53 protein-coding genes (2 of these 53 cut by a window edge) are annotated in these 57165 nt (G+C 63.0%); 32 read left to right on the top strand and 21 right to left on the bottom strand.

Annotated features, from left to right (window positions below):
• The 3 genes from repC to repA form a co-directional block, all read right to left on the bottom strand.
• Positions 1-313 carry the beginning of a plasmid replication protein RepC gene (gene repC / locus QD408_RS11010; RefSeq protein ID WP_414139330.1) on the bottom strand. Its footprint begins 902 nt before the window's first position, so the window shows 313 of its 1215 coding nt (coding positions 1-313); it begins with the start codon at positions 311-313; its stop codon lies off the left edge, out of view.
• A gap of 155 nt (positions 314-468) precedes the next feature.
• Positions 469-1464 carry a plasmid partitioning protein RepB gene (gene repB / locus QD408_RS11005; protein WP_414139329.1) on the bottom strand — a complete coding sequence of 332 codons (996 nt, stop codon included), beginning with the start codon at positions 1462-1464 and terminating at the stop codon, positions 469-471.
• A complete protein-coding gene (gene repA, locus QD408_RS11000; protein WP_414139328.1) occupies positions 1461-2657 on the bottom strand; it encodes a plasmid partitioning protein RepA in 1197 nt (398 codons plus the stop codon). The genes repB and repA overlap by 4 nt, the downstream gene beginning before the upstream one ends.
• Positions 2658-2860: 203 nt before the next feature.
• On the opposite strand from repA, the gene cobF reads away from it, so the two are divergent.
• From cobF to QD408_RS10975, 5 genes are all read left to right on the top strand, one after another.
• Entirely contained in the window at positions 2861-3625 is a 765-nt protein-coding gene (cobF, locus tag QD408_RS10995) for a precorrin-6A synthase (deacetylating) (RefSeq protein ID WP_414139327.1), read from the top strand.
• 72 nt (positions 3626-3697) lie between these two features.
• Positions 3698-5080: a precorrin-3B synthase gene (gene cobG / locus QD408_RS10990; protein WP_414139326.1), complete on the top strand. Its 1383-nt coding sequence runs from the start codon at positions 3698-3700 to the stop codon at positions 5078-5080.
• 2 nt (positions 5081-5082) lie between these two features.
• Entirely contained in the window at positions 5083-5715 is a 633-nt protein-coding gene (locus tag QD408_RS10985; RefSeq protein WP_414139325.1) for a precorrin-8X methylmutase, read from the top strand.
• Positions 5712-6443 carry a precorrin-2 C(20)-methyltransferase gene (locus QD408_RS10980; RefSeq protein ID WP_414139324.1) on the top strand — a complete coding sequence of 244 codons (732 nt, stop codon included), beginning with the start codon at positions 5712-5714 and terminating at the stop codon, positions 6441-6443. The genes QD408_RS10985 and QD408_RS10980 overlap by 4 nt, the downstream gene beginning before the upstream one ends.
• Positions 6440-7204, top strand: a complete 765-nt coding sequence (locus tag QD408_RS10975) for a precorrin-3B C(17)-methyltransferase (RefSeq protein ID WP_088683557.1) — start codon at positions 6440-6442, stop codon at positions 7202-7204. Before QD408_RS10980 ends, QD408_RS10975 begins: the two co-directional genes overlap by 4 nt.
• Here QD408_RS10975 and QD408_RS10970 read toward each other — a convergent pair.
• A complete protein-coding gene (locus QD408_RS10970; RefSeq protein ID WP_414139323.1) occupies positions 7168-7935 on the bottom strand; it encodes a cobalt-precorrin-6A reductase in 768 nt (255 codons plus the stop codon). The two genes, QD408_RS10975 and QD408_RS10970, sit on opposite strands and share 37 nt — an antisense overlap.
• Here QD408_RS10970 and cbiE point away from each other — a divergent pair.
• Both cbiE and cobM read left to right on the top strand, forming a co-directional pair.
• Positions 7934-9166, top strand: a complete 1233-nt coding sequence (cbiE, locus tag QD408_RS10965) for a precorrin-6y C5,15-methyltransferase (decarboxylating) subunit CbiE (protein WP_414139322.1) — start codon at positions 7934-7936, stop codon at positions 9164-9166. The genes QD408_RS10970 and cbiE overlap by 2 nt on opposite strands.
• A gap of 4 nt (positions 9167-9170) precedes the next feature.
• A complete protein-coding gene (cobM, locus tag QD408_RS10960; protein ID WP_414139321.1) occupies positions 9171-9929 on the top strand; it encodes a precorrin-4 C(11)-methyltransferase in 759 nt (252 codons plus the stop codon).
• Between the two features lie 66 nt (positions 9930-9995).
• Here cobM and QD408_RS10955 read toward each other — a convergent pair whose 3' ends face one another.
• Positions 9996-10808 carry a TIM barrel protein gene (locus tag QD408_RS10955; protein ID WP_414139320.1) on the bottom strand — a complete coding sequence of 271 codons (813 nt, stop codon included), beginning with the start codon at positions 10806-10808 and terminating at the stop codon, positions 9996-9998.
• Positions 10809-10968: 160 nt separating this feature from the next.
• A complete protein-coding gene (locus QD408_RS10950; protein WP_414139380.1) occupies positions 10969-11997 on the bottom strand; it encodes a LacI family DNA-binding transcriptional regulator in 1029 nt (342 codons plus the stop codon).
• A 132-nt stretch (positions 11998-12129) separates the two neighbouring features.
• Here QD408_RS10950 and QD408_RS10945 point away from each other — a divergent pair, with 132 nt between their 5' ends.
• From QD408_RS10945 to QD408_RS10885, 13 genes are all read left to right on the top strand, one after another.
• Positions 12130-13218, top strand: a complete 1089-nt coding sequence (locus QD408_RS10945; protein WP_414139319.1) for a fatty acid desaturase family protein — start codon at positions 12130-12132, stop codon at positions 13216-13218.
• 21 nt (positions 13219-13239) lie between these two features.
• Complete coding sequence (locus QD408_RS10940; protein ID WP_414139318.1) at positions 13240-13554, top strand: MocE family 2Fe-2S type ferredoxin; 315 nt, start codon at positions 13240-13242, stop codon at positions 13552-13554.
• A gap of 10 nt (positions 13555-13564) precedes the next feature.
• Complete coding sequence (locus QD408_RS10935) at positions 13565-14791, top strand: NAD(P)/FAD-dependent oxidoreductase (protein WP_414139317.1); 1227 nt, start codon at positions 13565-13567, stop codon at positions 14789-14791.
• A 30-nt stretch (positions 14792-14821) separates the two neighbouring features.
• On the top strand, positions 14822-15634 hold the full coding sequence (locus QD408_RS10930) for a 3-methyl-2-oxobutanoate hydroxymethyltransferase (protein WP_414139316.1): 813 nt from the start codon (positions 14822-14824) through the stop codon (positions 15632-15634).
• 311 nt (positions 15635-15945) lie between these two features.
• On the top strand, positions 15946-16842 hold the full coding sequence (locus QD408_RS10925) for an NUDIX hydrolase (protein ID WP_414139315.1): 897 nt from the start codon (positions 15946-15948) through the stop codon (positions 16840-16842).
• A gap of 69 nt (positions 16843-16911) precedes the next feature.
• Positions 16912-17883 (top strand): quinolinate synthase NadA, encoded by a 972-nt coding sequence (gene nadA, locus QD408_RS10920; RefSeq protein WP_414139314.1) that lies wholly within the window; start codon positions 16912-16914, stop codon positions 17881-17883.
• Positions 17880-19421 (top strand): L-aspartate oxidase, encoded by a 1542-nt coding sequence (locus QD408_RS10915; protein ID WP_414139313.1) that lies wholly within the window; start codon positions 17880-17882, stop codon positions 19419-19421. The genes nadA and QD408_RS10915 overlap by 4 nt, the downstream gene beginning before the upstream one ends.
• 1 nt (position 19422) lies before the next feature.
• Entirely contained in the window at positions 19423-20322 is a 900-nt protein-coding gene (gene nadC, locus QD408_RS10910; protein WP_414139312.1) for a carboxylating nicotinate-nucleotide diphosphorylase, read from the top strand.
• A gap of 259 nt (positions 20323-20581) precedes the next feature.
• Positions 20582-22534: a BTAD domain-containing putative transcriptional regulator gene (locus tag QD408_RS10905; protein ID WP_414139311.1), complete on the top strand. Its 1953-nt coding sequence runs from the start codon at positions 20582-20584 to the stop codon at positions 22532-22534.
• 103 nt (positions 22535-22637) lie between these two features.
• Positions 22638-22781: a hypothetical protein gene (locus QD408_RS10900; RefSeq protein WP_008531494.1), complete on the top strand. Its 144-nt coding sequence runs from the start codon at positions 22638-22640 to the stop codon at positions 22779-22781.
• A 12-nt stretch (positions 22782-22793) separates the two neighbouring features.
• Positions 22794-24056, top strand: coding sequence for a YcaO-like family protein (locus QD408_RS10895; RefSeq protein WP_414139310.1), 1263 nt, complete (start codon positions 22794-22796; stop codon positions 24054-24056).
• Complete coding sequence (locus QD408_RS10890; protein WP_414139309.1) at positions 24053-24799, top strand: TfuA-like protein; 747 nt, start codon at positions 24053-24055, stop codon at positions 24797-24799. The genes QD408_RS10895 and QD408_RS10890 overlap by 4 nt, the downstream gene beginning before the upstream one ends.
• A gap of 65 nt (positions 24800-24864) precedes the next feature.
• The gene (locus QD408_RS10885; protein ID WP_414139308.1) at positions 24865-25131 is read left to right on the top strand and encodes a hypothetical protein; all 267 of its coding nucleotides are present in this window, start codon (positions 24865-24867) and stop codon (positions 25129-25131) included.
• A gap of 41 nt (positions 25132-25172) precedes the next feature.
• Here the strand turns inward: QD408_RS10885 and QD408_RS10880 are convergent, their stop codons facing one another.
• The 4 genes from QD408_RS10880 to QD408_RS10865 form a co-directional block, all read right to left on the bottom strand.
• Positions 25173-25577, bottom strand: coding sequence for a helix-turn-helix domain-containing protein (locus QD408_RS10880; protein WP_088683573.1), 405 nt, complete (start codon positions 25575-25577; stop codon positions 25173-25175).
• Positions 25578-25784: 207 nt separating this feature from the next.
• Positions 25785-26621, bottom strand: a complete 837-nt coding sequence (locus tag QD408_RS10875) for an amidohydrolase family protein (RefSeq protein WP_414139379.1) — start codon at positions 26619-26621, stop codon at positions 25785-25787.
• 72 nt (positions 26622-26693) lie between these two features.
• The gene (locus QD408_RS10870; RefSeq protein ID WP_414139307.1) at positions 26694-27479 is read right to left on the bottom strand and encodes an IclR family transcriptional regulator; all 786 of its coding nucleotides are present in this window, start codon (positions 27477-27479) and stop codon (positions 26694-26696) included.
• A gap of 157 nt (positions 27480-27636) precedes the next feature.
• Positions 27637-27759 carry a hypothetical protein gene (locus QD408_RS10865; protein WP_280950449.1) on the bottom strand — a complete coding sequence of 41 codons (123 nt, stop codon included), beginning with the start codon at positions 27757-27759 and terminating at the stop codon, positions 27637-27639.
• Positions 27760-27777: 18 nt separating this feature from the next.
• Between QD408_RS10865 and QD408_RS10860 the strand changes: the two genes are divergently transcribed.
• The 4 genes from QD408_RS10860 to QD408_RS10845 all read left to right on the top strand — a co-directional run bounded on the left by QD408_RS10860 (position 27778) and on the right by QD408_RS10845 (position 33405).
• Positions 27778-28512: an SDR family oxidoreductase gene (locus QD408_RS10860; RefSeq protein WP_088683576.1), complete on the top strand. Its 735-nt coding sequence runs from the start codon at positions 27778-27780 to the stop codon at positions 28510-28512.
• Positions 28513-28598: 86 nt separating this feature from the next.
• Entirely contained in the window at positions 28599-29876 is a 1278-nt protein-coding gene (locus tag QD408_RS10855) for an L-fuconate dehydratase (RefSeq protein ID WP_414139306.1), read from the top strand.
• 245 nt (positions 29877-30121) lie between these two features.
• Positions 30122-32701: a caspase family protein gene (locus QD408_RS10850; protein WP_414139305.1), complete on the top strand. Its 2580-nt coding sequence runs from the start codon at positions 30122-30124 to the stop codon at positions 32699-32701.
• Between the two features lie 23 nt (positions 32702-32724).
• The gene (locus QD408_RS10845) at positions 32725-33405 is read left to right on the top strand and encodes a tail fiber domain-containing protein (protein ID WP_414139304.1); all 681 of its coding nucleotides are present in this window, start codon (positions 32725-32727) and stop codon (positions 33403-33405) included.
• Between the two features lie 69 nt (positions 33406-33474).
• Here the strand turns inward: QD408_RS10845 and QD408_RS10840 are convergent, their stop codons facing one another.
• A complete protein-coding gene (locus QD408_RS10840) occupies positions 33475-35079 on the bottom strand; it encodes a hypothetical protein (RefSeq protein ID WP_414139303.1) in 1605 nt (534 codons plus the stop codon).
• Between the two features lie 150 nt (positions 35080-35229).
• On the opposite strand from QD408_RS10840, the gene QD408_RS10835 reads away from it, so the two are divergent.
• From QD408_RS10835 to QD408_RS10805, 7 genes are all read left to right on the top strand, one after another.
• Positions 35230-35820, top strand: coding sequence for a hypothetical protein (locus tag QD408_RS10835; RefSeq protein WP_088683582.1), 591 nt, complete (start codon positions 35230-35232; stop codon positions 35818-35820).
• Between the two features lie 130 nt (positions 35821-35950).
• On the top strand, positions 35951-36328 hold the full coding sequence (locus QD408_RS10830; protein ID WP_088683783.1) for a hypothetical protein: 378 nt from the start codon (positions 35951-35953) through the stop codon (positions 36326-36328).
• A 212-nt stretch (positions 36329-36540) separates the two neighbouring features.
• Positions 36541-38469 carry a DUF4384 domain-containing protein gene (locus QD408_RS10825; RefSeq protein ID WP_414139302.1) on the top strand — a complete coding sequence of 643 codons (1929 nt, stop codon included), beginning with the start codon at positions 36541-36543 and terminating at the stop codon, positions 38467-38469.
• Positions 38470-38491: 22 nt separating this feature from the next.
• Positions 38492-40108: a caspase family protein gene (locus tag QD408_RS10820; RefSeq protein WP_414139301.1), complete on the top strand. Its 1617-nt coding sequence runs from the start codon at positions 38492-38494 to the stop codon at positions 40106-40108.
• Positions 40105-42624: a trypsin-like serine protease gene (locus QD408_RS10815; RefSeq protein WP_414139300.1), complete on the top strand. Its 2520-nt coding sequence runs from the start codon at positions 40105-40107 to the stop codon at positions 42622-42624. Before QD408_RS10820 ends, QD408_RS10815 begins: the two co-directional genes overlap by 4 nt.
• 14 nt (positions 42625-42638) lie before the next feature.
• The gene (locus tag QD408_RS10810; RefSeq protein WP_414139299.1) at positions 42639-43850 is read left to right on the top strand and encodes a serpin family protein; all 1212 of its coding nucleotides are present in this window, start codon (positions 42639-42641) and stop codon (positions 43848-43850) included.
• 41 nt (positions 43851-43891) lie between these two features.
• Positions 43892-46297: a protein kinase domain-containing protein gene (locus QD408_RS10805; protein WP_414139298.1), complete on the top strand. Its 2406-nt coding sequence runs from the start codon at positions 43892-43894 to the stop codon at positions 46295-46297.
• 325 nt (positions 46298-46622) lie between these two features.
• On the opposite strand, the gene QD408_RS10800 is transcribed toward QD408_RS10805, so the two are convergent.
• Positions 46623-47261 carry a TetR/AcrR family transcriptional regulator gene (locus tag QD408_RS10800; protein WP_414139297.1) on the bottom strand — a complete coding sequence of 213 codons (639 nt, stop codon included), beginning with the start codon at positions 47259-47261 and terminating at the stop codon, positions 46623-46625.
• Positions 47262-47415: 154 nt separating this feature from the next.
• Between QD408_RS10800 and QD408_RS10795 the strand changes: the two genes are divergently transcribed.
• A complete protein-coding gene (locus QD408_RS10795; protein WP_414139296.1) occupies positions 47416-47814 on the top strand; it encodes a RidA family protein in 399 nt (132 codons plus the stop codon).
• Between the two features lie 70 nt (positions 47815-47884).
• Here the strand turns inward: QD408_RS10795 and QD408_RS10790 are convergent, their stop codons facing one another.
• The 9 genes in view from QD408_RS10790 to QD408_RS10750 are tightly spaced (at most 45 nt apart) and all read right to left on the bottom strand, a layout consistent with a single transcriptional unit that may run on beyond the window.
• Complete coding sequence (locus QD408_RS10790) at positions 47885-48760, bottom strand: FHA domain-containing protein (protein ID WP_414139295.1); 876 nt, start codon at positions 48758-48760, stop codon at positions 47885-47887.
• A 2-nt stretch (positions 48761-48762) separates the two neighbouring features.
• A complete protein-coding gene (locus tag QD408_RS10785) occupies positions 48763-49668 on the bottom strand; it encodes a type II secretion system F family protein (RefSeq protein ID WP_088683591.1) in 906 nt (301 codons plus the stop codon).
• Positions 49665-50528 carry a type II secretion system F family protein gene (locus tag QD408_RS10780; protein ID WP_088683592.1) on the bottom strand — a complete coding sequence of 288 codons (864 nt, stop codon included), beginning with the start codon at positions 50526-50528 and terminating at the stop codon, positions 49665-49667. The genes QD408_RS10785 and QD408_RS10780 overlap by 4 nt, the downstream gene beginning before the upstream one ends.
• Before the next feature lie 45 nt (positions 50529-50573).
• Positions 50574-52472, bottom strand: coding sequence for an ATPase, T2SS/T4P/T4SS family (locus QD408_RS10775; RefSeq protein WP_414139294.1), 1899 nt, complete (start codon positions 52470-52472; stop codon positions 50574-50576).
• A gap of 22 nt (positions 52473-52494) precedes the next feature.
• Positions 52495-53433: an RcpC/CpaB family pilus assembly protein gene (locus tag QD408_RS10770; RefSeq protein ID WP_414139293.1), complete on the bottom strand. Its 939-nt coding sequence runs from the start codon at positions 53431-53433 to the stop codon at positions 52495-52497.
• On the bottom strand, positions 53430-54359 hold the full coding sequence (locus QD408_RS10765) for a hypothetical protein (protein WP_414139292.1): 930 nt from the start codon (positions 54357-54359) through the stop codon (positions 53430-53432). The genes QD408_RS10770 and QD408_RS10765 overlap by 4 nt, the downstream gene beginning before the upstream one ends.
• A gap of 1 nt (position 54360) precedes the next feature.
• Complete coding sequence (locus QD408_RS10760) at positions 54361-55041, bottom strand: TadE/TadG family type IV pilus assembly protein (RefSeq protein WP_414139291.1); 681 nt, start codon at positions 55039-55041, stop codon at positions 54361-54363.
• Positions 55013-56656 carry a Tad domain-containing protein gene (locus tag QD408_RS10755; RefSeq protein ID WP_088683597.1) on the bottom strand — a complete coding sequence of 548 codons (1644 nt, stop codon included), beginning with the start codon at positions 56654-56656 and terminating at the stop codon, positions 55013-55015. The genes QD408_RS10760 and QD408_RS10755 overlap by 29 nt, the downstream gene beginning before the upstream one ends.
• Positions 56653-57165: the 3' portion of a TadE/TadG family type IV pilus assembly protein gene (locus QD408_RS10750; protein WP_414139290.1), read on the bottom strand. 285 nt of this gene lie beyond the right edge of the window; 513 of the gene's 798 nt are visible here — the last part of the coding sequence; its start codon lies off the right edge, out of view; its stop codon occupies positions 56653-56655. The genes QD408_RS10755 and QD408_RS10750 overlap by 4 nt, the downstream gene beginning before the upstream one ends.

Here is a 57165-nt window from a genome sequence, read left to right as displayed (position 1 = left end):
CCAGGTTCCGCCGCAGCGTCGTGCCGGCCATGCCGTGCGTGCGCAGCGAGAGCTGCTCGTTCGAGGGGAAGACGACGAAGCCGTTGGCCTCGGCAATCTCGTTTCTCGGATAGAAGGTCAACAGCGCGTTGAGAACAGCCAATGCGCGATCGGATACGCCGACCATGTCCTTTGCTTCGCAGAGCGCGCGAAAGATCTTCCACTTGTCGACCGACGCATCCGGATCGACCTTGCTGGCGTTTTCCTGACTTGCCAGCATGCCAAGCGTCATCGATCGCCGCCCAAAGGGCGTCGATACATATTGAGGCTCCATGTCCCTCACCTTTTTTCAAGGCAAAAGAAATCTTACCACCCAAAAGGATGCCGAAGATGCTTGACAGTGATTCGAGGAAGTGCGATTCTCAGATTGTCCAGATATGAGAAAGGCTTCCGCGACGGCAACGTTCGGAGGCTTTTTTCTTTTGCGGCCTACTCTCCTGCTTGCAACTTGCCGGCCCGATAGGCTTCGTAAAGCTCATCAAGACGGCGTGAAATGTAAGCGCCGAAATCCGGCGCATCGCCGGTTTTCAACGCGATCGTGAAGGAATTGCCGGCGCTCTTGATCCGGCCGGCAATCTTGCCGCCGCTCTTCGGCTTCCAGTCATATTCCGTGGGCTCGGTTTTCGCTTCTTTCTTGGCGAGCTCGCCAACCAGAAGCTCGAATCGGCGGTCGCTTTCTTCCGCCATGAAACGTTCCGAGGCGACGAGCTTCGCTAGCCGCGCCGCTGTCGCCCCATTCCAATCCTGGGCAAGCGCCATCCATTTGCGGCGGCCGATGCCGGGTGCCGCTCCAACCAGCCTGACGATGTCGGCGGGGATCGCCTTTGCGACGGATATCAGCTTCGAAAGCTCCGTCTTGTCAGTCGACAGCGCCTTCATGATAACGGGACGCTCAAACCCTTTAAATTCCAGATTGAGCGCAAAGACCGCGCGCTCGATATAGGAAAGGTTTCGGCGCGCCGAATTCTCAATCCCCTGCGCGATGACGACATCGGTATCGTCGAGCTTGCGGACGATCGCCTGCACCTTTCGCCCGAGCAGCTTGACGGCCTGCAGGCGGCGATGGCCGTATGCGATCTGGTAGCGGCTCTCATCGTCGGGATGCCGGCGAACCAGGATCGGCACTTCCTGTCCGTTCTCGGCGATCGACTGCACCAGCTCGTCCTCGGCATCGAGAGGCTGATCGGCAAGACGGTCACGAACGAAGGAGGAATCGATCAGCTCGGGGTCGAGCTCGACGATGCGCTCGCCGGAAAGCAAGGCCTCCTCCATCGCCCTGCTCTCTTCTTCCATCCGGCCAAGGGTCAGCGCCATCGTCCGAACCGGACCGGCAGCTCCGCGCACAGAAGGTTCCTCATAGTTGGCCGCGGCCAACTCCTGCGCCGTATCGTCGAAAAGACCTTTCAGGCGATCGCGTCTGCTCATGTGCGGCCCCAGGCTTTGTGAATGCCGGCAAGAACCTCGCCGTTGGCGGCATTGACCGATTCCAGCGCCCGGTCATATGTCGAGCGTCGCACCTGCCCCTTCTCGATTTCGAAAAGCGTCTGCTTTGTCAGGCCGGCATCGGCAATCGCCGTGGATTTGAGAATGGTGGCCGTCAGCACGTCGTCGCCGAAGAGGCTGCGAAGCAGCGCCACGATCTGCGACTGCGGCGCATCGAAAGGCTCGTGACGGGTGACGATATATTTGATGAAATCATGTTGTAGATCGCCGCCGGCCTTGCGCACGACGGAGAGCAGATCCGAGGTCATCAGCAGGAATTGCGACATGGAAGCGACATCGACCATCTGCGGATGGATGGTGATCAGCAGCGACGTTGCGGCGCAGACCGCGCCAAGCGTGAGATAGCCAAGCTGAGGTGGGCAGTCGATCACCACGACGTCATAATTGGCCTCGACCTCGGCAATAGCGACGCCGACGCGACGGAAGAACAGCTCGGCCGGCTTCTGGCGGTCATTCAGCGCCCTCGGTGTCTCATGCTCGAACTCCATCAGTTCGAGATTGCCCGGCACCAGATCGAGCCCGTCGAAATAGGTCTTGCGGACAATGTCCTTCAGCGGCTTGCGAGCCGCATCGTAGCGGATGGCGCCATAGAGCGTATCGCCATCGGAAAGATCGAATTCCGGCTGGACGCCCAGCATCGAAGAGAGCGAGGCCTGCGGATCGAGATCGATGGCAAGCACCCGATACCCTTCCAGCGCCAGATACTGCGCCAGATAGAGCGTCGTCGTGGTCTTGGCCGAACCGCCCTTGAAATTGGTAACGGCAACCGTCTGCAGCTTCTCGCCGGGGCGCCGCCAGGGAAGATAGGACAGCGCGTCCTTCGGCTTGAGCTTTGCCATATAATGGCGCAATTCATTAATCTGGCCGAGCGTATAGGAGCGGCGGCCATTCTGGGAAAGTTCCGGCTGCGGGCCCTTGCCATCCAGCGAAAGCTGGCGAAGATAGCCATCAGATACGCCGATCATCTGGGCGGCTTCGCCGGAAGAGAATGTGCGCAGCGTCTTCTGCGAAAGCGGCGGAAACAGCTTGTCGCGGAGGAGCTTCAGTTGCCGCGAAAGCTGGTTCGCATGCCGCTCGATCCGCACATCTGTCGTCGATACGCTAATGTTGTCCAAAACACCCAATCCTTTTCGATGCGCTTTTCTGTCAACATAGCGTCAAAAAGCGTATCGAAAGTGACACGATTCGGGATTTACGGCAACAATAGGGGCCGGAGGGCCATCCCCGGCCCAGTTGGCCGCGGCCAACTCCCCTGCCCTGCCCTTGCTACGGCCCGGCTTTTCTGCAAGACCGCCATGACTCACAGGAGAGTATCGGCTTGAAGCACATCAATATCATCGGCATCGGCACGGGCAACCCGGAGCACGTCACCATACAGGCCATCAACGCGATGAACGCGGCCGACGTGATCTTCCTGCCGGTCAAGGGTATCGGCAAGGAAGAACTCGCCGAGATCCGCCGCGAGATCTGCGAACGATATATCACGCGGTCCGGGATCCGGATCTCAGAATTCGCAGTGCCGCAAAGGCAGACGGCGGACAAAAGCTACGCGCAAAGCGTCGACGCTTGGCATGGAGAGATCGCCGGCATCTATGGAGAGCTGATCGCCAGCCTCACCGATGGCGGCAGCGGCGCCTTTCTGGTCTGGGGCGATCCCAGCCTCTATGACAGCACGATCCGCATCATCGAACGCGTGCGGCAGGATGCCCGCCTGGATTTCGATTATAGCGTCGTTCCCGGCATCACCAGTATCCAGGCCCTGGCGGCCAGTCACAAAATCCCGGTCAACCTCGTCGGCAAGCCGGTTGAGATCACCACCGGGCGCAGGCTGGCGCGGGACGGGCTCCAGGCGGCCACAACGGTCGTCATGCTCGACGGCGAACAGGCCTTTGCGAAAATCGACGATCCCGATGCCGAGATCTTCTGGGGCGCCTATCTCGGCACCGAGGATGAGATCGTCAGATCCGGGCGGCTCGGCGATATCGCGGCCGATATCCAGGAGCTGAGGGCCGAAGCCAGGCAACGGCACGGCTGGATCATGGACATCTACCTTCTGCGCAAGGGGCGGGATTTCGAGGAATAGCCGAGCCGACCGTTTCCATCATGTTTTGCCGCACCCGCCGCGATCCTGTAAGAAACGGACAGAGGATGAAGAATGGGCACAGAGACCGCCAAGGCGATCGACAGGAGAGATGCGACGGACGGCGATCATCGCGCGGCGGCGAAGACGCGCGTGCGCGGCGCCTGCCCCGCCCTCGCCGCGCCGATGCCGACGGGCGACGGCCTGCTCGTGCGGCTGCGGCCGGCCGGCGGCGCATTGACGCTGTCGCAGCTTGCTGCACTTGCCGGCTCCGCCGCTGCGCATGGAAACGGCATTCTCGAGATCACCGCCCGCGGCAATCTGCAGATCCGCGGGCTACGGGCCGAGACCGTCGGTCAGCTTGCTTCCGATATCGAAGCCGCCGGGATCACCGTGCCGAACGGACCGGCGATCGAAATCTCGCCGCTGCACGGCATCGATTCGGAAGAGGCAGGCGATCCGGCGGCAATGGAGCTGGCATTGCGCAGTGAACTCTGTGAGCCGCTCGCTTCGCCGCGGCTTGCGCCGAAACTGTCGATCGTCATCGATGGCGGCGGAGCATTCGGCTTGTCGGCGCTTTCCGCCGATATCCGTGTCGTCGCGCAACCCGACGCAGAATGGCTCGTTGCGATCAACGGCGACGGCGAGACGGCAACACCGGTCGCGATCGGCCCCGCAGAGACAGCGATATCAGCCGTTGGCGAAATTCTGAGCCTGCTGGTAGTCCTCGGGCAGAGCAGACGGGCGAGGGATATCGATCCGGCGCTTCTGCGGGCGCGTTTTCCCACCATGGATACCGTCCAATTTCGTCCGTCCCGTAAGGCAAAGACATCGCTTGCCGGCTCGCACCGGCTGAAGGACGGAAAACACGTGCTCGGCGTCCGGCCGGAATTCGGGCAGATGAGGGCGCCCGATCTAACTGCTCTGCTCGATGACGCAAAAGCCTGTGGCGCGGCGGCCGTCAGGCTTGCGCCCGATCGCGGCTTCTTCTTCACCGGGTTTCCGGCAGAGGCCGCGCCGGCTCTGCTGACCGCCGCGAGCAAACATGGCTTCACAACCCAACCCGGCGAAAAAAGCGAATATATCGCTGCCTGCGCAGGTGCGGGCGCCTGCGGCTCGGCCTTCTACGAGACGAGAATTTTGGCGCGCCGCCTCATGGCCGCAGCACCCGTTCTCTTCGATGGCTCGCTGACGGTCCATCTCTCCGGCTGCTCGAAGGGCTGTGCCCATGCCCGGCCCACGCTGACCTTGACCGGATCGGCGGATGGTTACGACCTCATCCTCAATGGACTTGCTGCAGGTCAACCGGACGAACGGATCGCTGGCGGTCGGATCGATTTCGCTATAGAGAGGCTCGCCCGGTCCATTGAAGACAACAGAGGCGCTGGCGAATCGGCTGCCGCCTGCCTTACACGGCTTGGCGCAACCGGCGTTTCTAAGGCGCTGCGACAGGAATAAGAATGCCAGACTACGATTATATCCGCAGCGGCGACGCGATCTACGAGCGTTCCTTTGCCATCATCCGCGCCGAGGCCGATCTTTCGCATTTCAGCGAAGACCAGGCCGAAATCGCCGTGCGCATGATCCATGCCTGTGGGCTCGTGGAAGCGGCAGAGCATTTCGTCTTTTCAGCCGATTTCGTCAGCGCCGTGCGCGACGCGCTGAAGGCCGGGGCGCCGATCTTCTGCGATGCGGAGATGGTGTCCCACGGCGTCACGCGCGCCCGGCTGCCGGCGCTGAACGAGGTGGTCTGCACGCTGCGCGATCCCGCCACACCGGAGCTCGCGCGTGAGATCGGCAATACACGCTCGGCCGCCGCGATGCATCTCTGGCTCGATCAGCTCGGCGGAAGCATTGTCGCGATCGGCAATGCGCCGACCGCGCTCTTCCATCTTCTCGAACTCCTGCGCGACGGCGCGCCGAAACCGGCGGCGATCCTCGGCATGCCCGTCGGTTTCGTCGGCGCGGCGGAATCGAAGGATGCGCTGGCGGAAAATTCTTATGGCGTCCCCTTTGCCATCGTGCGCGGCCGGCTCGGCGGCAGCGCCATGACGGCTGCGGCCATCAATGCGCTGGCGAGGCCGGGCCTATGACGACACCAGGCCGTCTCATTGGTGTCGGCACGGGTCCCGGCGACCCGGAGCTTCTGACCCTCAAGGCCGTGCGCGCCATCGAAGGCGCTGATGTCATCGCTTATTTTGCCAAGCAGGGCAGGGGCGGCAACGGCAAGGCGATCGTCGAACCGCTGCTGAAACCTTGGGTCACGCTGCTGCCGCTCTACTATCCCGTCACCACCGAGATCGATAAGGGTGACGAACGCTACCAGAACCTGATCACGGAGTTCTACGACCAGTCTGCCAAGTCAGTCGCCTGTTATCTCGATGCCGGGCGAACCGTCGCCGTTCTCAGCGAAGGCGACCCGCTCTTCTATGGCTCCTATATGCACCTGCATGTCAGGCTTTCCACCCGCTACCTCACGGAAGTGATCCCCGGCATCAGCGCCATGTCGGGCTGCTGGTCGCTGGCCGGCATGCCGATCGTCCAGGGCGACGATGTGCTTTCCGTACTGCCCGGTACGATGGCCGAAGCTGAATTGACCCGCCGCCTCGTCGATACGCAGGCCGCCGTTATCATGAAGGTCGGCCGCAATTTGCCGAAGATCCGCCGGGCCTTGGCGGCAGCCGGCCGTCTTGGGGAGGCCGTCTATGTCGAGCGCGGCACGATGGCGAATGCCGCGATGGAAAAGCTTGCCGACCGGGGCGAAGGCGATGCACCGTATTTCTCGCTCGTGCTGGTGCCGGGCTGGGAGGGCAACCGATGAACGGCAGGCTTTTCGTGATCGGCACCGGCCCCGGCAATCCCGAGCAGATGACGCCGGAAGCGCTGGCGGCCGTCGAGACGGCGACGGATTTCTTCGGCTACGGACCTTATCTCGACAGGCTGCAGCTCCGTCCCGATCAGCTGCGGCATGCTTCGGACAATCGCGAGGAACTCGACAGGGCAGGGGCCGCCCTCGCCATGGCAGCGGACGGCGCGAAGGTCTGCGTCGTCTCCGGCGGCGATCCCGGCGTCTTCGCCATGGCGGCAGCCGTCTGCGAGGCAATCGAGAATGGGCCGGCCGCCTGGCGCACTGTTGATCTCACCGTGCTCCCCGGCGTCACCGCGATGCTCGCGGTGGCGGCAAGAGCCGGCGCACCGCTTGGTCACGATTTCTGCGCAATATCGCTGTCCGACAACCTAAAGCCTTGGAATATCATCGAGAACCGTCTTGAACTGGCAGCGAAAGCCGGTTTTGTGATCGCGCTCTACAATCCGATCAGCCGGGCGCGGCCCTGGCAACTCGGCGAGGCTTTCAAGCTGTTGCGCCACCATCTGCCGGCAAAAACTCCCGTCATTTTCGGCCGCGCAGCCGGGAGAGAGAACGAACGCATCGCGGTGCAACCTTTGTCGGAAGCGGATGCTTCGATTGCCGATATGGCGACCTGCATCATCATCGGCTCGGCCGAAACGCGGATCATCGAGCGCCCCGGCAAGCTGGATCTCGTCTATACCCCCCGTTTCATGACCGGAGAAAAGAGGTGATCGATCGCCGCAAGCGCCGCCTCGACAGTTTCGACCACGGTGAGCGTGGAGGCCGGCGCGCGCGCGACCATCATCACCTCGATGCCAAGCAGGCGGGCCGCCTCGATCTTCGCATAGGTGGCGCCGCCGCTGTTCTTCGCGATGATGACGTCGATATGGTGTTGTCTCAGCAAGGCGCATTCGCCTTCCAGCGTGAACGGGCCGCGATCAAGCACATAGTTGACATCGACAAGCGCGAGCGGCGGATCGACGGGATCGACGCTGCGGATGAGATAGAAATGTTGCGGCGCCGCTTCGGCGTGATGCGCGCCCTGCCGGCCCGTCGCCAGGAAGACATGGCGAGGGGAGGGGCCGAGCGCTGCGATGGCGGCCGGAATGCTTTGCACATCCTGCCAGCGATCGCCCGGCAGGCGCTGCCATTCKGGACGGCGCAGAGCGATTGCAGCAATACCGGTGGTCTCCACCGCAAAGGCGGCGTTGGCGGAAATTCGTTCGGCGAAAGGGTGTGTGGCGTCGATCACCAGCCCATATCCACCGGTCGTCAGAAAATCGGCGAGTGCCATAGCACCGCCGAAACCGCCGATGCGAACCGGAACCGGCTGAGCAGCCTGTTTTTCAGTGCGGCCGGCCAGCGACAGCAGAATATCGCAATCATCACGCGCCGCGAGCGCTTCAGCGAGCAGGCGCGCTTCGCTGGTGCCGCCGAGAATGAGGATGCGGGGTCTTCCCATGTCTGATCTTCCTCCCCCTTCCGGCCAGCGCTGGCTGACTATTATCGGCATCGGCGAAGATGGTCCAGCAGGGCTGGGCGAGGAGGCGAAGAGGCTGATTGCGACCGCACCCGCCGTCTTCGGCGGGGCCCGGCACCATGCGCTCGCCGCATCGCTGATCACAGGCGAAAAGCTCTCCTGGCAAAGCCCGTTCGAACGCTCGGTCGATGCGATCCTCGAAAGACGCGGCACGCCGGTCGTCGTGCTTGCTTCAGGCGATCCGTTTCTCTACGGCGTCGGCGCAACCCTTTCCCGTCGCGTGGCGGCAGAAGAGATCCACACCATTCCTTCACCGTCCACCTTCAGCCTTGCCGCTTCCCGCTTGGGCTGGCCGTTGCAGGACGTCACGACGATTTCGTTGCATGGAAGGCCGCTCGACCTAATCCGGTCGCATCTGCACCCAGGACGGCGCATTCTCGCGCTGACCTCTGATGAGAAGGGACCCGGCGAGCTGGCGGCCCTGCTTGCCGCCGCCGGTTTCGGTCAGTCGCAGCTTACGGTGCTCGAGGCGCTCGGCGGTGCGCGGGAGCGGCAGAGGCAAACCATTTCTGCAGATTTCGATCTCGTGGACGTCGATCCCCTGAACGTTTGCGCACTTGAGATTTCGGCAGGGGAGGGGGCCTGCATCCTGCCGTTTGCCGCAGGCCTCGAGGATGAGCTGTTCGAGCAAGACGGGCAGATTACCAAGCGCGAAATCCGGGCGACGACGCTTTCGGCGCTCGCGCCGCGTCACGGCGAACTGCTCTGGGATATCGGTGCCGGTTCTGGATCGATCGCCATCGAATGGATGCTGGCCGATCCCAGCCTGAAGGCAATCGCCGTTGAGCAATCGCCGGAGCGGGCGGCGCGTGTCGCCCGCAACGCATCCGCCTTCGGCGTGCCGCATCTCGCCGTCGTCGAAGGTTCAGCCCCCGATGCGCTGCAGGGCTTGCCGGAACCGGATGCGATCTTCCTCGGCGGCGGCGGCAGCGAACCGGGCGTGATGGACGCCGCGATTGCCGCGCTGAAGCGGGGAGGGCGGCTCGTTGCCAATGCCGTGACGCTGGAGATGGAAGCCGTGCTTCTCTCTGAACACGCCAAACGTGGCGGCTCGCTGACACGGATCGAAATATCACGCGCGGGGCCTGTGGGCAGCATGAGCGGCTGGCGGCCGGCGATGCCGGTGACGCAGTGGCGCTGGACGAAAGGATAATCGGATGACGGTGCATTTCATCGGCGCGGGGCCGGGTGCTGCGGATCTGATCACGGTGCGCGGCCGCGATCTGATCGCCCGGTGCCCGGTCTGCCTCTATGCCGGCTCGATCGTCTCGCCGGAACTGCTTCAATATTGCCCGCCGGACGCGCGCATCGTCGATACCGCGCCGATGTCGCTCGACGAAATCGAGGCGGAGTATCTTCGCGCCGCTGCCGCCGGCCAGGATGTCGCCCGGCTGCATTCCGGCGACCTCTCCGTCTGGAGCGCGGTGGCCGAGCAGGTGCGCCGGCTTCAAAAACACGGCATCGCCTATACGATGACGCCGGGCGTGCCCGCCTTTGCCGCCGCAGCCTCCGTGCTCGGGCGCGAGCTGACCATCCCGGCCGTCGCCCAAAGCCTGGTGCTCACCCGCGTTTCCGGCCGCGCCTCACCGATGCCGAACGAAGAGACGCTCGCGAAATTCGGCGCGACGGGCGCCACACTGGCGATCCATCTGGCGATCCATGCCCTGAAGCAAGCGGTCGAGGAGCTGACGCCACTTTACGGCGCAGACTGCCCGGTCGCGATCGTCGTCAAGGCTTCCTGGCCGGATGAGCGCATCCTGCGCGGCACGCTTTCCGATATCGAGGCTAAGGTTGCAGCCGAACCGATCGAACGTACGGCGATCATCTTCGTCGGCCCGTCTCTCGCAACGGAAGATTTCCGCGAGAGCTCTCTCTATGATCCCGCTTATCAGCGTCGATTCAGGGGCAGGGAATAGCTGCAAAAGATTGGCCGCGCTGGTGGCGCGGCCTCTCGAATAACAAAACAGGCAAATTTACTCGGCTCAAACCCGCGCCGTCAGATAATCCATGCTGGCGCGCAGTGCACCGGCCGGATCCTTGACCGCATGTACTTCCGCCGCGAAGGGTTCGAAGGAGAACGGACCCTGATAGCCCGCCTGCAGCAGCGCCTTGATCTGCCCGGCATTGTCGAGCCGGTCGTCGCCGTCCACGAGCACACGATGGGAATCGCGCATATCGGCAACGGAAACGGAAGGATCGCTGACGCCCGAGATGTGCACGAGGCCGGCCAGGTCAGGGAAGGTCGCGGCTTCGCCGGCAAGGTGATGGTGGAAGGTGTCGTGGACGAGCTTGAAGGTCGATTGGGCGCCAAGCTCCTTGATTGCGTCAGCCGCTTCGGTCTTCGAGCGCAGCGAGCAGATCTCGAAACCGAGCGGCTCGACGAGACCAATGATGCCGGCCTTATCAAGCATCGGCTTCAGCGCGGATAGAGCCTCGCGCAGATTGGCCTGCCGTTCGCCATCGGCGCAGCCGGTGCCGTCGTTCTTCGGAACGAGGACGAGCGCCTTCGCGCCGGACGCGTGGGCATAATCGATCAATTCCTGCGCTTCCCCAGCGCGCGTTTCATTCCATTCGTTGAAACGCTGCAGGGCGTTGATCGAAATAATCGTCAGACCATGATTGGCCGCTGCTTGCCTGATCGCTTCGGGTTTGGTGCCGTCGAGAATCGCATTGCCGGAAAGGTCGTTGCGGATCTCGACGGAGTCGATACCGAGCGACTTTGCCAGCGCGAAGAAATCGTCGATGGCAAGCGATGGCGCGGCCATATGGTTGAGCGCAAAGCGGATCGAAGTCATGACGGATATATCCTCCTCGGCTCCGCGCTTACAGCGGAGCAGTCTGTGAATGGGCGAGCGAATCTCTATCCGAATTTGCCTGGCAATCCATCCGTCATCACAGGCGCCCGCCCTCATTGCTGAAAGAATTTCAGCCGCAATGATAGAATTCCATCATTCCTTAGATATTCTCGGAGATATAGATATCGAAAGGCAGGAAGGATTGGCCGGGAACGGCAGCCTCGCCGCGCTCGATCGCGCCGACCATCAGCGATAAAAGCTCCTTGCAGAGAGCCGGCAGCGGCGTGGCGACCACCATCGTGACGATATCGTCGGCAAGGCCGGCCTTGCTCTCCGGCGTCAACTCGTTGACGACAAGCACGATCCGGCCGCCGACACCCTCTTCACGGAATGCCGAAATCGCCCCTTCCATGCCGCCGCCGCAGACATAAAGGCCGACGAGATCAGGATGTTTCTGCAGCAGCGTCAGCGTCGCCTCATGGGTGATTTCTGCGGTCTCCAGGTTGATCAATGTTTCGACGACATCGAATTCCGGCGCATTCTCGCGAAAATAGGAGCGGAAGCCGATTTCCCGCAGCTCATGGCCGTGGAAGCGGTGGCTGCCGACGAAGCAGGCGACCTTGCCGGGCTTCTGCGCCGTCCGCGCAATCATCCAGGCGGCGGTACGCCCAACCTTGCGGTTGTTGACGCCGACATAGGCGTCCCGCACGCCCGTAGCGAGATCCGAAAGCAGCGAGAACACCGGAATGCCGCGCTCCTTCAGCTCCTCGACCGCTGTCGTCACGGCGGGATAGTCCGGGCCGACGACGGCGACGGCCTGGTTGCGGGCGCCGAGCGCCTTGACCTTTTCGATGATCGCGGCTGGGGTCGTCGCGGAGGGGAATTCGATCTGGATCTGGAGACGGGCGTTGGTGACGGCGCGCGCCGCTGTCTCGATTTCACGGGCGAAGGTCTGGTAGAAGGATTGCGTCGGCTTCTGCAGCAGGAAGGCGAGCCGGTATTGCGGCAAATCCTCGAAAACCCGCTGCCTGATCAGGCCGACGGCGTGATAGCCGATTTCCTGCGCCGCGTCATAGACCCGCCGCGCCGTTTCCTCCCGTACGCGGTGGCGAGCGTTGAGAACGCGGTCGACGGTGGCGACGCTGACGCCGGAGGCGCGGGCAAGATCGGATATGGTGGGGCGGCGCATGGTGTTCCTGATGGATTCGATCATCGATGCAAGCCATTCTTGATGGCTTTTGATAGAATATATCAAGGCTGCATTGAGCGCCCTCGAAAGTCAACCTATCCTCTTCGGCAACAGCATAGCGGGAGGCGGATGATGGCGATCCAGACAAAGAAACGAGACTATGACCTGCTCGGCGAAAGCGGCCGCACCGCCGTCGAGACGGGGCTGGCGGCAGCCGAGTGGTATCACACCGAGATTCCGCGCAAGGAGATGAAGGCGCTGATGCAGCGCTCCGATGCGCCGGCGATCCGTGACACCATCATCTGGCTTGGCAGCATGGTCGTCTTTGCCGGGCTCGGCATTTACTTCTGGGGCTCGTGGGTCGCGATACCCTTCTTCCTCGCTTATGGCGTGCTCTACGGCTCGGCCTCCGACAGCCGCTGGCATGAATGCGGCCACGGCACCGCCTTCAAGACGCGCTGGATGAACGACGCCGTCTACCAGATCGCCTGCTTCATGATCATGCGCAATCCGGTGACCTGGCGCTGGAGCCATACGCGCCACCACACCGATACCGTCATCGTCGGCCGCGATCCCGAAATCGCCGTCATGCGGCCGCCGGATCTCGTCCGGCTGGTCCTCAATTTCTTCGGCATCCTCGACGCCTGGCATGCGGTCGTCGACATGCTGCGCAATGCCTTCGGCGTCATCAGCGCGGCGGAAAAGACCTTCATTCCCGAGATGGAGCAGCCGAAGGCGATCCGCTTCGCCCGTATATGGCTCGCCATCTATATCGTCACGATCGCGACCGCCATCGCCACGGGTTCGATCCTGCCGCTGATGCTGATCGGCCTGCCGCGCCTCTATGGCGCATGGCACCATGTTCTGACCGGGCTGCTGCAGCATGGCGGCTTGGCCGACAATGTGATCGACCACCGGCTGAACAGCCGCACTGTTTACATGAACCCGATCAGCCGCTTCATCTACTGGAACATGAACTACCACGTCGAACATCACATGTTTCCGATGGTGCCCTACCACGCTCTGCCCAGGCTGCATGCGATGATCAAGCACGACCTGCCGGCGCCGAACTCGTCGATCTGGTCCGGCTATCGCGAGATGATCCCGGCCTTTCTGCGCCAGTTGCGCAACGAGGACTACTTCCTGAGACGCGAACTGCCGGCAACTGCTCGGCCCTATCGCGAAGAATTCCACAACGAACTGGCTCCGGCCGCGCAATAATCACGATCGAGGGAGGATAATATGAGCGGAAACTGGATCGAAGTCTGCGGCAAGGACGAGATCGACGAAGAGGATGTCATCCGCTTCGATCATGAGGGGCGCACCTTTGCAGTATACCGCAGCCCGGATGACGAGTTCTTCGCGACCGACGGGCTTTGCACGCACGAACATATCCATCTCGCCGACGGGCTTGTCATGGATGAGATCATCGAATGTCCGAAACATAACGGCCGCTTCAACTACAAGACGGGCGAAGCCAAGGGTGCCCCGGTCTGCGTCAACCTCAAGACTTATCCAGTAAAGGTCGAAGGCGGCAGCGTCTTCATCTCGATCTGAGGAGGCAGACGTGGCTCATTTCGTCATCATCGGAGCCGGCGAATGCGGTGCGCGCGCCGCCTTCGCCTTGCGGGAGAAGGGCTTTGCCGGCGAGATAACGCTTGTCGGCGCCGAACCCCTTCACCCTTACGAGCGGCCACCGCTTTCGAAGGCAGGCTCCGCGGATGCGGCCGATCCGAAATTCATCGCCACACTGGAGAAATACACAGAAAGCGGCATCCGGCTGCTGACCGGCCTGGAGGCGAGGGATTTCGACACCACATCCAGGACCGTCACGCTCTCCGACGGCACGACGCTCTCCTATGACAAGCTTCTGCTTGCAACAGGCGCGAGCGCGCGTTCGTTTCCCGGTGCTTCGGAGAACAGTCCGCATATCCGTTCGTTGCGGACGCATCACGATGCGGCGGCGCTGCACGATGCTATGAAGCCGGGGCGGCATATCGCCATCATCGGCGGCGGCTTCATCGGACTGGAACTTGCGGCGACCGCACGGCTGCTCGGCGCCGGCGTCACCGTCGTCGAGGGACTGGAGCGAGTGCTGAAGCGCGGCGTGCCTGAAGAAATCGCCCATCTCCTCACCGAGCGCCATCGCGCCGAGGGCGTCGATGTCCGCTGCGGCGTCTCCATCGAGGCGCTGACCGAGGAAGGCGGAAAGGCGGTGATCAGACTGTCGACCGGGGAAATCATAGAGGCCGATCTCGCTCTCGTCGGCATCGGCGCGCGGCCGAATGTCGAGATCGCCGAAAGGGCGGGGCTGACAATCGAAAACGGCATTGCCGTCGACACCTATCTGCAGACTTCCGCCCCTGACGTTTTTGCGGCCGGCGACTGCTGCTCCTTCCCCCTGTCGATCTATGACGGCCGGCGGGTAAGGCTCGAATCCTGGCGCAACGCCCAGGAGCAGGGCACATTGGCCGCGGCCAACATGCTCGGCCTCGACGAAGCCGTTTCGGCTGTGCCGTGGTTCTGGTCGGATCAATACGACATGACGCTGCAAATTGCCGGCCTCGCCGATGGAGCCGTCCTGCATCTGCGGCGCGACCTCGGCCCTGGCGCCTTCATTCTCTTCCATCTCGATGCCGCTGGCCGGCTGATCGCCGCGAGCGGCATCGGACCGGGCAACACGATCGCGCGCGACATCCGCCTCGCCGAAATGCTGATCGCGGCCCGCGCTCATCCCGATCCGGCTGCGCTCACGGCCCGCGACGTTAAGCTCAAATCCCTTCTGGCCGCCTGAGCCGCCCTCTCTTTTTCAAAGGAATTGACGATGAAGAAACATAAGCGCGCGACGGTCGCCGATCTGCTTGCGGAAAAGGGCAAGCGCCAGCTCACCATGCTGCGCGTCACCACGCTGGAGGAGGCCGAAGCGGCCGAGAAGGCTGGAATCGACATGGTCTCGGTGCCGCCATCGCTGCTCGGCCCGGTCTTTCGCGAGATCGCGCCGACGCCCTTTGCCATTCCGGGGCTCGAATATGGCGATCACGTCTCGGCGGAAGATTATCTCCGTGCCGCCTTCGCGGCGCTGAAGGCCGGCGGCGATGCCGTCTATTGCGCCGCAAGCCTGCAGACGATCCGGCGCCTGCGGGATGAAGGCATCCCCGTCTGCGGCCATCTCGGCCTGATCCCCTCGAAGGCGACCTGGACCGGCGGCTTCCGCGCCGTCGGCAAGACGGCGGCGAGTGCCGCCGAGATCTGGCGGCAGACCAAGGCGCTGGAAGAGGCGGGCGCTTTCGCCGCCGAAATCGAAGTCGTCCCCGGCGAGGTCGCGGCCGCCATCAGCGGCAACACCTCGATGCTGATGATCTCGATGGGAGCAGGCAGCGGCGGCGACGCCCAATATCTCTTCGCCGACGACGTGCTCGGCGCCAATCGCGACCACACTCCGCGCCACGCCAAGGTCTATCGCAACTTCGCCGCCGAATATGACCGGCTGCAACGCGAGCGCATCGCTGCCTTTACGGAGTTCGCCGAGGACGTCAGGTCTGGAGCCTATCCGGAAAAGCGCCATTGCGTCGGCATTGATGAAGCGGAGCTCAGGATGTTTCTGGATCGGCTGCGGAGTGAAACGGGCAATAGTTAGTATCCACTTGCTCGGCGCTTCCCCCTTCTCCCCAGCGGGGAGAAGATGCCCGTTAGGGCAGATGAGGGGGCGAGCGACGATAGGAGCGAGGCCCTGAGCGGAAGCGAAGGGCATCAACGGCGTGCCGGGCGGCCCCCTCATCTGCCTGCCGGCATCTTCCCGCTGGGGAGAAGGGACTCGTGGCAGCGTCTCGCTCCCTTCTACTCAGTGCGGGAAGCGCTGCGAAGGTGCGTCGCTTCCATTGGCTTCCGCGCCGGCCTGTGTCAGGAATGATCCGTTCGATTCATTCGGAACGGAGTATTCAGCCCCCTGTGACGATCGGCTTTGCGCATGCGGAATTGATTGCGGTGCTCGTCGCTGTGACGGGAGACGAGCCGCGTGTGATGACGATCCGTTCCGGCAATGCGCTGCCGTCAGGCCCCTTCGAAATGGGCCATCGCACGCTGCAATCAGGCCTGCGCGAATGGGTTCAGGAGCAGACGGAGCACCCGGTCGGTTATCTCGAACAGCTCTATACCTTCGCGGACCGTGACCGGAACAACGAAATCCTCGGCGGCCGGACGATCTCGATCAGCTATCTCGGCCTCGTCAACGAACAGTCGGGCGCCGGCCGGCCGGGGTGGCACGGCTGGTACGAATATTTCCCCTGGGAAGATCATCGGCAGGGAAGGCCGGCCGTGCTCGACGAGATCATGGCGCGCCTGAGAAGCTGGGCCGATGCCGACCCGGCGCGGCGCGATCATCGCCATCGCCGGGCGGATTTCACCTTCGGCCTCGACGGTGGCGGCTGGAACGAGGATCTGGCGTTGCAGCGCTATGAGCTGCTCTATGAAGCAGGGCTCGTCGCCGAAGCGGGATGCACAGCCGAAGCCAATCTCGGCCGGGCGATGTTTGCCGACCACCGCCGCATTCTTGCGACCGGGATCGCAAGGCTCCGCGCCAAGATCAAATACCGTCCCGTCGTCTTCGAACTCATGCCGGACAGTTTCACGCTGCTGAGATTGCAGCGCACCATCGAAGCGCTGGCCGGGCTCACGCTGCACAAGCAGAATTTCCGCCGCCTGATCGAACAGCAGGAGCTGGTCGAGGAAACCGGCGAAACGGAAAGCGAAACCGGCGGCCGGCCGGCCAAGCTCTTCCGCTTCCGCCATACGGTGCTCGAAGAACGCGCGCTCGCCGGAACGAAATTACCGCTCTCCCGCAATTGACATATGCTCAGTATGAGAATATGTCTTTGCCGATAATATGCTCAAATCGAGCATAATCAGGAGCCGGTCATGAATCACGCTGTTTCCGCATCCTCGCTCTACGACCGCGTCAGCCGCGTCATCCCCAAAGCCGAATGGATGACATTCGAAAATGACGTCGACGCGATCCTCGAGCTCAAGCGCCGCCGCAACGCCGTCATCCTCGCCCATAACTACCAGACGCCGGAAATCTTCCATGGCGTGGCCGACATCGTCGGCGACAGCCTGGCGCTTGCTCGCAAGGCGATCGAGGTCGATGCGGATGTCATCGTGCTTGCAGGCGTGCATTTCATGGCCGAGACGGCAAAGCTTCTGAACCCTGAGAAAACCGTGCTGATCCCGGATCTCGGCGCCGGCTGCTCGCTGGCGGATTCGATCACGCCGGAGGATATCGCGCTGCTGCGCCAGGCCCATCCCGGCGTCCCCATCATCACCTATGTCAATACGTCGGCCGCGGTGAAGGCCGCCTCCGACATCTGCTGCACTTCGGGCAATGCCAAGCAGGTGGTGGAATCGCTCGGCGTGCCGAAGGTGCTGATGATCCCGGACGAATATCTGGCGCGCAATGTCGCCCGCGAGACCAATGTCGAAATCATCGCCTGGCATGGACATTGCGAGGTGCATGAACTCTTCACTGCCGACGACGTGCGCCAGCTGCGCGAAAACCATCCCGGCGTGACCGTGCTCGCACATCCGGAATGCCCGCCTGACGTCGTGGCGGAAGCCGATTTCGCCGGCTCGACGGCCGTGATGTCGGACTATGTCGGCAGGCATAAGCCGGCGCGGGTCGTGCTGCTCACCGAATGCTCGATGAGCGACAATGTCGCCGTGCATCACCCCGACGTCGAATTCATCCGCCCCTGCAATCTCTGCCCGCACATGAAGAGGATCACGCTCGCCAATATCCGCGCCGCGCTCGAAGAAAACCGCCATGAAGTGACGGTCGATCCGGCGATCGCCGTTGCTGCACGCCACGCCGTCGAGAGGATGCTGGCGATATGACCGAGATCTTCGAACAGCTGGCAGGGCGCACCGTCATCGTCGGCAGCGGCCTTGCCGGGCTGATGACCGCCCTGACGCTGGCGCCGGAACCCTGCATCATCGTGACCCGCGCCGCCCTTGGCGCCGAGACATCGAGCGCCTGGGCGCAGGGCGGCATCGCCGCCAGCATGGGCGCGGATGACAGTGCTGAACTGCATCTTGCCGATACGCTTGCCGCCGGCGACGGGCTCTGCGATCCGGCGGTTGCCGCCGGCATCATTGCCGAAGCCCCGGCGGCGATTGCCGCACTCGAACGGGCAGGCGTACGTTTCGACAGGAATGCCGCGGGCGAACTCTCGCTCGGGCTGGAAGCCGCGCATTGCCGCCGCCGCATCGTCCATGCCGAAGGCGACGGCTCCGGCGCGGCGATCACTGCCGCCCTGGTGCGGGCGGTGTTGCAAACGCCCTCGATCACCGTGCTCGAAGGCTTCGAGGCTCGCCGGATACTGATGACCGGCGACCATGTGGCGGGCCTGCTCTGCGCCACCGCGAACGGCGCGGCCATCCTTCCGACGTCCAAGGTGGCGCTCGCCACCGGCGGCATCGGCGGGCTCTATGACGCGACCACCAATCCGATGGGCAATTTCGGCCAGGGCATCGCGCTCGCGGCAAGGGCGGGTGCCGATCTCGCCGACATGGAGTTCGTGCAGTTCCATCCGACGGCGCTCGATTCACGCCGCAGGCCGCTGGCGCTCGTCAGCGAGGCGGTGCGCGGGGAGGGGGCCTTGCTCGTCAACGAAAAGGGCGAACGGTTCATGGCTCGCATATCGGGTGCCGAGCTTGCGCCGCGCGACGTGGTGGCGCGGGCGATCAGCGCCGAGATCGCCCGTGGCGGCAAGGTCTTCCTCGATGCCCGCGATGCTCTCGGCGGCCGGTTTGCCATGCGCTTCCCCCTCATTTCAGCCCTTTGCGGCGAGGCCGGTATCGACCCCGCGACAGACCTCATCCCGGTGCGCCCGGCCGTTCACTATCACATGGGCGGCGTTGCGACGGATGGAAACGGCCGCAGTTCGGTGCCCGGTCTCTGGGTGGCGGGGGAAGCGGCTTCCACCGGCCTGCACGGCGCAAACCGGCTCGCCAGTAACTCGCTGTTGGAGGCGGCTGTGATGGGCATGCGGACCGCGCGCGATATATCCGGCGTGCCGGCAAATGGTATCGGCTCGGTCATTGCCGTAAAACTGCCGGCGCCGGCCGATGCATCGCTCGTCCGGCCGATCGTCTCGCGCCATCTCGGCGTGCTGCGCAACGCCGACGCCGTGAATGGAGCGATCGCCGCATTGCTGCCGCTCGCCGAAAGCACCGGCCCTGCCGCCGATCCCGCTATCGTCGCTCTGCTGATCGCCGTCTTTGCCAGCCTGCGAATGGAATCGCGCGGCGCCCATGCCCGTACCGATTTTCCGCTGAGGCTCGCCGATGCGCAGCGGCGGCGGATGCGCCTGTCGGACGCCCTGGAAATCGCCCGCGCGACACCGCCCTATTCGCTTGCAAGGAGTGCCTGAGATGAGCCTCGTTCCCCTCCCGCGCCTGATCGTCGAACCTTTGGTGCGCGCAGCCCTTCTCGAAGATCTCGGCCTTGCCGGCGATATCACCTCGACATCCGTCATTCCGAAGGAGCATCGCTCGACGGTGGTGATGGCCGCCCGCCAGCCGGGGGTAATCGCCGGCCTCGATGCGGCCGAACTCGCCTTTTACCTCGTCGATCCCGAAATCACCATGCGCCGCCATCTCGAAGACGGCGATGCGGTCAAGCCGGGCGACGTGATCGCCACCATGGAAGGCCCGTCGCGCGGACTGCTCACCGCCGAGCGCACCGCGCTGAATTTCCTCGGTCACCTCTCAGGCATTGCGACCGTCACGGCCGAGATTGCCGCCGCCATCAAGAGCACCAGGGCTTCCGTCGCCTGCACGCGCAAGACGACGCCGGGGCTGAGGGCGCTGGAAAAATATGCGGTGCGGGCCGGCGGCGGCATGAACCACCGTTTCGCGCTCTACGACGCGGTGCTTATCAAGGATAACCATGTCGCGATCGCCGGCGGCATCACGGAGGCGATCCGCCGGGCGCGGGCCGGTGTCGGCCATATGGTGAAGATCGAGGTCGAGGTCGATACGCTGGATCAGTTGCGTGAGGCGATGGAAGTCGGCGTCGATGCCGTTCTGCTCGACAACATGACGCCGGATCAGTTGCGTCAAGCCGTCGCCATCATCGCCGGCCGGGCCATCAGCGAAGCATCCGGCCGCGTCACGCCGGCAACGGCCGCCGCAATCGCGGCGTCGGGGGTCGATCTCATTTCCGTCGGCTGGCTGACGCACAGCGCGCCGGTGCTCGATATCGGGCTCGATTTCGTCGAGGCCGCAACGGTGGCGGAAACCGGCGCAAAACGGATCGTCCAGGCACTATGATCCTCTAAGTGTGCCGATCGATTTTGAGCTGCGCCGACGGCGACAGTTGAAATAACGTGCCGTAATGAGACGCCGAACCTTGCCGCATCAAGTGTTGGCTAAGCATTTTCCTCCACAGCCGGCGCGAAAAGATGCAATTATTCGATGAAACTTCTTCTTTTTATAGCAAAGCCGCTATGCGCGGCGCTCTTATAGCACTAACATGATCACCGATTGGCCGGCGCCTCTGCGCGCCTGGCTTTCTGGGGTGAGAACCGAAATGCAAGGGACATCGGGAGAGGTGTCGACGAACAGGCTCTGCCTGCTCGGAAGACCGCGATTGATGGCGGCGGGGAAAGAGCTCCCCTTGCCGGAGAAATCTTATTTTCTCCTCGCCATGCTCGCGGCCGAACCCAATCTCGAACTCGACCGCGAAACGATCAGGCGGCAGCTCTGGCAATCGGAACTGCCGGAAAAGCGGGCAGGGAGCTTGCGTCAGTTGCTCGCCCGCATCGAGCAAAGCATTCCCGGCGACCTTCCGCCGCTTCTCGCCGCGACCAGAACCCATATCGGACTCGGCAGCGGCTGGGAGGTCGACGTCCGCATCTTGAAGCGGAAAGGGCCGCTCGCGCCCGAAGACAGCGACATGCTCAACGGCGAATTGCTGGAAGGCGCCAAGTCGCCGACGCAAGGTGCGGAAGACTGGCTGACCTTCGAGCGCCAGCGTATCGACGAATTGCGCTCGGCCCATCTCACCCGGCTGGTCGAGACATCGGAAGATCGGTCCGATGAAGAACAGGTAGCCCTTGCCAAGCGTCTGCTGGAACTCGACCCTGCCAACGAGACGGCCTATCGCGCCTTGATGCGCGTTCATGTCAGGATGAACGATCCGGCCGCGGCGCGTCAGGCCTATCTGAAGTGCAAGAGCCAGCTGAAGGACGATTTCGATACCGAGCCGGAAGAGAGCACTACAGCGCTCGCCCGCGAACTCGGCCTGATCCCCGCAGCTCAGGTTGTGACGCCGGAACGTCCGTTGGCGCCCGGCATGTTCGCCGATATGCTCGGCCAGCCGCGCATCATCATCCTGCCGCCGGAAAGCATCTTCACCGATCCGCTGATGGAACGCGTCGGCAGGGCGCTGCTCGAAGACGTCACCATCGGGCTCAGCCAGCAGCGCGGCTTCAAGGTGATTGCGGCCCATACGAGCCTCGAGATTCTCAGCCGCTCGGTCGACCCTTCGCGCGCCGTCCCCGGCCCGCTCGACCTCAGCTTCGACTATGCGGTCTACGTCACCATCCAGGGCCGCGACGAGGATGTCTATGCGACCTGCCGCCTTACGCGGACGACGACGTCGGAGGTGATCTGGGCACTGGAACTGCCGCTGGTGATGCAGAAGATCAGCGAATCCTTCGCGCATCTGACCCGGCGGATCGTCTCCTCGCTCGCCGACACGATCGAGCGCCACGAGCTGTCGATGCCGATCGGCGAGGCGCCGGCCTCCGCCTACCGTCTCTATCTCGAAGGCAAGCGGCTGATCGCTCACACCGACCTGCAGCACCTGCGCCAGGCGCGCAAATGGTTCAAATCCTCGCTCAACCGTTATGAGCATTTCTCGGCCGCCCATGCCGGCGTATCACGCGCTCTCGGTATGGAATGGCTGATCCGCGGCATGCAGGACACCGATCTTCTCGATGAGGCGAATGGTGCGGCGCGGCTGGCGCAGCAGTCCGACCCGAACAGCGGCCGCGCCTACCGCGAACTCGGCTTCGTGGCGCTTTATCGCCGCCGTTTCGACGAAAGCCTGGAATATTTCCAGCAGGCTCAGGATCTCAATCCCAACGATGCGGACATTCTAGCTGATTATGCCGATGCGCTGTGCCACTACGGCGACTTTGACAAGGCGCTGGATTTGAATAAAGCGGCTTTCAAGCTTAATCCCTTGCCGCCCGACTACTATTACTGGAACCGTGGCGGCATTCACTTCGATCGTGGAGAATACGAGCAGGCGATCGAGGCGCTTGAGCCGGTAAAGTCCAAACAGGCCACCGCTCGACTACTCGCGGCCGCCCACGCCATGGCGGGCGATATGAAAAAGGCCGGCAATTATGCTAACGTCGTTCTGGAAAATTTCCCAGATTTCCGTAGCGAAGACATCCGCCATTTTGTTCCCGATCGCGATCCCCGCTACACGGAAGCGCTGATTCATGGCCTGCATCTGGCCGGACTTCCTTGATTAGATGGCCTTTTAACGAAGCCTGTAACGCTTAAATGACGCAGGAAGTGTTCCCCTCCAATGGTTAACGGCAGGCCCTCTGCCTACCCATTGGAGATGGAAAATGAAAACCAGTGTCGAAACCAATGCAGCCATTCTCTCCCAGCCCCGTTTCTCGGCCGCAGCCAAGGCGGCGATGAAGCAGGACGAGCTCAGCATCGCTCCAAACGCCCTCGAAAACCTGACGCATGCTCTGAAGTTCCGCTAAGGACGAGATCGTATGTCCGCTTTCGCCGATCTTGAAAAGCTTGCCGGTGATCTCGAACGATCATCGGCCGGCGTCAGCGAATATCACGACCGCGCGGTCACGCCGGCTCAGACGCTGGCAGCAATCAGGCCGCATCTGCGCGAATTCGGCGTTACGCGCGTCGGCCTGTTGACCGCGCTCGATGTGTTGAACATTCCCGTCGCCTTCGCGACGCGGCCGAACAGCCATACGCTCTCGGTCTTTCAGGGCAAGGGCATCGACAACGAAGCCGCCATGGCCTCGGCTGCCATGGAGGCGATCGAGACGCGGATTGCGGAAATTGCCCCCGCCGACCTGACGCAGGCGACCGTTGCCGGCATGCGGGCGGAACGCGCCGCCATGATCGATCTCGACAATGTCGCACGCTGCGCCCCTGACGAGATCGGAAACAGCCCCATTCCCTGGTGCTCCGGCCTCGACATCCTTTCCGGCAGCAGCGTTTTCGTGCCTTGGTGGCTCGTCGGCCTCGATCATCGCGGCGAGAGGCCGCCGGGCTTCGAGCAATCGAGCGACGGCCTTGCCTCCGGCAACACGCCGTCCGAAGCGGTGCTGCATGGGCTTTGCGAGCTGGTGGAGCGCGACGCCTGGGCCTTGACCCAGCTGAAATCGCCGGAACGGCTGAAGGAGAGCCGCATCGATCCCACCTCCTTCGGCGATGCCGTCATCGACATCATGACCGACCGGATCGCACGCGCCGGCATGCGGCTGCTGCTGCTCGACATGACCAGTGATATCGGCGTTCCCGCGTTTCTGGCCGTCATCATGCCCGGCAATCTTTCCGACCGTGTCGATGCGCGTTGGTCCTATGTCTGCGGCGGCTGCGGCTGCCATCCAGATCCCGTGCGCGCCGCGCTGCGCGCCATCACCGAAGCGGCGCAGAGCCGGCTGACCGCGATTGCCGGCAGCCGTGACGATTTCTCGCCGCGCATCTATCAGCGGCTCGACCAGAGTGCGGCGATGCAGCAGGTTGTCGAACTCTGCGAGGGCGACGGCCGGATGCACGCGTTCCAGGCCCGTCACCGCCGCCCGGCGACGATCCAGGAGACCATCGGTCATATTACCGACCGGCTGACGGCAACCGGCGTCGAGCAGATCATCGTCGTGCCGTTTGCGCATCGGGACCTGCCGGTCTCGGTCGTCAGGGTGATCGTGCCGGGTCTGGAAGTCGACATCTCGGGCCAGTACATCCAGCTCGGCATGCGCGCCGTCAACACCATGAGGGGAGCCCAATCATGAAGGTGCTGTTCGTCGGCCCGAGCCTCGGAAGCGATCTGGCCGCGGCAAGAGCGATGTCTCCCCGCATTGATTTCCGGCCGCCCGCCGCCTGCGGCGACATCCTGAAAGCCGTTGAGGACGGCGCCACCGCGATCGGTCTCGTCGACGGCTATTTCGGCGATCTGCCGTCGGTTTGGCATAAGGAAATCCTCTACGCGCTCGAACATGATGTCGCCGTTGCCGGCGGCGCCAGCATGGGCGCGTTGCGCGCAGCCGAATGCGCTCCCTTCGGCATGGTCGGCATCGGTTCGATCTTCGAGGATTACGAGACGGGCCGATTGCTCGACGACGAAGCCGTCGCCCTGGTGCATGCTCCGCAGGAACTCGGCTGGCTGCCGCTCTCAGTGCCCTGGGTCGATTTCGAGCCGACGATCGAGGCGCTTTACGCTGGCGGCGAGATTTCCCCTGGCGAGCGCAAGAAACTGCTGCTTGCCGGCCGTTTCCTGCATTTTTCCGAGCGCACCTATGCGAAGGTGGTCGACGAGTGCCATTTCGCCCGCAAGCCGCGCCGCGACCACATCCTCGCCGCCATCCGCAAGAACCGCGTCGAACGCAAGCGAAACGACGCGCGGCTGGTGCTGGATTGGCTGCGCCGGGACGAATTCCTGCCCGTCGACCGTGACTGGCGCTTTGCCGCAACCTCCCACTGGGAGCTTTTGCACGCCGAAATCACGCGGACTGTGACTCCTGTAACGCTAGAATAACGGTCGCGGCAGAAAGATGCACTGGCGATGGAATCGTAGGTTCCACGACCAAAGAGGCGGGAACGATGTTTGAACAACATAGCGAAGGTACAGGCAGCGAATACGCAAGGATCTTCCGGCTGCTGTCGGCAGCCAAGGAGGAGGCTGAAAAGCTTCAGCCGCGTAATCTGATGCACCTGACGAACATGGCGCTGCTGCAGGTCGTCATCGATTGGGACGGCATAGATCCCGACAGGGAACTTGACGTCAATCTCGAGAAGCTGCTCGGCAGCAAGGCCAAGATCGCAATGAAGGATGCCAGCGAGAATCTGATTCTGATCGACCGCCACTAACCCTCATGCGGCCCGCCCCGACCGCGTAAGGGACAAGCGGTTTATTCGGCCGCGTCGCTTTCCAACTGTTCGGTGTTGGCGATCGCCTGGACGAGCTTCAGGATCTTCTTGCGAAGCGCTTCGTTCTTGATCGAGAAGAACGCCGCGTTGAGAAGAACGCCTTCGCGCGAAATCACGAATTCCTCGCTGGGAGCGGGGTTGTCGTTGGCTGTATCAGGAGCGGACAGATCGTCGAAAAACGTTCTGACGTCGACCTTCAGCGCGCCGGCGATTTCGACCAGCATGCTGGCGGAAACGCGGTTTGAGCCTTTTTCGTATTTCTGGATCTGCTGGAACGTGACGCCCACACGTTCGCCCAGTTCCGTCTGGGAAACCTTCCTCAGCAGACGCTGTATACGGATCGTCTTTCCGACGTGAACATCCACTGCATGCGGTTCTTCTTTCATTTCTTTTCCCTCCTGAAGACAGCGGATATGAAGTTATTCGCCAAATCCCTGCCTGACAACTTTTACCTGAGATGAGTAAAGCTAGCAATTGTTTGGTGGTACGTCGTCCCAAACCGAAACATTTGCGTTGCTTCATCATTAAACAAGCAAAAGACATGCCAAAGTAGCACTTTTGCGAGATACAGCACATCATATGATTTTGTGAGGTCAGAGCGACCAGAGGCGCTGCGCATTGGCGAAAAGCAGCTTGGAACGCTCCGCCTCGCTGCTGGAGGAAAGCACGGCATGGGTCGCCGCCACCCATGTGGAAAGTCCGCCGCCGAGCGTGCAGACCGGCCAGTCGCTGCCCCAGACGACACGATCCCAGCCGAAATTCGCGATGACGTGTTCGATATAGGGCCTCAGCGTCTCAGCCGTCCATGTCCCGGTATCGGCATAGGCGACGACGCCCGAGACCTTGCAGATGACGTTCGGTCGCCGGGCAATCTCCGAGATACCGGCCTTCCAAGGCTCGAAAGCATCCGAGCGTATGTCGGGCACGCCGCAATGGTCGAGCACGAACTGCACGTCAGGCGCAAGATCGATAAGCGCGGTCACGCGGCCCGCCTGATGCGGCAATGTGCAGAGGTCGAAGGTCAGGCCGCTGCCGCCGATGCGCCGGATGTTTTCACGGAAAAGCGCGCCTTCCGACACAGCGTCGGGGACGACATGCAGCACGCGGCGGAACCCCCTGACGAAGGGATCGGCCTTTTGCCGCTCGAGATAGGCGGCAAAGTCCTTCTCTTCCGGCCGGCAGGAGACGATGGCGCCGGCAATCAGGCTGCCCTCGCGGGCAGCAAGGGTCTTGATGTGATCGGTCTCGGCCTGCATGGCGGCGGGATCGACGTCCACCTCCATATGGAGCACCTTGGTGATGCCGCAGCGCCGGGCCTCGGCCGCATAGGTCTCGTAGAGGAAATCATGATCGAGATCGGGCACACCGGAGAGCCAGGGATAGGGCAGCGCCGAGCGGTCGATGATGTGCAGATGGGTGTCGATCAACAGGCTCTCTCCTCCAGAGTGGTTCCGGCAAGCTATCCCCAGTGAATGGATTGTTCAAATAGAAATTCCCGGCCGTCAGCCAGGATTGAGGACATCCGCCCCGGCCAGCAGCGAAAGCTGGGCGGCGGTCTTCTGCACCAGCAGGATGGTCTGGCTGATATCGGGCGCCGAAGGCGCGTTCACGAGGGCGATGAAGGGGCAGGTGAGGGCAGCGATGCAGCGCCCGTCCGGCCCGAGGACCGGCGCGGAAAGATTATAGACGCCCGCCGTCTGGGCGCTCGCCATCATCTCGTAGCCGCGCTCGCGGATCTGGTCGAGACGGTCGTAGAATTCGGCGCCGAGTTCGATATCGGCGCGGCTGCGCACATGTTCGGAGATCATCATTTCCCGCTCCTCCGCGCTGCGGAAGGCAAGCAGAACATGGCCCGAGCCGGTGTCGAACAGGCTGATATGGGCGCCGATCCGGATGGAGAACCCCCAGTAATCCGGCGCCTCCTGCTGGGCGATGACGACTGCCGCGCCGCGATCGAAGACCGCGAGGTGATTGGCCTGGCGCGTGCGCTGGGCGAAATCCCGCATCAGCGGCGTGGCGTAGGAGGCGAGCCGGCGCACCGGCGCATGCAGCTGCGCCAGGCCGAAGAGCTTCAGCGTCAGCGAATAGCGGTCGCCGTCGAGCCGCGTGACGTAACCGCGGCGCACCAGGCGATCGAGCATGCGGTAGAATTCATTGGGGCTGCGATCGAGCCGCTTGGCGATTTCCGCCTGGGTGAGGCCGCTGTCGACACCGGCAAGTAGCTCCAATATATCGAGGCCCTTGTCGAGGGCAGGAGCGCGGTAGCGGTCGGACTCGTCGGTCTCCATTCCTTCCTCCTATGAATATTGCTCTGCATATACGCAGAACCGCGACCGGAAAAGGAAAACTTCGCACTTGACCCTGGGGCGATCGTCTGTTTGTCTATAAACAGACAAATCATGGCTGAAGACAGGCAGCCAATCGGAGCAAGGTGGCATGTTGCGCTCACCTTGCCAGAACCACCTCGACGCGCGCGGGGGAAAGCTGGTGATGGACGGTGACGGCGAGCTGTTTCATCATGGCCGAGCCCTGAAGCACAGCCGCATCCATCGTCCAGCGTAGAGACATCAAGAAAAGGCCCGTGACATGACAAACAGACTTTCCGGCAAGACCGTTCTCATCACCGCCGCCGGCCAGGGCATCGGCCGGGCGACGGCGGCGGCCTTTGCCGCAGCCGGCGCCAAGGTCCACGCGACCGACATCAATACCGATGCGCTCGCAAGCCTGGCCGCGGAAACCGGCGTTTCCACTCATCAGTTGAACGTGCTCGACGGGGGTGCGGTCACGGCCCTCGTCGCCGAGATCGGCGCCGTCGACGTGCTGTTCAACTGCGCCGGCTTCGTTCATGCGGGCTCGATCCTCGAAATGCAGGACGCCGATCTCGAATTCGCCTTCGACCTCAACGTCAAAGCGATGATCCGCACCATCCGCGCCGTGCTGCCCGGCATGCTCGAGCGCAAGGACGGGGCGATCATCAACATGGCCTCGGTCGCCTCCAGCATCAAAGGCGTGCCGAACCGCTTCGCCTACGGCGTCACCAAGGCGGCGGTCATCGGGCTGACCAAAGCGGTCGCCGCGGATTACGTCGCCCAAGGCATCCGCTGCAACGCCATCTGCCCCGGCACGGTGGAAAGCCCGTCGCTGCAGGACCGCATGCGGGCGCAAGGCGATTATGACGCGGCGCGCGCCGCCTTCATCTCCCGCCAGCCGATGGGCCGGCTCGGCTCGCCGGAGGAAATCGCCGATCTCGCCGTCTATCTCGCAGGCGCGACCTACACCTCCGGCCAGGCGATCGCCATCGACGGCGGCTGGACGATCTGACCTCAGCTGATGGTGCGGCCGGGCAGCGCTGCCGGCCGGTCGGCCACAGCCTTCGGCCCATACAATGATAATCGGGAGGAACAACAATGACCCGCATCACCGATCTCCGCGTCTTCGACCTCCGCTTTCCCACGTCGCAAAGCCTTGACGGCTCCGATGCGATGAACCCCGATCCCGATTATTCGGCCGCCTACGTCATTCTCGATACGGACACGCCCGGTCTTGCCGGCCACGGCCTGACCTTCACCATCGGCCGCGGCAACGACATTTGCTGCATGGCGATCGAGGCGATGCGTCATCTCGTCGTCGGCGCAGACCTTGCCGAGGTTCTCGCCCATCCCGGTAAATTCTGGCGGCATCTGACGAGCGACAGCCAATTGCGTTGGATCGGCCCGGAAAAGGGCGCCATTCATCTGGCGACCGGCGCGGTCGTCAATGCCGTCTGGGATCTGCTCGCCAAGCAGGCCAGCAAGCCCGTCTGGCGGCTCGTCGCCGAAATGTCGCCTGAGGAGATCGCCGATATCGTCGATTACCGCTATCTCACCGACGTGCTGACACGCGATGAAGCGATTGCCATCCTCAAGAAGGCGGAAGCCGGCAAGGCGGAGCGCATCGCCATCCTCGAAAAAGAGGGTTACGCCTGCTACACGACCTCGGCTGGCTGGCTGGGTTATGAGGACGAGAAGCTGCGCCGCCTTTGCCGGGAGGCGATCGACGCCGGCTTCAACCATATCAAGATGAAGGTCGGCCGCGATCTGCAAGACGATATCCGGCGCCTCAGGATCGCCCGCGAGGTGATCGGTCCCGATCGCTATCTGATGATCGACGCCAACCAGGTCTGGGACGTCGGCCAGGCGATCGACTGGATCAAGGCGCTTTCGCCGGCCAAGCCCTTCTTCATCGAGGAACCCACAAGCCCGGACGATGTTGCCGGCCATCGCAAGATCCGCCAGGCGATCGCACCGGTGAAGGTCGCGACCGGCGAGATGTGCCAGAACCGCATCATGTTCAAGCAGTTCATCGCCGAGGGCGCGATCGATATCGTGCAGATCGATTCCTGCCGCATGGGCGGGCTGAACGAGGTCCTCGCCGTGCTGCTGATCGCCGCGAAGTTCAATCTGCCGGTCTGGCCGCATGCCGGCGGCGTCGGCCTCTGCGAATATGTGCAGCACCTGTCGATGATCGATTACCTCGCGGTGTCGGGCACCAAGGACGGCCGCGTCATCGAATATGTCGACCACCTGCACGAACATTTCGTCGATCCCTGCCGGATCGAGAACGCCGCTTACATGCCGCCCACATTACCGGGCTTCTCCATCGAGATGAAACCGGCTTCGATCAGCAACTATACGTTTCCAGGCTAAGGAAATTTCGTCGGAACTGACGTATCAAATGCCGTCCGTATGATCAGTTCCGGCTCTCCATAGTCCTTCCTCACCGGCCGCAGGCTTCCAATCTGGAAGGGCTGCTCCAATTCTCTTGGAGGCGGCGAAGCTTGCTTTTTTTAGCTGTCAGGAATATTTTTGAAACGTGAATGTGGAGGGGGCTCTGCACCAGCGGGCCAGCAAATTTTATTGAGCAGAAACAATAGAATGTTTGCGATCGAGCCATGCCCAAGTTTCACGATGTCAAGAGACTGTGCGCTTATCTGCTGACCGCCGCGGCAATACTGCTGTCGGCTGCCGTCGCGCATGCCGCGGTCACCGAAGAGAAGGGACGCCGCGTCGCACTCGTCATCGGCAACTCGGTCTATAAGACGCTGCCCTCGCTCCCCAATCCCGCCAATGATGTCGAAGAGGTTTCGAATACGCTGCGCGCAGCCGGCTTCGACGTGACGATCGGCGTCAATGTCGACCGCATCGGGCTCGAAGATACGGTGCGCCGTTTCCTGCGCTCGACCGGCAATGCCGAAGCCGGCCTCATCTATTATTCAGGCCACGGCATCCAGGTGGGCGGGCAGAATTTCATCGTGCCGGTCGATGCCACGCTGGAAACACCCTATGACGTCGAGACGCAGACCATGCCACTCGACCTCATCCTGAACCACCTCAAGCAGAATTCGCGTGTGCAGCTGATCTTCCTAGATGCCTGCCGCAACAACCCGTTCAACGCACAGAAATTCTGGATGGCTGAAAAGCTGGAGCCGGTCGGCGCGACGCGGGGTCTTGCGCGCATCGACAGCGACCTCGGCAGCCTGATCGCCTTCTCCACAGAACCGGGCCAGGTGGCGCTCGACGGCGAGGGGGCGCTCAGCCCCTATTCCGAATCCTTCATCAAGCGCGCCAGCGAGCCCAACAAGGAAATCCGCCAGGTCCTGACCGATGTGCGTCGCGACGTGATCGCCATGACCAACGGCAAGCAGGTGCCTTGGGAAAACTCCTCGCTGATGGACAGCTTCTATTTCATTCCGGCGCCGCCGCCGCCAAGCGTCGAGCCGATGCAGCAGGCGAGCGTGCCGGAAGGAGCCGCAGCCACGAAGCTGACGATCGCACCCCCGCATGACGAGACCGGTTCGGCGCTGCTCGTCACCATCAACCAACTCCCCCAGACCGGCAAACTCAGCTTCGACGGCAAGCCGCTGGAGCAGGGCGCCAAGCTTCCCGCTGCGGCGCTGACGGCGCTGACCTATGATTCATCGGGCGTTGCGGCGGGCACCGTCGGCCTCATCGGCTATAGCGTGAGCGATCCTTACGGCCAGGCGACTCAGGGCGTGGTCGCAATCACCGTCTCGGCCGATGCCGGGGCCAAGCTGGCCCAACTCGAACAGGAGAAGCAGGTGCGGCTTGCCGATGCCGGCGCCTATCTGAAGGAACTGCCGCGCGATATCGACACGACGATCGGCGTCGGCCCCATCAAGGCCAGCCTTCCCGTAGTCCCGGCTTCGGCCGCGGAAATGACCTTCAAGGTCGCCGCCCTGCCAGACAAGGGCACGCTACGCGCCGCAGACCGGGTGATCGGGCTTGGCCACGTGCTTGAGGCGGCGGATATTCCAGCTCTATCCTACGAGCCGCAGATCGGCACGGAAAACCAGACCTTCGCCATGACGCTGCAGGCCGCCAACGACGACCTGCCGCCCGCAACCGTCACCTTCAAACCGACCCTCGACGCCTGCGACACCGCAGCCGCAGCCCCCCTCGACCTGCAGGGCGTCACTGCGGGCAAGCTGCCGAACGAGATCGATCCGGACGTGGCTGTGCCCGCCTGCACGGAGGCGATGAAAACCTACCCCGAGGTCGCACGCTTCGTCTACCAACTCGGCCGCGCCCAGCTTGCCAACCGGGAGACGAAGACGGCTTTTGCGACGATTAAGAAGGCTATGGATGCGGGGCATGTAAGGGCGATTTCGGAGCTTTCTGCGCTCTATCTCGTCGGAGCGTCTGTACCGGCAAATCTCGGTAAATCGAGCGAGATAGCCGCCATTGGCGCGAAGAAGGGGGATCCCTACGCGCTCTATGCCTATGGCAAAAGCCTCTTTTATGGCCGCGGTGTGAAAGCCGACACCCAGGAAGGCCTGAAGCTAATGCTCCAGGCAGCCGACCTCGGCCACACCTATGCAATGAACGAACTTGGCTACATCTTCTCGAACGGCGTCAACGTCCCATCCGACATGGAACGCGGCATTCGCTTTTACGAATCAGGTCTCAAGAGAGACGACATATATTCGATGAACAGCCTCGGGATGATTTATCGCGCAGGCAAAGGCGCGCCGCAGGACCTTGAGAAGGCCCTGGAGCTTTTCAAAAGGGCAGCGGATGGCGGCCAGCCTTATGCTCCAAGGAACATCGGTCTTATGTATAGAGACGGCTTAGGGGTGCCTAAGGACGAGGCTGCAGCCCTCTCCTGGCTGGAAATGGGCGCGGAGCGCGGCGATTATTGGAGCGCGCTCGAGCGGGCCAAGATGGCCAAGGCCGACGGCTCAGATGCGGAAAGCCTCGCGACCGCCGCCCACTATTTCGCTCTTGCAAGCGCGCTCAACAGGCCCGGGACCGGCGATCCCAAAAAGCAGTCCGACAAAGAGCTCGCGTCCTTGGCCGACTCTGCCAAAAAGAAGGCCGCAGAGGCGTTTTCGGCGGAATTGACTGCACAAGAACTCAAAGCTCTTCCGAAGACGAAGTCACTCAACGAGAGGCTGACGCTTCTTGCGAAGGCGACGTGGGCAAAGCGAAATCCGCGATATGATCTTTTTTAAACGGCGATCTGGGGGCGCCTGACATGACCAGCAAAGTCTTCATCCGTGTACTCCTCTGCTCGACCTTCATCGCCGGCTCCGGCGTCATGCTGCAGGGCTGCATCTTTGACTCCGGCGGCAAGACGCTCTTCGCCAATCAAGAGCCGGCGGAGCCGGCGCGCAAAAAGACGCCAACCGTGAAAAAGGTCGCCGCGAAGAGTAATGACCGGGAAACGACTTTTGCTCGTTCGGACAAGAGTTCCAGCGGCTCAAGCAACTCATCCGGAATGGGCGGCGGTTCCAGCAGTGGAAGCTCCGGCAGTGACTCCGGCGGCGGCGATCCCGGTGGTGGCGATCCCGGTGGCGGCGATCCTGGTTGGTCGGATCGGCGGCTGAAGAGGAATATTCGCCGCCTTGGCGTTTCCCCCGCCGGCATCCCGATCTATGCATTCCGTTACATCTGGGGCGGCCCGCTTTTTATCGGCACGATGGCGCAGGATCTTTTGCTGATCAGGCCGGATGTCGTGTCTCAGGATGCAACCGGATACTACACGGTGGACTACGCTAAGCTCGATATCAAAATGATATCAATACCGGATGAGCTTTCGCTGGCTTCACCAGCGGCAGCCGCTGTAGTCGCGGCGCTTTCGGTCGACGCTGCAAAGACGCAGCCTTTGATCGGACTTCCGGATTTCGTCTTGGAAAATGTTCAGGTGGCAATCTGATCCAAACGCCCGTGCTGGGCGCAACGCTTGTTTGTGCCCAGTCGTAGAACCGCGCCCTGATCTCCAGCGTCAGCCATCCAGCCCCTTGAAGCGCACCGGCTGGTAGCCGCGCATCAGCAGGCTGCCGAGCGAATAGGTGTTGCGGCAGACGCGGCCCTTGCAGGCGTTCGGCGAGGCCTCCATCACCTCCACCTTCTTGTCATCAGTGAAGCGCATGAATAGCAGGACGTGCGAGCCCGGCTTGTTCAGCGCGTCGCCTGGGCGCATCGACCAGGGATCGGAGAGGCGCTTGGTGATTCCGGGCATGGCGCGCGTCGACACATGCATCTTCAGGCCCCAGGCGTCGCTGACGAAGCCGGAGCAATCGACGCCGAGAATGTTGGATTGCGGCGCGCTCTTGGTGCAGACATTGCCGGCGGTCTGGCCTTTTTCCACGCCGCTGATGAAAGCTTCGAGCGGCGTCTTGCAGCCCCAGCAATAAGGGACGCCCTTTACCGTCTGGCCGCGCTTGCCGATCAGGTAGATCGGGCGGCGCAGCCGGTTCATGTTGGCGCAGCCCGGTCCGGGATCTCCGCCATAGGCCGTCGGCGTTACCAGCCAGTTCAGAGTCTCGAAGCCGATGGCGCGCTCGATGACATCGCCCCGCGATTTCGGCACGATCGCGACCTTCGGCGCCTTGCCGGGCTTGCCTGTGTTCAGCGGCTTTGCGGGTTTGGCGACGGCGAGCTTGCGGCCGGGCTCGCGCCCGTCGAGTTTCAGCACCTGCGCCCGGCTTTCCTGCGAACGGAGAAAGAGCACATCACCGCGCGGGCCGATCGCGACGAAGCGCCTTGAAAATACCGTGCCGGCTTCGATCGGCAGGTCGTAGACGCGGTCCATCGCTCCGTTCGGCGTAAAGCGCACGACCAGCATGCCGGTACGATCGGGCCGGTCGGCGGGTACGAGTTCGACCAGCGCATAGGGCCTGCCTGTCGTATCGATGTCGAGAAGCTCGACGGTGCCGATCCGCCCTTCGGAGGCGAGCTGCAGCGAGAGGAAGTTCTCTTCCGAACTGCTGCGCCGAAGCAGGATTTCCGCCTTGTCGTTCGTAGACGAGACTTCCGCGACGATATCGCCGAGCCCGCGGCTCGGCACATATTGGATGACGGGGGGGCGAGCCTCGGGCCGGCTGGTGCTGCGGCCGATCTCGTCGATGATGCTGTTCAGCGGCCCCGGCGGCACCGATCCCATCGAGGCAAAGACCGAGCGTGTGTAGTCGTCGGCATCGCCGCCATCGACGGCGCGCAGCGTCTGCGACCGGCCGTCGGCATCGGTAGAACGCTCGAGCGGCACGATGCCATCCGACCAGAGATAGAGTTCGTTGTGGACGACGGCGAGATCCTCCGGCGCGGCATTCTCCGGCAGCGGCAGGATTTCCGGATCGGCCTGCGAGCGCTCGGCATCGACGGCAAGCACCCGGCCGTTATTCTGGTCGAGGATGTAGATGGTGCCGTCGTCGCCGACGGTGATCGCCGCAGGCCCGGATGCCTCCACTTCCTCGCCGGCGGAGATGATACCGACCGAACGCGCGCCGTCGCCGCTGCGAAGCTCGATCATCACAGTGTCTTTGGCGAAAATCGGCGAGGCGACGGCAAGTGCCGCGGCAAACAGAATATGCGACCCTGAACTACGCATTGCCTCGACCCCCGAAAGACCGTCAAGCCATTCAAAATGGTAGGATAGTTGTGCCTCCTCAGCAAGCCGTTGCTTTCCAAACGATTTGGAGATCTGCGCCGGCGATAGTACAAGTTCATCGTCTCGAAGTTTTGCTGGCAGGGAATGCTTATGCTGGAATGGAACGGTGACGAATTGGCGCTCGATGTCAGCCTGCTGGAGCAGGTGCGCGCGGCCAGAATAGGCTTCTCCGATCGCGTCTGCGCGGCCTCGGCCAGCACGGACGAGAAGCATCTGGCGCAGCTGCGCTCCGAGCCGACCTATCTGATGGCCGAGTTCCTCTATTCCATGAAAGTCTTCGGCATCAACACCGCCGAGGATATCGAGCGTTTCGCCGATCTGCACAACGACTATGTGGTTTCGCTCACCCGCGATCCGGCCAAGCTGCAGCGCCTGGGGCTTTCACAGGACCGCGCGCTCGCCTCGATGTTCACGGCCGACACCAAGCCGCGGCTGATCCAGAACTGGGCGGAAAAGGCAGGGGCGATCGACCAGTCCAATCTCGCCCGTTTCCTCGTCGCCGTCATGTCGAGCGAGACCTGCCGCAAGACGCTGATCGATTTCGAGACGGCGGGTTTCATGCAGCGCAAGCGCTCGCCCTACGGCACCATGGTCGTCTGGTCGACCGGCAAGATCGAGGAGATCTTCGGCGAGATGCTGCGCAATCTCCGCCTCGGCCTGCAGCAGATGAAGATCCTTTGATATCGGTGGCCGGCCGATTTCAACCCTCCCAATCGATTGGCACCGAGCGCCGTTGCCTTCCTTCCGGCCTCTCCCTATTGTCGTCGTGACTGCCGTACTGGCCCATCAGCTCGATAACGGATTGACGACCATGACGAAATCCCGGCTCATAACCCTGTCGATTGGCCTTCTCCTGGCGCTTGAGATGCCCGGGCTTGGCTATGCCGGGCCGGTCGAGGATGCCCTTGCGGCGCGCAATCCCGCGCTCGCAGCACTCCGCCAGCATGACGAAAAGGCCTTTGCCTCAGCTGTCGCGATCATCGCCGAACATGAACGCGCCGAGGGGCTGACGCCCGGCGAAAGCAAGCTGCCGGATGCGACTTCGCCCGGCCGCGACATGGGCGCGGGCGCCGGCAAGGAATTCACATCGGACAATCCGGATATTCTTTGGCTCTATAATTCCTCGCCGGAGGGTATGAGCGACCTGATCTCGATTTTGAAATCGGCAGGCCAGAAACCCAAGAACTAACATTCTTTCAGCAGTCGAACGGACTATAGAGAGCGGAGGATATTGCCGATCGCGAGTCTTGCTCACGTCTTTGCCCCGCCGGTTTCTTCGAGGCTCCAAATAATTTGTAACCCTCCCTCAAGCAAGACAGGCAAAGCCATCCCAATTTCGCCGGTCAGTGCTATTCTCATCTTCAAGACAGTGTGAGATTGTTCGAAGAGGGAGGTTTTCCAATGCTGAACCGCAAAGCCATCCTAGCCGCAGCCACATTCCTCTCGTTTTTTTCGATGGTTCCTGCCGTCGAAGCGCAGAACGAACGCACACTCACCGAAGCGCCGGCCCAGAGCGGGCCAGTCAGCATTACCTTCGACCGCGCGGAAGCCAAATATGCCATCGGCGAAGTCGTCGGCCTCTTCATCCAATCGACCGAAAATGCCTATGTCACGGTGCTGAACGTTTCGCCGAACGGCGCCGTCGTGAAGCTTTTCCCGAACAAGTACCAGACCGATGCGCTGGTCGCCCCCGGCAAGCGCGTTCAGGTGCCCGATCCCGCCAGCGGCGCCAGGCTGCAGGTTTCCGGCCCGGTCGGCCAGGAGCAGATCAAGGTCTTCTATTCCTCCAAACCACTGACTATCTTCGCCGATCTCGGCGGCAGCGGCAGCGGTATGTTCCGCTCGATCGACGGCGGCATGGACGCCGTTTCCCGCAGTCTCGAAGAAGCCCGAAGCCTCGGCACGAAGATCAGCAGCAAGACGCTGATGCTGACGACAGTCAACAGCATGGCTGCCGTTCCGCCCGTCGCCGTCGCACCGGCCGCAAAGCCGACCCCCGCAGCCAAACCCGCACCGGTCGAACAGGCTGCAAAGCCGCCGAAACCGGCCGCTGCTCCGAAACCTAAGCCTGTCGTGAAACAGGAGGTCGCCAAGAAGCCGGAACCGGTGATCGAAAAGCCGAAGAAGCCGGCTCCGAAGCCCGTCGAGCAGGCGACCTCGCAGCCGCCGAAGAAATACAAGATCGTCACCAATCTGGCGCCCGGCCAGGAGCTTGCCGCCGATGAGCTGGAGTTGATCGGCCCTGCCACCGGCAGCACGTCCAACCGGCCGGCGCAGTCGTCTCAATCGTCCCAGACGAAGATGCCGAAACTGCCGATGCCGCAGATCAAGATGCCGCAATTCAAGCTTCCTGGCGGCTTCGGCATCAAGATGCCGCAGATCAATCTCGGCCGCTCGGCCGAGCCGGAGGCTGCCGGCGAAAGCGAAGAATTCCAGATGGCGAATGCCGATACTCCTGTTTGCAACGCCCTTCTCGACAAACTCAATACCGCGGTTGCCGCCAAGGATATCAATGCCGCAGCGACGGAAGCCGATGCGATCGCCGTCAGCGCCGATTGCGGCCAGTTCCAGATCAACGCCCAGCGCCGCGTCGCAGCCCTTCGGCTCGCCGCAGCCCAGGAAATGATGGCCGCCGACAAGCCGGTCGCCGACTACGAACCGCTGCTGGTTGCCGCCGACAGCCCGCAGGTGCTCTGGCAGGCCTCCGCCACCCTCGGCGAGATCTATTTCTCCGCCCGTCGCTTTGCCGATGCCGCCGCCGATTATCAGCAGGCGATCGAGATCATCAAGAACGAGACCCGCACGCCGAAGGCGCCGCCTGCGGACACCATCTCCGACCTCATCCAGCGCGCCGCCCAGGCCCGCATCCTTGCCGCCAACCCGACGAGCGACAATCCGCAAGGCAGTTTCGTGCCTGCCGAGAAGGATCACCGCAGCGGCGTGCTCGGCGGCATCTATTCGCAGAATGTGCGCGGCATCGTACCGGTCTCCATTCCGGTTCCGATCACCTTCGATTTCGACAAGTCGACCTTCACCTCGATCGGCACGGAGGCCGCCCAGGAATTGCTGGAAGCGCTGAAGGAGCAGAACCCCGGCCGCATCATCCTGATCGGCCACACCGACCGGCGCGGCGGCGACGACTATAACCAGAAGCTCTCCGAGCGCCGCGCCCAGGCCGTCGCCGATTTCCTGAAGAGCCACGGCATCGATGCGACGATCGACGCCGAAGGCCGCGGCTCCTCCGAACCGGTGGATGTCACGGCGACGGCGAACCTCACCGAAGACGATATCGACGCGCTGAACCGCCGCGTCGAATGGCGCCGCGAATAGCTGGGCGAGGGGAGGTTTGGCCATGTCCGCATTCCGTTCCATGGCCGCAGCACTTGCCTTCCTTGCCATGACCGCGACCGATGGCTTGGCAAGGACGATCGAAGCTTCCTCACGCGGCACGGTCAGGGCTGTGCTGATCGGCATCGACCTCTATCGCAACGTTCCGCCGCTGCACGGCGCTGTCGCCGATGCCGAGGATCTTTCCCTGTCGCTGCGCTCGGTCGGCGTCGAGGATATGACGGTCCTGAAAAACGGCGCGGCCGATCGCGAGGGCATCTTCCGTGCGATCGAATCCGTCACCGAAAGGGCGGGCGAGGGCGATCTCGTCGTGCTCGGCATCGCCGGCCACGGGTCGAGCGAGCCGGAACGCGTCAAGGGCTCGAAACCGAGCGGCCGCGACGAAGTCTATGTGCTTGCCGGCTTCGACACCCGACTGCCGGGATCGCGCGAGCGCATCTTCGGCGACGAATTCAAGGTGCTGATCCACAAGCTGGAGTCCAAGGGCGCCGATGTCCTCTTCATCGCCGATACCTGCCATGCCGGCGGCATGACCCGTAACGTCGATTCCCGCGGCGCCGAGATCACCTGGCGGCAGGCGCCTTCCTATACGATCGAGGAGGACGATCTCGCGCCGATTTCGACCACGGCGGATGCGCTCTCCACCGGCTTCGATTACCAACGGCTGACCTTCCTTGCCGCCGTCGACGACAAGACCAAATCGCCGGAAATATCAATTCCCGGCATTCCGCAGAAGCGCGGCGCGCTGAGCTATGCGACCGCTCGCGCCTTCGAGGGAGCCGCCGACCGCAACGGCGACGGCACCGTCAGCCGCCGCGAACTCTTCGAATATGTCCGCCAGTCCGTCTATCAATTCACCGACCAGCGGCAGAACGTCTTCACCGAAAGCCCGCTCGGAACCGATCTCGATCGTGTGGTCGTCTATCGTTACGAAGGGGCGGGGGCGCAGCCGGCGGCGGAAAAATCAAGCGTCCCGCCGCCGACCGAGCCCGCGCCGATCAGCGTGGCCGCCCTTGGCTCCGACGCGCCGCTGCAGGGTATCGAGCCCGCCCTGACGCCGTTCAAGCTGGCTGATGCTGCGGATGCCGACCTCGTCTTCGACCCCCAAAAACGTGAGGCGATTGCCGGCGGCGATATCGTCGCTTCCGGCGTCGGCGCAGGCGACATGCCTTTCGTCGTCGACCGGATGGCCGCGCTCGACACGCTGAAGCGACTGTCCGAGACAAACCCGCAGACCGTGCGCGTCACACCTTCCGATGCCGTCCATCGCGACGGCGAACGCGTCGGCGTCACGATCTCGGATTTATCAGGCCGCAAGCTCGTGCTCTTCGATATCACCGGCGATGGAACCGTGCAGTTCCTCTATCCCGGCGAGAGAGAGGTCGATGCGGAGATGTCCGCGACTTTCGATCTCGATCTTTCCGTCGTCGCCCCCTTCGGCACCGACCTGCTCGTCGCCGTCACCTCTGAAACCCCGATGCCCGCCCTCGTGGAATTCCTGAAACAGAACGACAGGCGCCGCACCGCCGGCAATATCGCCAAACGTCTCGGCGAATTCCTGCCCGAGGGCGCGCGCGTCGGATTTACAGTCCTCTATACCTCCGCCGGAGCCAAGCTATGAGCACGTCGATCAGCAGGGTCCTCAACATTGCGGCCGTCCTTCTGCTTCTGGCCTCGCCGGTGCTCGCGCAGCAGGATACGGATTTCGCCGGCGAGGATGGCGGGCGCGTCATCGGCGGCCAGGCGGCGAAGAAGGGCGAATGGCCCTGGCAGGTGAAGATCCTGGCGCCCGATCCCGAACAGCGCGGCCGCTTCGGCGGCCATTGCGGCGGTTCGCTGATCGCACCGCGCTGGATCTTGACGGCCGCCCATTGCGTCACCAGCGGCCGCTCCGGCAAGCAGGATCTCTTCGCCCGCGACCTCTTGATCGTCGAAGGCAAATCGAAGATCGATAAGGTGATATCCGTCGACGGGCCTGACAAACCGGGCCTTGGCGTAGAAGACGTCATCATCCACGAGGATTTCGACCGCAAGGTCTTCGCCAACGACATCGCTCTCATCAAGCTTAACAAGCCCGCGGTCTCCAAGCCCGTAATTCTCGCCTCCGCTGGAGATGAACAGGTGGAAGCCGCCGGCCACACGGCCGTCGTCACAGGCTGGGGCTACACCAAGGCCGATCACGGCTGGGACGACAAATACCTGCCGACCGAGCTGCAGGAGGTCGAGCTGCCGATCGTCTCGCGCGAGGACTGCCGTGCTGCCTATCGCGAGAGCTCGATGCGTATGAACCCGATCGACGAGCGCAACGTCTGCGCCGGTTACGCCGAAGGCGGCAGGGATGCCTGCCAGGGCGACAGCGGCGGTCCGCTGGTCGCCCAGCGCCTGGACAAGAAATGGATACAGCTCGGCGTCGTCAGCTGGGGCGCCGGCTGCGCCGAGGCCGAACATTACGGCGTCTATACCCGCGTTGCCGCCTTCCGGGGCTGGATCGCCGCCAAGACGGATGGCGACGTGCCCGATGCCGACGGGCCGGCTGCCGGCGACCAGGTCGCTTCGACAACAACGGCCGGCGCGGCCACGAAGCAGAAGCCGTCCGGGCAGGAAGAGGCAAACCTCGGCATCGTCACCCCGCCAGCCGGTGATACGGCGCCGGCCGGCACGACCGAAACACCCGCTGAAAAACCCGTCGCCGACGAACCCGCCGTCCAGCCGCCCGCCGTCCAGCCGCCCGTTGTCCAGACGCCGGCGATCCAAAGCTCGCCCGGCGACCGAGCCCTGCTGATCGGCATCGACGATTACGAGATGCGCGAGGCGAAGCTGACGGGATCGGCGACCGACGTGAAGGCAATGCAGCTCTTCCTCGTCAAGACGCTTTCCTATCGCCCGGAACAGATCCACACTTTGACCAACCGCAAGGCAGGCCGCGAGGCGATCCTTGCCGAAATCGACGACTGGCTGGTCCGCCAGTCGACGCCCGGAAGCCGCGTTTTTCTCTATTTCAGCGGCCAAGGCTCGGAGGAAATGGGAGCGGAAGCAACGACGAGCCCGACGCTGGTTGCCGCCGATGCGAAGCTGGTGCGCGAGAACGGCAGGGTCACCGTCACCAACCAGATCCGCGAGACCGAAATCGCCGCCCGGCTGAATAGCCTCAAGGACCGCCGCGTCACGCTGCTGATCGACGCCTGCCATGTCGGCCCCGGCAGCCGCAGTGCGGTGGCTGCGCCGGGCAGCGGTTCCGTGCGCTGCCTTGGCCCGGCGCTGGCGGCGCTCGAGCCGCCGAACAAATCCGGCAAGGAAGCGAAATTCTCCTTCGGCGGTGAAACGGCGATGGTCTGGTCTGCCGTCAATGCCGGGCAGTGGGCGCTGGTCGACCGGGAAGCCAAGCCGCCGGCAGGCGTCTTCACCCGCCGCTTCATCGAGGGCGTGCAGGAAGGCGTCGCGCGTGCCGCCGACAAACCGAATGTCAGCAATGCGGCCCTGCTCGACTACGTCAGGCGCAAATCCGACGAATATTGCCGGGCGCATGCCGAGGACTGCCGCTTCACGCCGGTGCCGCAATTTTACGGCCTGCCGGATGCGCTCGGGCGCGACGTCGTTACCGGCGAGGAGGCAAAGACGCCGGTCGCCGCCGTCGAAAACACTTTGAAGACCGACAACGAGGCGGGCGTTGCCGTCGACGTGCTGCCCGGCACCTCGGTCAGCATCGGCGACAAGGTGGCGATGCGCGTCTCCACCAAGAAGGCCGGCTATCTGATCCTGGTCGATATCGATGCCTCGGGCAAGCTGACGCAGCTTTACCCGAACAAGCGCTCGATGGGCCTGAAGCCGAATGCCAAGGGCGGCGACAACCGGCTCGATCCGGCAAGGCCGGTGGTCGTGCCCGACGCGCGCAACCCCTATATCGGTTTCGAATATCAGGTGGAGGGACCGGCCGGCGTCGGCATGGTCGTCGCCATTCTCAGCGACAAGCCGATCGAAGTGCTCGACCTTCCCGACGTGCCGACACCGCTCGTCGGCCAACGCGCCGCCTTCAACTATGTCTACGACCTCGCCCGAAGCCTCAGGATCGTCGGCGACGACGAGACCGGCGCCCAGGGCAAATGGTCGTTCGATTCCAAATTCTATCGCATCCGCTAACAGAGGAGCGAACCATGTCGAAATCCATCCTGCTGGCGGGGCTCGAGCTGCGCACGTTTGCTGGAATTGCTCTAGCCGCTTCCCTGATGGCACTCGCACCCGCGCACGCCGGCGAGGCCTCTGACAGCAAGACGATCCTTGCCGCGCAGGCCGGGCTTGCCGCCGATCTGATCGACCGCACGCTGGCGAAGGAAGGGGCGGCAAACATCATGGTCTCGCCGGCAAGCCTTGCCGCAGCACTTGGTCTTGCGAGCCTCGGCGCCTCGGAGGAAGGCAAGGCGGCGATCGCCAAAGGCCTCGGCTTCGGCGGTTCGGCGAAGGGACCGGAGAAGGTGCTCGACGCGATGACCTCCGAGACGCCGCCCACCGCGGATGCGCCGCTCGCGACCGGGGTCACGATCGTCTTCGACGACAAGCTGGTGCTCGCCCCCGATGCGCTTTCCATGCTTGCCGGCCACCGCATCAAGCCCTCGATCGAGGATCTCGACGGACCGAAATCCGTCGAGCACATCAATGGCTGGGTCAGGCAGGCGACGCGGGACGCCATTCCAGCGATCCTCGATGCGCCGCCCGGCGGCGGCTTCATCAGCCTCGGCGCGCTCTCCTTCAAGGCCCGCTGGAAGACTTCCTTCGAGGCTCAGAGCCCCGCGGCCCCCTTCCGGCGGCCTGATGGTTCGACGATCTCGGTTCCGATGATGCATCTTGCCGGCGACGGGCAGAAATTCCGCTTCGACGACAATTTCGCCGCCGTCGACCTTGCCTATGCGGGCGAGACCTATCGCATGGTCGTGATCGCGGCGCGCTCCGGCAAGGGCGTCGGCGGTTCTGACCTGAAGGCCCTTGCCTCCTGGCTTCAGGGAGAGAAATTCGAACCCGGCAAGGGCGAAATCTTCCTTCCCCGCTTTTCGCTGAACGATGGGCGTGATTTGATGCCGGTACTCGATGCGATGGGACTGGCGCCTGAAAAGGCCAAGGATGCGGCCTTTCCAGGGTTTACCAAGGAAAACATCAGCTTGTCACGCGTCCTGCAGAAGACGATGATCAAGGTCGACGAAAACGGCACGGAAGCGGCGGCGGCAACGGCCGTGATAACCGAGCGGAGCATCGACCCGAAACTCGTACGCGTGATGGCCGATGCCCGCTTCGCCTTCGCGCTTCGGGATACCAAGACCGGCCTCCTCTTGGCTGCAGGCCTTATCGGCGATCCATTACTGGCAGGCGAATAGCAATCGTTTCAGACATAAGATGATCGCAGGGGGACAAGTGCATGAGAAGTGATCTGATCGCCCGCTACACGATCGGCGAGCCGGTCTATGAGAACGAGTTCATCGTCTATCCCGCCGAGGATAAGCGAATGGACCGTTCGGTCTTCATCGTCGCGCCCGATGTGGCGCTGAAACTGGACAAGGCCCGTTTCGAGCGTGTCTGGACCTCGGTCAACGAGGCGAAATCGCTGACCGCGCGGCGTTTCGTCGAAATCGAGGACCTCATCCCGCCATCCCCGGAAGACGACAATTTCTACATCGTCGAAAAGCGGCCGTCGAAGACGCTGCACCAGTATCTCGACGAAGTGGAAATGGTGGCACATGACCGCGCCGTCGAAATCGGCCGCCACATCCTGGAGGGGCTGGCGACGCTGCATGGTGCCGGCTACGCCCACAATGCGCTGACGGACCAGTGCATCTACGTTTCGGAGGATTATTCCGGCCTCTCGGTTAGGATCGGCAACCTGCACCTGATTTCCAAGATCGGCGAGCACATCATCCCGCCCTACGTTCCGGAATTCGGCGCGCCGGAGATCTATGCGAGCGGCACCTTCTCCGCCTCCGCGGCACTCGATATCTATGCGATGGGCATGATCGCCTACAAGCTCTTCCTGCCGCGCCAGACCTATGCCAGCGTCTTCGACAGCGTCATGGTCTGGGAGGACGAACACCAGCGCGAGCAGAGCTGGAAGAATATCCATCTCGACCCATCCAACATCTTCCCACGCCTCGACGTGCTGATCCCCGGCTTCCCCGAAGGGCTTGCCAGCCTGATCGAAAGGATGCTGAGCCGCGACCCCGCCGCCCGCCCGCGCATGGGCGCCGATGCGCTCGGCGAATATACCCGTGTGACGACTGGCCTGCAGGCAATGACATGGGATCCGCGCGGCGGCATGCCGCAGCAGCCGGAAGCGCCGAAGCCGAAAAAGTGGACGCCTGCCAAGCTCGCGATGATCGGCGCATTGGTGCTGATCTGCATCGGAGTCGGCGTCGTCACCATCCCGAAACTGCTGGCGCCGGACCCGAAACTCGTCGCCGATGTCGGCACCTGGAAGAAGGAGGCCGAAAGCCGCAAGGAGAAGGCAATCGCCGCCAAGGCGCCGGAGCGTCCGGCCAGTGACGAGGCGAAGCTTTCCTACGACACGGGCGCGACGGCGCTGACATCTGCCGATGCGCTGCTGAAGGACGAAGACTATGAACAAGCGCTTCCGGGCTACCAGAAAGCCGCCATCAGCCTCGGCAAGGCGCTGATCGCCATTGCGAAGGAAAACGCCGAAAAGGCGAAAGCCGCAGCGTCCGCCGCAGGCGGCGACAAGGCTCCGGCTTTTGCCGAAGCCGACACGAAAATGAAGGCCGCCGCCGACAGCGCGGCCGCCCAGCAGATGCACGGCGCCGTCGGCGGCTACGACGCAGCCAAGACTGGTTTCGACGACCTCGCCAAGGCGCTCAACGCGCTCACGGCAGCGGAAAAGGACGCGGCGGCCAAGCGCGACACCGCCAACCGCGTCGGCGCCGGCGACAGCCCCGACTTTACCAAGGCGAACGGGCTGATGGCGGACGCCAAGACCAAGGGCGAGCAATGGCAGATGCCGGCGGCCATGGCAGGCTATGGCGATGCGGCCAAGCTGTTCGACGCGCTGATCGCCGATGTCATGGCGGCCAAGGACGAGGCGACGGCGCTGAAGCAGAAGGTCGCCGACCTCTATGCCTCGATCGAGACCCGCGCCGGCGCGGCCGATCCCACGCTCACCGCAATCCAGCCGAAGCTCGGTGAGGCCGATGGCCGCTACACCGCCGAGGCCTACAAGCTCGCCATCGCAGCCTATCAGCCGATCCTTGCCGATCTCGAAGCATTGTCGGCGCGGGGCTTCTGCCCCGTTTCGCCGAAGCTTGCCTTTGAGACCGTCCCGGCGGGAAACTATCCTCTCGACAATGTCAGGCTGATGACCTCCTCCTTGCAGGAGCTTGGCGGCATGCTCGGCGTTGCCAACGGCGCAGTTAAGGTGGAAAAGTCCTTCTGCATGCAGACGAGAGCCGTCACCCGCGCCGAGATGGCGGAATATTACACCGCCAACTCCGACCCCGCCGCCGCCCAGGCCTATGCCGACAATCCGCAGCAGCCGGCCGACGACGTGCCGCTCGCCGTGGCGCAGAACTATACCGCCTGGCTGTCGAAGCAACTGAACGCACCCGTCCACCTGCCGTCGGCGACGGAATGGATGGCAAGTGCGGCGAAAATCCCGACGGAAAAGCTCCCGGATAACGGCGACATCATCCTGCAATGGAGCGCCACCCCCTGCGAAGCCGGCGGCAACGTCGCCTTCATGGCGCAGGAGGGTTCGACCTTCGTGGTCTGCTCGGATGCGTCGGCGGGGGGCATCTTCCGGATTACCGCGGAATTGCGGTGAGCGAGCAACCATGTCCAGTTGCGATTTTCTGAGATCAATGCGACAGGTATTGGTATAAATATTTGGGGGCCACGTTGTTTTTCTCACACGCAACTCGTTATGCTGCGATTCTCACGTTAATATTTGCCGTATTCAGGGTCGGTGTTGCATTTGCAATCGCAGCCGGATTTATTGGACCGCCTGAAGTCTTCGTCCCCCGCTACTTGGGCAATACCACTACAGGCGAGGCAATTGATCAGGGCGTGTACGTTATAGCAATAGCTTTGGCGCTTGGGACGCTTGCGGAAATCGCGCTCACAATTCAAAGGGCTAGGCTTTAATGGCCTCAACCTCTTGGTTCATGTAGTCGGCGCTGCTTAGGTGTCCGTATTCCGAAACGCTCCGCAAGAAGACCAGCAGCCAAGGCTTGAAAGGCCTCGACCGCCTTCGGCAATACGCTTTGCGGGTTTTCGCTCGCGGCAATCCAGAGAGCGGCATTGAGGGCCGCCCCGCTGAGCAGCCGGGCCGCCGCCTCCGCGTCAAGCGGCTTGAGGATGCCTCGTGCGATGAGCCGCTCCACAGCGCTTTTGGTCACCTGTAGACAATTGTTCTGGCTCGGCCACTGCGAGGGGTCACCCAATACCGCAGGCCCGTCGAGCAGAACGATGCGCTGGACTTCCGGATTGAGCGCCATCTCGATATAGGCCGCACCCTCTGCGAGCAGGCCCTGCCAATCGCTATCAGCCCGGGCTCCGATCTCTTTGGCGCGCGCCGCCATTTCGGTGTCGATCTGGTCGACGACCGCCGCCAGGAGCCCGCGCTTGTCTCCGAAATTGTGGTAAAGCGCCCCGCGTGTCAGGCCGGCGTCCGCCGTCAGCTCGTCCATCGACGCCGAGGCGTACCCTTTTTCGGCAAAAGCCTTGCGCGCCGCCGCTATCAATTTGGCGCGGTTTTCCTGCATCGTTTCGCTGCGTGTTTTCGCCATTCGAACCTCCAATTCACATACGGAACGTATATGAACTTGACATATGAAGCGTATGTCATTATTTCACATACGTACCGTATATCAAATGAAGAGCGAGCTTGTGAAGCACGACTCCGCTCTCATCTGCCGTCACCAACAACAAAGGGAGATCAGAATGCCCCAACGCGAAGCAATCTTTCCTGCCGGCAGGCACGCCCTTTACGAGGAGCACAGCTATTCCGCCGCGATCCGATCCGGTGACTTGCTGTTCGTATCAGGACAAGTCGGCAGCCGCTCCGACGGAACGCCGGAACCGGATTTCGAACGCCAGGTACGGCTCGCCTTTGAAAATCTGAAGGCCACGCTGAGCGCAGCGGGCTGCACGGTCGATGATATCGTCGATGTCACCAGCTTCCACACCGATCCCGAAAAGCAGTTCGGAACCATCCTGGCGGTCAAGCAGGAGATTTTCAGCAAGCCGCCCTATCCGAACTGGACTGCGCTTGGCGTAAACTGGCTCGCCGGCTTCGACTTCGAGATAAAGGTCATCGCCCGCATTCCGGCAGGTCCGTAATATCGCCACCGGCTCGTCCGCCCGATGACGAGCAAGCCTGTTTGCCAGCAAACAACGCGTAGAACCAGCATCACCGCCGCGCCGGCGGCTTCACCGCCGCCCGCCGCTGCAGCGCGAAACGCGCGGCGGGGCAGTTGATGTCGGGCACGAGGTCGTAGGTCTGCTGGTAGAGGCTCTGCGCCAGCGTGTTGTTGCCGCGGGTTTCCGAGGCGAGGGCTGCCAGCGCCGTGCGTTTATAGGCCTCGACGATCGGTTCGGCGGCCTTTGCCAGCGCGGCGTCGTCGGCGGGTTCGGTTGCCAGCGAAAGGGCGGCATAGGTCGCATCGCCGTCGCGGCCGACACGGCCGCCGACCGCGCCGTTGAAGCTCTGCTCGGAAACCTGGCGCATGCGCCGGGCGTTCTTGATGCATGTCGGGATGCGGGTGGCTTCCGCGTGGATGCGCTCAGCAGTCGGGCCGCCGTCCGCGCTGCCGCTATCGGAGAGGATCACGTAGGCGACGATGCCGACGATGGCGAGATAGGCGACGCCCATGCCGGCGAGGAAGGCCGGCTGCTTGAGCAGCGGCTTCTTCGGCTTGCCGTCGGTTGTCTTGGCCGCCTCCTTCTTCGGCGCCTCCTTGGCGGGCGCCTTCTCCAGAAACTGGAATTCGACATCCTTGCCGAGACGGAAGCTGTCGCCGGTTTTCAGCGAAGCGGTCTGCAGCAGCGCCTCGCCGCGCAGCATGATCGGGTTCAGTCCCATCCGGCGTATGATGAAGCCGCCGTCGCTCTGCCGTTCGATGCGCGCATGGATCGGCGCCAGAAAGGGATCGTCGACGACGATATCGGCATTGCCGGCCCGGCCGATCGACATTTCCGGCCGGTCGAGCACGTGACTGCGGCTCTGGCCGCCAGGGCCGGTCTGCAGAAGGCTTGGTTTGTTTCCGCGAAAGAAGGAAAAGACCATGATCAGAACATCCCACTCGACATCATCTCGACAATTGCCGGCGCCAGCACCAGGAGAAGGATCGCGACGACGATCATCATCGCCGGCATGACGATCTTGGCTTTCAGCTTTTCACTGGCCCTGTCCGCCTTCTCCCAGCGACGGAATCGCAGGTCGCGCGCGTGTTCGCGCAACAGCTCGACACGGTTGCTGCCCTCGACCTCACCCTGGATCACGGCGCGGATGACACGCACCACCTCCTCGGCGGTCATGCGGGCCTCCAGGCGTTGCAGCGCCTCGATCATGCCGGTGCCGAGCGCCACGTCCTTCAGCGTCTGTTCGATTTCCTCGCTCATCACGGTGCCGGGGGCAGCCTCGGCGTAGAGCCTCAGGCTTTCCGGCAGGGTAGCCTGCGCCTGCTGCGTCATGACGACAAGATCGAGGAAATAGGGAAATTCGCGCGAGATGCGTTCCTTGCGGTCCTGCATCTTGTCGTCGGCGACGACCCAGAAATAGATGGCAGGGATGAAGCCGAGGATCAGGCCGGCAGCAAGCCCGCCGATCACGCTGCCGCTCGCAATGCCGAACAGCAGGCCGAGCAGGACGAAGCCGAAGAGGCTCAGGACGACGAGGAGCGCGATATATTCCCGCCCCGTCACGCCGCCGAAAGGCCGGCCGCCATAGATCAGTTTCTGTTCGAGCTGCGCGCCGAAATCGGCGAGCACCGGCTCGAAATGCCTCAGCACGAATTCAACAGGCGTGCGCATGCCGATGCTGTCGACGATATTCGGCGGCGGGCCATCGCCGCCCGCGCTGCGGCGTACGACCTGGATGCTGCCGAGCAGATCGCCGAGCCACCAGACGAAGAGTGCCGCCGTAATGCCGGCAAAAACGATGGCGATGGGGCCAAGAGGAATTTGCGACATCATACCGACACCTTCATCATCGAGCGCATCCAGAAAAAGCCGGTGGCATAGAGAATGGCGCCGACGATCGCGATGACGATGCCGATGGCGTTGCCGAACACCTTGTCGATCAACTCCGGCTGGCCGAAGAAGATCATCAGGATCATGAAGAGCGCGCCGCCGTTGACGACGCGGAAGTTCATGCGCGCCTGCGACGAAGAGGTCGTGATCTTCTGGTCGAGCTTCCAGATTTCCTTGAACGATTTCGACATTTCCGTCAGCGGCTCGGAAATGTCGCCGCCCTGGCGGGCAAAGAGCCCAAGCGCGGCATCGACCATCTTGAAATGCAGGCTCGGCACGTTGCGGCCGTGGCGATCCAGCGCCTCGACCAGGCCGATGCCGAGCTTCTGCTCGCGGGCGATGCGCTCGAATTCGCGCGAGGCCGGCATCTGGCCGGTATCGGCGACCGCATTGACGGCGACGGCGAGCGGTTTGCCGGTGCGCACCGCCGAGACGATCTGGTCGACCGCATAGGGCAGCTGGGATTCGATCTGCAGCCAGCGGCGCTGCAGGAAATAGCGGATCATCGCCTTGGGCAGGAAGAAGGCGACCGGGATCGCGACGACGATGCCGAAGATCGGCCCGAAGATCAGCGAGATGATCGCGAAGACGACGATCGCCGTGATGCCGTAGGCAAGGATCATCGTATAGGGCGGAACGGCATCGCGCCCGAATACCTGCGCCGCTTCGCTGGCGAGCGCGATATCTCGTTCGGTCGCGCGCAGAAGTGGCGCCGGCCAGCGCACCGGCGCTCCCCAGACGAGCAGCCCCGCCGTCACCGCGCCGAGGGCGACCGTAAAGATCTGCAGAATGCTGATATCCATGGCTTCCCCCTAAAAACAAAAGATTCCGCGAAAACCTGAGCCGCCCTAGACGAACATATCGAGTTTCTTGATCTCGCCGTCCTCGCCGAATTCGACGAGTTCCGCGACGAAAGTCGGCAGATAGCCGGTGAAGGCATGCACCGCCTGTCCGCCGGCGCGGCCGACGAGATTGAAGATCGGCTCGACGATGACGAGGCCGGTATCAGGATCGATGCCGATCACCTCCGATATCTCGGTCACGGCGCGCCGGCCGTTCTCCAGGCGGTTGAGCTGCACGACGAGTTCGACGGCGGCGACGATCTGCTGGCGGATCGCCATGACGGGCAACGAGCTCTGGCCCTGCAGCACCATCACCTCCAGGCGGGTCATCATGTCCTGCGGCGTGTTGGCGTGCGCCGTCGTCATCGAGCCGGCATGGCCGGTGTTCATCGCCTGCAGCATGTCGATCGCCTCCGCGCCGCGGCACTCGCCGACGATGATGCGGTCGGGACGCATGCGCAGCGCGTTGCGCACGAGGTCGCGGATGGTAACGCTCGTCTCGGACTCCGCCGTCTTCGGCCGCGATTGCAGATAGACGACATGGATGCCGTCAAGCTGCAGTTCGGACGTGTCTTCGACGGCGACGACGCGCTCGCCGACAGGGATGAACTGCGACAGGCTGTTCAAGAGCGTCGTCTTGCCGGAACCGGTGCCGCCAGAAACGACGATGTTCTTGCGGGCGCGCACGGCCGCCTCCAGGAAGGCGCGCATCGGCTCGCTGAGCGCACCTGCCGTAACGAGCTTGCTGATATCGAGCCGCGACTTGCCGCCGAATTTGCGGATGGTGAGGCAGGCGCCTCTGACCGCCAGCGGCGGAATGACGGCGTTGACGCGCGAGCCGTCAGGCATGCGGAAGTCGGCCATCGCCTCGCTCTCGTTGATCGAGCGGTTGGAATCGACGGCGATGCGCTCGATCACCTTCATCAGTTGCCGCTCGTTGGCGAAGGCGAAGGGATAGCGCTCCAGCAGGCCGAATTTCTCGACGTAGATCTCGTCATAACGCGTCACCATGATTTCCGAGATGACGTCGAGATCCATGAGTTCGGAGATCGTGCCCCAGCGGTACATCAGCTCCTCGATATTGGAGCGCAGGTGCGTATGGGCGATCTCGTAACGGTCGCCGGCGTTGAAAAGCGCCTGCCTGGCCTGAAAGGCAGCGCTGAAACGCGTGTCGAGCTGGGCGAAGTCCGAGCGGGTGGACTCGAAATTGAGCTTGAGCTGCAAGGCCGAGATCAGCGCTTTGCCGACATCGAAGAGGCGGCGATTGTCCTGCTCCTCGCGGATCAGCGCTGCCGCATTCGACGAGGCGTCGCGCCGCGTCGTGCGGGCGATGCGTTTGGCAAGCCAGCGATAGACGGCGTTCCTGATGACGAGGACGACGAGGTCCTGGGGCGCGCTGTCCAGTGCTTCCTTGATGAACATGTCCAGGCGTTCGCGAATGCGGCTTCGCGTCTCCTCCCGGCCGAAATCGGAGGATTTCACCAGCCGGTCGTATTGCGTGTCCTTCAGCAGGCGCTCGTGAATTTCCATCTGCAGGGCGAGCACGCGTTCCTGATCGGGAAACTGCGTCACCGCTTCGGGTGCCGCAGCCGGCTCGACGAGTTCGATCGTGACATTCGGCACCCAGATCGACATGCCGGCCGATACCGCGACCGGCGTGCCGGCCCTGAGCGGCTGGTCGTCAACCCGCGTCGGATTGCGGCCATGATGCTGCACCGACCAGCCCTGGCCGGATTTCCGCAGCACGAATTGCGGCGAGGAAACATGGCTGCCGCGCAGACGCACGACACCGGCGCCGGCGGGCAGCGAAAGCGTGCTGCTCTCGCCGACAAAATAGGTCTCATTCGAGGAGAGCGGGATCACCTCCCGTCCGCTGCCGTCCTCATAGGAAATCTTCAACAGCATGGCTCACTCCCTCACGCGGCGGTCACATGCGCGTCCAGTTGATGCTCGGCAGGTCCTCGACACTGTTGTCGGCGGGATTGCGCAGCACGAGGTTCAGGCTGCCGTTCGACTGGCCAAGGGCAAAAATCAGCATTTCGGCTTCCGACGGCGTCACTTCGACGGTCACGTTATTGTAGGTGCTATTGGCCTTGGTGATGGCACCCTCGGCAGTCGTCGCGGCGCCAACGGCCAGCACTTTGACATTTTGCAGGAAGGTACGAGTAACGACGCGGGTGCGCGAGCTGATACCGAGCTTATAGTCCTGTGCCTGCTTGCGGTAGGCGTTGACATCGTTCTCGTCGGCACCGGGATATTGAGTGAGATAGTTTTTCAGCATCTGCTCGACCGGCGACTGTGGCTGGGCCGGAGCCTGCGGCTGCCCGGCGGCAACAGGCGCCTGACCGGGAACGGCAGGAGGCTGGCCGGGGGCTCCAGGCTGGGTCGCGGCGGCAGGCGCCACGGGCTCGACCGGCTCATCGACCGTGCCGAGGATATCGACATAGCTGCCCGGCTCGACGAAGTGGCCAACCGCTGCGGCCGCATTGACGGGAAGGGTCAAAGCACGCTTGCCGGGCGCGATCATCGTCGTCAGGCGACCGCCGTCGGCATCGTCGAAATATTGGAAAAGCAGCACGGAACCGGCCGGAATGTCTGCGGCAGCCGTCCTGTCCTTCAGCCATTCCTGATAGGCGCTTGCCGCAGGCACGGCGAGCTTGGCGAGCGGCCCGAAGCTTTCCGGCAGCATGACCGGTTCGGCGAGCATGTCGGGCGTGATCGCCTGTCCCCTCGTGACCTTCCTGTCAGGCTGGAGCCGCATGAAGGCATAGGCCGTCTGCTCGTTCTTGACGCTCTCGGTCCAGAAATACAGCAGAACGCCCGTGATGAGCCCGACGATGACAGCCGCAATGAGCTTCCAGTTCATGGTGTTATTCCTTCGACGAAGGGTTGCCTGATTTGAATGACCTCGACGGTCCTGCCGTCGCTTTTGCTGCTGGTATAGAGAACGTTAGCCTCGACGCTGCCGCGCCGGCCATAAAGGGCGGTCACTCTGCCGCGCTGGGCCGGCGGCGTCTCGATGGTGAAGCCGTCGCGGGCCAGAAGATCGGCGCGTGCATCCGACCAGCGCGCGGCGGACAGCGTGCCTTTCGACACCACCGTGCGCGACATGTGGCCCTTGTCGCGATCACCGATATCGCTCAGCACCTCGACGCCCGCCAGCGGGCGCAGTGACGGCGGCAGTCTGCTGACATCGGCGGGAGCCGCAAAGGCCGGCAATGTGGCCGCGACATCGTCGAAGCGGCTCATCAGCACCTCGGTCGTCGGCGCATCGGCAGGCCGGCGGATCATGATCGAGACGCCCGGGATCGGCGCTCTCGCCGAAGGATTGTTCGGATCTTGCCGCCTGAGATAATCGAGCGCGGCCTCGCCGTCGCCGTCGAAGAAGCGCACGACCACGGCGAGATCGTCGCGGACGCGGCTCGTCCTCGGGACGATCAGCATGTTGGCGGCGATGACGGCGGTCAGCTCTTGCTTGTCGCTGCTTTTCGGCAAGGCAGGCCGGGTGTTGGCAGCCAAGACCCTCAGCCATTCGTCGGTGATATCGGAAATGCTGCGATCGCTCTGATAGGGCGTGAACTGCAGCGGCTGGCCGTTGATGACGAGATCGCGCGGCGCGCGTTCCGGAGAGCCGAGAATGCCGGCCAGCATCGAATTCAGCGTCGCCCTGAAATCCTTGTAGACCTCGGCGCGGCCCGGTGTGGCCAGGACCACGGCGGCAAGGCCGATGACGAGCGCCAGGCCGGCGAGATGGCCGGCGAAACGAAAGGAGATGCGTGTGCCCTGTCTCATCTCATTTCGCTCCCGGAAAGACGCCGTCGAAAAGATCGCCGGAGTCGCTCGCCACGTCGCGGATCTCCCGGCGCAGCGTCGGATCGTAGCCGCGGCGCGTGGTGTCGTTGTTGTGCGAGGCAAAGAGCGTCGAGTCGTCCACCGTGAAGGCATCCTTCCAGCGGATGCTCCGGATGGTATCGAGATCGTCGGAATCCCTGAACTTGTAGACGCGGTCGGCTGTTGCGGTGACCAGTTGCGGCTTCTCGTTGGCGAGATCGCCGACCATATCGCCGAAGTCGCGACCATCGCTCTTCAGCGTATTCTGCACGTCGTCCCAGACGAAGGTGCGCTGCGGATCGCCGTCGCCTTCATGGGAAGGCGTGCGCGAGCAATTCATGGCGTCTCCTCCCGGCAGGGCAGACAAGGCCGGGATCGGAAAGACGTTGGAGAAGTCGGAGGTGCAATTCAGCCCATTGGCTTCGGCGAAGGCGGCGTTGCGCATGGCGAGCATGGTTCCGACCTTCTTGGTGGAGATTCTGTTCGCATGGATGACGAAAATCACGATCAGCAGGATGACCGGCGCGGCGAGCACGAATTCGATCGAAGCAAGACCGCGCCTGTCGCGGTGCAGCCGCATCAGCAGCCCGCCGGCGGGAGCGCCGCCTGCATGTTCAGTGTGTGTTGACGGCAGCCCAGGCATTGGCTCCTCCCTGGTCGAAGACGCGCGTCAGGCCGGTGAAACTATCGGCAGCCGGACTTTGTTTGATGGTGTTGGAAACCGCGCCCATATCGTCGGCGAGTGTTGCCGGCGCAAGCGAGGCAAGCCAGTCCTGCGTATAGAGATCGAAGGCCGTGTAATTATGGACCCAGCTCTGCGCCAGTGCATAGGCGGACGGCGTCTTGTCCTTGAACAGGCGGACCTGAAGCCTGGCGCGAGGCGCACGCGAAACGACCGCCAGCGTCTGGTAATCGGTAAGCTGGTCGCCGCCGAAGGGCGTGAAGTTGAACGGGATGCGCCCCTTCAGCCAGTAGGGCTTCGGGAAGGAGACGACGGGCAGGCTGGCGCCGGCCACGGAGATCGCGCCGCCCGCCGGACCGCAGACCTGGTTCCAGATCATGTCGAACTTGCGGGTGAAATCGTTCTCGTCTTTTGTCTGCGCATCGGAATAGCGCGGCGGCACATCGATCGGCAACTGGAAGGGGTTGGTAATGCCAAAGCCGACGCCGAAGACCTTGTCCGCGAGCCAGAAGCTGACATCGAGCGCCAGTTCTTCCCAAAAGCCGAGATCGCCGGCCCATTGTTCAACGATCGCCTTGAACGGGATCTTGCTCAGATAGGCCGGTCCGAAGGCTTCATAGAAGATGTAGAACTCCACCAGTTGATCGTCGATGCCGCTCTCGTGGTTGACCCAGTCGCGGATGTGGCTGCCGTCGACACCGCCCGCCGTCAACGGCCCCTTGCCGTTGGGGAAGCCGCGATTGGCGAACTCGCCGCGCATGAGGAGTGGATCTTGTCCCTGGGTGCCATAGGACATGGCAAGGCACATTTCGGTATAGGCAGCGGCCGGATTGACGCCATCGCGATCCACCGGCAGGTTGCCGCCGGCACCTTCACCAGCCTGGCCGCAGTTTTCGCACGGCGGATGGAAAACGACGTGGTCCGATTTATTCAAGCGCACCAGATGCAGAGCTTCGTTGCCGACACGCTGCGGGAAGCTTTCGACGAGGTAATCGTTCAGGTCGTTCATCGCATCGATGATGTCACTGGACTTGTTGATGAGACCCCAGGGATCGTATTTGACTTGTGCCGCCACCGTATATGCAAGTGCTTTGGTGGCTTCGGTCGCCCGGAACCCCTGGAACGCCAGGCAAGCGCCGTAGATGATGCCGCCGACGATCGGGACCTTTTGCCAGCCGGGGCAATAGGGCATCGGCGGAAGCGGCGGCAGCAGGGATGCGGGCCCGAAGCCTTCCGTGAAGGAATATTCGGCAAGCTTCGCCAGAATGACACCCGAGCGCAGGGCCAGTTCCGCCGTCGTGAGCTGGTAGGCGACCGACGTCGCCATGACAACGGTTGCCTGGGAGGAGGCGACATTGTTCATCGCCATGATGTTGAGATAGCGTGCTTCCCAGTCGGCATGGACGAGAGCGGCGGCGTCGGCGGTATCCTGCGTGCGCTGCTTGTCGTAGATCATCTGGCCGGTGTTCAAGATCCAGACGATCATCAGCGCGAGCGCGATCGTCATGTAGAGGATGATCGGCGAGAGGAATCCGCGGTCGTCGCGGTGCAGACGTTTGATGAAGGTCGGTGTCATAGCAGGTTCACCTCCGCCGTCGAAATCGTGTAGTAGCGTCCGTCCTTCCTCTGGCCACGGGCAAAGACCCAGCCGGCATATTCGAGCAGCAGGAAACGCGCTTCCACCTTGGCGGTGACAGGCACATGCGGAGTGCGGCTGATGGCGGCATAGAGCGCCATCGGCGCGCGATCGACAGTGACGGTGACGTTCTGCGGATCGAACATGTAACGGGCCTGGTTGCGCATGGCGCGCCAGTTCTTCGAAAGGCCCGACGCATCGGCAAGGGCCTTCAGCGCCTCTTCCGGCGGCTGGCAGGCGCCGACGCATTTGAGCTGGTCGTAGGGGGCGGCCGGGATCAGCGCCAGACGGGCGGCGAGATCGGCCTTGCCGGGGGCGGCATCGTCATCGCAGGTCTTGGGGTCGATGATGCTCCGGATGGTGATCGGCAGGGCCGGGCAGAAATAGACGCGGGCGCTGCGCGCCGCCGCATAGGCGGCATAATGAGTGAAGAGGTGGTTTTTCGCCAG

It is taken from the genome of Rhizobium sp. BR 249, assembly GCF_047445895.1.
Lineage (GTDB): Bacteria > Pseudomonadota > Alphaproteobacteria > Rhizobiales > Rhizobiaceae > Rhizobium.
The sequence above is the reverse complement of the archived record's forward strand: the minus strand, read 5'-3'. Positions and strand labels throughout refer to the sequence as shown.

What these genes read in the sequence shown, in the direction of transcription:
- QD408_RS10945 (WP_414139319.1), top strand. Translation starts at nt 12,130, where the DNA reads ATGGCGATCCAGACAAAGAAACGAGACTATGACCTGCTCGGCGAAAGC.
- QD408_RS10755 (WP_088683597.1), bottom strand. Translation starts at nt 56,656, where the DNA reads ATGACACCGACCTTCATCAAACGTCTGCACCGCGACGACCGCGGATTC.
- QD408_RS10780 (WP_088683592.1), bottom strand. Translation starts at nt 50,528, where the DNA reads ATGGATATCAGCATTCTGCAGATCTTTACGGTCGCCCTCGGCGCGGTG.
- QD408_RS10950 (WP_414139380.1), bottom strand. Translation starts at nt 11,997, where the DNA reads ATGCGCCGCCCCACCATATCCGATCTTGCCCGCGCCTCCGGCGTCAGC.
- QD408_RS10885 (WP_414139308.1), top strand. Translation starts at nt 24,865, where the DNA reads ATGTTTGAACAACATAGCGAAGGTACAGGCAGCGAATACGCAAGGATC.
- QD408_RS10895 (WP_414139310.1), top strand. Translation starts at nt 22,794, where the DNA reads ATGTCCGCTTTCGCCGATCTTGAAAAGCTTGCCGGTGATCTCGAACGA.
- QD408_RS10955 (WP_414139320.1), bottom strand. Translation starts at nt 10,808, where the DNA reads ATGACTTCGATCCGCTTTGCGCTCAACCATATGGCCGCGCCATCGCTT.
- QD408_RS10765 (WP_414139292.1), bottom strand. Translation starts at nt 54,359, where the DNA reads ATGAGACAGGGCACACGCATCTCCTTTCGTTTCGCCGGCCATCTCGCC.
- QD408_RS10840 (WP_414139303.1), bottom strand. Translation starts at nt 35,079, where the DNA reads ATGCGTAGTTCAGGGTCGCATATTCTGTTTGCCGCGGCACTTGCCGTC.
- QD408_RS10785 (WP_088683591.1), bottom strand. Translation starts at nt 49,668, where the DNA reads ATGATGTCGCAAATTCCTCTTGGCCCCATCGCCATCGTTTTTGCCGGC.
- QD408_RS10880 (WP_088683573.1), bottom strand. Translation starts at nt 25,577, where the DNA reads ATGAAAGAAGAACCGCATGCAGTGGATGTTCACGTCGGAAAGACGATC.
- QD408_RS10900 (WP_008531494.1), top strand. Translation starts at nt 22,638, where the DNA reads ATGAAAACCAGTGTCGAAACCAATGCAGCCATTCTCTCCCAGCCCCGT.
- QD408_RS10845 (WP_414139304.1), top strand. Translation starts at nt 32,725, where the DNA reads ATGACCAGCAAAGTCTTCATCCGTGTACTCCTCTGCTCGACCTTCATC.
- nadC (WP_414139312.1), top strand. Translation starts at nt 19,423, where the DNA reads ATGAGCCTCGTTCCCCTCCCGCGCCTGATCGTCGAACCTTTGGTGCGC.
- QD408_RS10820 (WP_414139301.1), top strand. Translation starts at nt 38,492, where the DNA reads ATGTCCGCATTCCGTTCCATGGCCGCAGCACTTGCCTTCCTTGCCATG.
- QD408_RS10800 (WP_414139297.1), bottom strand. Translation starts at nt 47,261, where the DNA reads ATGGCGAAAACACGCAGCGAAACGATGCAGGAAAACCGCGCCAAATTG.
- QD408_RS10975 (WP_088683557.1), top strand. Translation starts at nt 6,440, where the DNA reads ATGAACGGCAGGCTTTTCGTGATCGGCACCGGCCCCGGCAATCCCGAG.
- cobG (WP_414139326.1), top strand. Translation starts at nt 3,698, where the DNA reads ATGGGCACAGAGACCGCCAAGGCGATCGACAGGAGAGATGCGACGGAC.
- QD408_RS10865 (WP_280950449.1), bottom strand. Translation starts at nt 27,759, where the DNA reads ATGTCTCTACGCTGGACGATGGATGCGGCTGTGCTTCAGGGCTCGGCC.
- QD408_RS10855 (WP_414139306.1), top strand. Translation starts at nt 28,599, where the DNA reads ATGACCCGCATCACCGATCTCCGCGTCTTCGACCTCCGCTTTCCCACG.
- cbiE (WP_414139322.1), top strand. Translation starts at nt 7,934, where the DNA reads ATGTCTGATCTTCCTCCCCCTTCCGGCCAGCGCTGGCTGACTATTATC.
- QD408_RS10985 (WP_414139325.1), top strand. Translation starts at nt 5,083, where the DNA reads ATGCCAGACTACGATTATATCCGCAGCGGCGACGCGATCTACGAGCGT.
- QD408_RS10835 (WP_088683582.1), top strand. Translation starts at nt 35,230, where the DNA reads ATGCTGGAATGGAACGGTGACGAATTGGCGCTCGATGTCAGCCTGCTG.
- QD408_RS10980 (WP_414139324.1), top strand. Translation starts at nt 5,712, where the DNA reads ATGACGACACCAGGCCGTCTCATTGGTGTCGGCACGGGTCCCGGCGAC.
- QD408_RS10760 (WP_414139291.1), bottom strand. Translation starts at nt 55,041, where the DNA reads ATGCCTGGGCTGCCGTCAACACACACTGAACATGCAGGCGGCGCTCCC.
- cobM (WP_414139321.1), top strand. Translation starts at nt 9,171, where the DNA reads ATGACGGTGCATTTCATCGGCGCGGGGCCGGGTGCTGCGGATCTGATC.
- QD408_RS10830 (WP_088683783.1), top strand. Translation starts at nt 35,951, where the DNA reads ATGACGAAATCCCGGCTCATAACCCTGTCGATTGGCCTTCTCCTGGCG.
- QD408_RS10905 (WP_414139311.1), top strand. Translation starts at nt 20,582, where the DNA reads ATGCAAGGGACATCGGGAGAGGTGTCGACGAACAGGCTCTGCCTGCTC.
- QD408_RS10790 (WP_414139295.1), bottom strand. Translation starts at nt 48,760, where the DNA reads ATGGTCTTTTCCTTCTTTCGCGGAAACAAACCAAGCCTTCTGCAGACC.
- QD408_RS10850 (WP_414139305.1), top strand. Translation starts at nt 30,122, where the DNA reads ATGCCCAAGTTTCACGATGTCAAGAGACTGTGCGCTTATCTGCTGACC.
- QD408_RS10805 (WP_414139298.1), top strand. Translation starts at nt 43,892, where the DNA reads ATGAGAAGTGATCTGATCGCCCGCTACACGATCGGCGAGCCGGTCTAT.
- QD408_RS10770 (WP_414139293.1), bottom strand. Translation starts at nt 53,433, where the DNA reads ATGAACTGGAAGCTCATTGCGGCTGTCATCGTCGGGCTCATCACGGGC.
- repB (WP_414139329.1), bottom strand. Translation starts at nt 1,464, where the DNA reads ATGAGCAGACGCGATCGCCTGAAAGGTCTTTTCGACGATACGGCGCAG.
- QD408_RS10930 (WP_414139316.1), top strand. Translation starts at nt 14,822, where the DNA reads ATGAAGAAACATAAGCGCGCGACGGTCGCCGATCTGCTTGCGGAAAAG.
- QD408_RS10915 (WP_414139313.1), top strand. Translation starts at nt 17,880, where the DNA reads ATGACCGAGATCTTCGAACAGCTGGCAGGGCGCACCGTCATCGTCGGC.
- QD408_RS10810 (WP_414139299.1), top strand. Translation starts at nt 42,639, where the DNA reads ATGTCGAAATCCATCCTGCTGGCGGGGCTCGAGCTGCGCACGTTTGCT.
- QD408_RS10870 (WP_414139307.1), bottom strand. Translation starts at nt 27,479, where the DNA reads ATGGAGACCGACGAGTCCGACCGCTACCGCGCTCCTGCCCTCGACAAG.
- QD408_RS10775 (WP_414139294.1), bottom strand. Translation starts at nt 52,472, where the DNA reads ATGCTGTTGAAGATTTCCTATGAGGACGGCAGCGGACGGGAGGTGATC.
- QD408_RS10940 (WP_414139318.1), top strand. Translation starts at nt 13,240, where the DNA reads ATGAGCGGAAACTGGATCGAAGTCTGCGGCAAGGACGAGATCGACGAA.
- QD408_RS10815 (WP_414139300.1), top strand. Translation starts at nt 40,105, where the DNA reads ATGAGCACGTCGATCAGCAGGGTCCTCAACATTGCGGCCGTCCTTCTG.
- nadA (WP_414139314.1), top strand. Translation starts at nt 16,912, where the DNA reads ATGAATCACGCTGTTTCCGCATCCTCGCTCTACGACCGCGTCAGCCGC.
- QD408_RS10890 (WP_414139309.1), top strand. Translation starts at nt 24,053, where the DNA reads ATGAAGGTGCTGTTCGTCGGCCCGAGCCTCGGAAGCGATCTGGCCGCG.
- QD408_RS10860 (WP_088683576.1), top strand. Translation starts at nt 27,778, where the DNA reads ATGACAAACAGACTTTCCGGCAAGACCGTTCTCATCACCGCCGCCGGC.
- QD408_RS10825 (WP_414139302.1), top strand. Translation starts at nt 36,541, where the DNA reads ATGCTGAACCGCAAAGCCATCCTAGCCGCAGCCACATTCCTCTCGTTT.
- QD408_RS10795 (WP_414139296.1), top strand. Translation starts at nt 47,416, where the DNA reads ATGCCCCAACGCGAAGCAATCTTTCCTGCCGGCAGGCACGCCCTTTAC.